General features: G+C 59.0%; 46 protein-coding genes and 5 pseudogenes (1 of these 51 running past the window's edge). 33 read left to right on the top strand and 18 right to left on the bottom strand.

Annotated elements, in window-relative coordinates; genetic code table 11:
- Positions 1-272 precede the first annotated feature (272 nt).
- Positions 273-434 (bottom strand): annotated as a pseudogene (locus tag LMG28727_RS34750) (transposase); the annotation flags it as partial.
- Positions 435-605: 171 nt separating this feature from the next.
- Between LMG28727_RS34750 and LMG28727_RS08045 the strand changes: the two are divergent.
- The 10 genes from LMG28727_RS08045 (at position 606) to LMG28727_RS08000 (ending at position 10,116) form a co-directional block, all read left to right on the top strand.
- On the top strand, positions 606-1,823 hold the full coding sequence (locus tag LMG28727_RS08045) for an RNA-guided endonuclease InsQ/TnpB family protein (RefSeq protein WP_201641770.1): 1,218 nt from the start codon (positions 606-608) through the stop codon (positions 1,821-1,823).
- A 116-nt stretch (positions 1,824-1,939) separates the two neighbouring features.
- A complete protein-coding gene (locus LMG28727_RS08040) occupies positions 1,940-2,110 on the top strand; it encodes a rubredoxin (RefSeq protein WP_006047743.1) in 171 nt (56 codons plus the stop codon).
- 325 nt (positions 2,111-2,435) lie between these two features.
- Positions 2,436-3,857 carry a hypothetical protein gene (locus tag LMG28727_RS08035; protein WP_201641769.1) on the top strand — a complete coding sequence of 474 codons (1,422 nt, stop codon included), beginning with the start codon at positions 2,436-2,438 and terminating at the stop codon, positions 3,855-3,857.
- 257 nt (positions 3,858-4,114) lie between these two features.
- The gene (locus LMG28727_RS08030) at positions 4,115-4,693 is read left to right on the top strand and encodes a YqgE/AlgH family protein (protein WP_074763194.1); all 579 of its coding nucleotides are present in this window, start codon (positions 4,115-4,117) and stop codon (positions 4,691-4,693) included.
- Positions 4,690-5,130: a Holliday junction resolvase RuvX gene (ruvX, locus tag LMG28727_RS08025; RefSeq protein ID WP_201641768.1), complete on the top strand. Its 441-nt coding sequence runs from the start codon at positions 4,690-4,692 to the stop codon at positions 5,128-5,130. Before LMG28727_RS08030 ends, ruvX begins: the two co-directional genes overlap by 4 nt.
- Positions 5,117-5,644: a bifunctional pyr operon transcriptional regulator/uracil phosphoribosyltransferase PyrR gene (pyrR, locus tag LMG28727_RS08020; RefSeq protein ID WP_201641767.1), complete on the top strand. Its 528-nt coding sequence runs from the start codon at positions 5,117-5,119 to the stop codon at positions 5,642-5,644. Before ruvX ends, pyrR begins: the two co-directional genes overlap by 14 nt.
- Before the next feature lie 275 nt (positions 5,645-5,919).
- Positions 5,920-6,945, top strand: a complete 1,026-nt coding sequence (locus tag LMG28727_RS08015; RefSeq protein ID WP_201641766.1) for an aspartate carbamoyltransferase catalytic subunit — start codon at positions 5,920-5,922, stop codon at positions 6,943-6,945.
- 177 nt (positions 6,946-7,122) lie between these two features.
- A complete protein-coding gene (locus LMG28727_RS08010; protein ID WP_201641765.1) occupies positions 7,123-8,403 on the top strand; it encodes a dihydroorotase in 1,281 nt (426 codons plus the stop codon).
- A gap of 61 nt (positions 8,404-8,464) precedes the next feature.
- Positions 8,465-9,253: a lysophospholipid acyltransferase family protein gene (locus LMG28727_RS08005; protein WP_201641764.1), complete on the top strand. Its 789-nt coding sequence runs from the start codon at positions 8,465-8,467 to the stop codon at positions 9,251-9,253.
- A gap of 26 nt (positions 9,254-9,279) precedes the next feature.
- Positions 9,280-10,116: a 2OG-Fe(II) oxygenase gene (locus tag LMG28727_RS08000; protein WP_236591654.1), complete on the top strand. Its 837-nt coding sequence runs from the start codon at positions 9,280-9,282 to the stop codon at positions 10,114-10,116.
- A 45-nt stretch (positions 10,117-10,161) separates the two neighbouring features.
- On the opposite strand, the gene LMG28727_RS07995 is transcribed toward LMG28727_RS08000, so the two are convergent.
- On the bottom strand, positions 10,162-11,037 hold the full coding sequence (locus LMG28727_RS07995) for a symmetrical bis(5'-nucleosyl)-tetraphosphatase (protein WP_201641763.1): 876 nt from the start codon (positions 11,035-11,037) through the stop codon (positions 10,162-10,164).
- Between the two features lie 201 nt (positions 11,038-11,238).
- On the opposite strand from LMG28727_RS07995, the gene LMG28727_RS07990 reads away from it, so the two are divergent.
- From LMG28727_RS07990 to LMG28727_RS07930, 13 genes are all read left to right on the top strand, one after another.
- Positions 11,239-12,150 (top strand): GDP-mannose 4,6-dehydratase, encoded by a 912-nt coding sequence (locus tag LMG28727_RS07990; RefSeq protein ID WP_201641762.1) that lies wholly within the window; start codon positions 11,239-11,241, stop codon positions 12,148-12,150.
- Positions 12,151-12,565: 415 nt separating this feature from the next.
- Positions 12,566-13,627 (top strand): dTDP-glucose 4,6-dehydratase, encoded by a 1,062-nt coding sequence (gene rfbB, locus LMG28727_RS07985; protein WP_201641761.1) that lies wholly within the window; start codon positions 12,566-12,568, stop codon positions 13,625-13,627.
- Between the two features lie 10 nt (positions 13,628-13,637).
- Entirely contained in the window at positions 13,638-14,531 is an 894-nt protein-coding gene (gene rfbA / locus LMG28727_RS07980) for a glucose-1-phosphate thymidylyltransferase RfbA (protein ID WP_201641760.1), read from the top strand.
- On the top strand, positions 14,516-15,067 hold the full coding sequence (rfbC, locus tag LMG28727_RS07975; protein ID WP_201641759.1) for a dTDP-4-dehydrorhamnose 3,5-epimerase: 552 nt from the start codon (positions 14,516-14,518) through the stop codon (positions 15,065-15,067). The genes rfbA and rfbC overlap by 16 nt, the downstream gene beginning before the upstream one ends.
- A gap of 8 nt (positions 15,068-15,075) precedes the next feature.
- Positions 15,076-15,963 (top strand): dTDP-4-dehydrorhamnose reductase, encoded by an 888-nt coding sequence (gene rfbD / locus LMG28727_RS07970; protein ID WP_201641758.1) that lies wholly within the window; start codon positions 15,076-15,078, stop codon positions 15,961-15,963.
- 58 nt (positions 15,964-16,021) lie between these two features.
- Complete coding sequence (gene rfaE1, locus LMG28727_RS07965) at positions 16,022-17,008, top strand: D-glycero-beta-D-manno-heptose-7-phosphate kinase (RefSeq protein ID WP_201641757.1); 987 nt, start codon at positions 16,022-16,024, stop codon at positions 17,006-17,008.
- 48 nt (positions 17,009-17,056) lie between these two features.
- Positions 17,057-18,052: an ADP-glyceromanno-heptose 6-epimerase gene (gene rfaD, locus LMG28727_RS07960; protein WP_201641756.1), complete on the top strand. Its 996-nt coding sequence runs from the start codon at positions 17,057-17,059 to the stop codon at positions 18,050-18,052.
- Positions 18,045-18,932 (top strand): glycosyltransferase family 2 protein, encoded by an 888-nt coding sequence (locus tag LMG28727_RS07955; RefSeq protein ID WP_201641755.1) that lies wholly within the window; start codon positions 18,045-18,047, stop codon positions 18,930-18,932. Before rfaD ends, LMG28727_RS07955 begins: the two co-directional genes overlap by 8 nt.
- 76 nt (positions 18,933-19,008) lie before the next feature.
- Complete coding sequence (locus LMG28727_RS07950) at positions 19,009-19,791, top strand: ABC transporter permease (protein WP_201641754.1); 783 nt, start codon at positions 19,009-19,011, stop codon at positions 19,789-19,791.
- Positions 19,792-19,802: 11 nt separating this feature from the next.
- Positions 19,803-20,549, top strand: a complete 747-nt coding sequence (locus LMG28727_RS07945; RefSeq protein WP_201641753.1) for an ABC transporter ATP-binding protein — start codon at positions 19,803-19,805, stop codon at positions 20,547-20,549.
- 4 nt (positions 20,550-20,553) lie between these two features.
- The gene (locus LMG28727_RS07940) at positions 20,554-22,446 is read left to right on the top strand and encodes a glycosyltransferase family 2 protein (protein WP_201641752.1); all 1,893 of its coding nucleotides are present in this window, start codon (positions 20,554-20,556) and stop codon (positions 22,444-22,446) included.
- Positions 22,447-22,478: 32 nt separating this feature from the next.
- Complete coding sequence (locus LMG28727_RS07935) at positions 22,479-25,835, top strand: glycosyltransferase (protein ID WP_201641751.1); 3,357 nt, start codon at positions 22,479-22,481, stop codon at positions 25,833-25,835.
- 13 nt (positions 25,836-25,848) lie between these two features.
- Positions 25,849-27,810, top strand: a complete 1,962-nt coding sequence (locus LMG28727_RS07930) for a glycosyltransferase family 9 protein (protein WP_201641750.1) — start codon at positions 25,849-25,851, stop codon at positions 27,808-27,810.
- 171 nt (positions 27,811-27,981) lie between these two features.
- Here the strand turns inward: LMG28727_RS07930 and LMG28727_RS07925 are convergent, their stop codons facing one another.
- Complete coding sequence (locus LMG28727_RS07925; protein WP_201641749.1) at positions 27,982-29,004, bottom strand: methyltransferase domain-containing protein; 1,023 nt, start codon at positions 29,002-29,004, stop codon at positions 27,982-27,984.
- Positions 29,005-29,114: 110 nt separating this feature from the next.
- On the opposite strand from LMG28727_RS07925, the gene LMG28727_RS07920 reads away from it, so the two are divergent.
- Positions 29,115-31,007, top strand: coding sequence for a rhamnosyltransferase WsaF family glycosyltransferase (locus tag LMG28727_RS07920; RefSeq protein ID WP_201641748.1), 1,893 nt, complete (start codon positions 29,115-29,117; stop codon positions 31,005-31,007).
- A 112-nt stretch (positions 31,008-31,119) separates the two neighbouring features.
- On the opposite strand, the gene LMG28727_RS07915 is transcribed toward LMG28727_RS07920, so the two are convergent.
- The 7 genes from LMG28727_RS07915 to LMG28727_RS07885 all read right to left on the bottom strand — a co-directional run bounded on the left by LMG28727_RS07915 (position 31,120) and on the right by LMG28727_RS07885 (position 39,053).
- Positions 31,120-31,545: a GtrA family protein gene (locus tag LMG28727_RS07915; RefSeq protein WP_201641747.1), complete on the bottom strand. Its 426-nt coding sequence runs from the start codon at positions 31,543-31,545 to the stop codon at positions 31,120-31,122.
- Complete coding sequence (locus tag LMG28727_RS07910; protein WP_201641746.1) at positions 31,542-32,825, bottom strand: NAD(P)/FAD-dependent oxidoreductase; 1,284 nt, start codon at positions 32,823-32,825, stop codon at positions 31,542-31,544. The genes LMG28727_RS07915 and LMG28727_RS07910 overlap by 4 nt, the downstream gene beginning before the upstream one ends.
- A 13-nt stretch (positions 32,826-32,838) precedes the next feature.
- A complete protein-coding gene (locus LMG28727_RS07905; RefSeq protein ID WP_201641745.1) occupies positions 32,839-33,777 on the bottom strand; it encodes an NAD-dependent epimerase/dehydratase family protein in 939 nt (312 codons plus the stop codon).
- Between the two features lie 73 nt (positions 33,778-33,850).
- Entirely contained in the window at positions 33,851-35,566 is a 1,716-nt protein-coding gene (locus LMG28727_RS07900) for a hypothetical protein (RefSeq protein ID WP_236591653.1), read from the bottom strand.
- 8 nt (positions 35,567-35,574) lie between these two features.
- The gene (locus LMG28727_RS07895; protein WP_201641744.1) at positions 35,575-36,315 is read right to left on the bottom strand and encodes an SDR family oxidoreductase; all 741 of its coding nucleotides are present in this window, start codon (positions 36,313-36,315) and stop codon (positions 35,575-35,577) included.
- The gene (locus LMG28727_RS07890) at positions 36,312-37,628 is read right to left on the bottom strand and encodes an FAD-binding oxidoreductase (RefSeq protein WP_201641743.1); all 1,317 of its coding nucleotides are present in this window, start codon (positions 37,626-37,628) and stop codon (positions 36,312-36,314) included. Before LMG28727_RS07890 ends, LMG28727_RS07895 begins: the two co-directional genes overlap by 4 nt.
- Positions 37,629-37,631: 3 nt before the next feature.
- Positions 37,632-39,053, bottom strand: a complete 1,422-nt coding sequence (locus LMG28727_RS07885; RefSeq protein WP_201641742.1) for a UbiA family prenyltransferase — start codon at positions 39,051-39,053, stop codon at positions 37,632-37,634.
- Positions 39,054-39,378: 325 nt separating this feature from the next.
- Between LMG28727_RS07885 and LMG28727_RS07880 the strand changes: the two genes are divergently transcribed.
- From LMG28727_RS07880 to LMG28727_RS07860, 5 genes and pseudogenes are all read left to right on the top strand, one after another.
- On the top strand, positions 39,379-40,218 hold the full coding sequence (locus LMG28727_RS07880; RefSeq protein WP_201641741.1) for a glycosyltransferase family 2 protein: 840 nt from the start codon (positions 39,379-39,381) through the stop codon (positions 40,216-40,218).
- Positions 40,215-41,186 carry a UDP-glucose 4-epimerase family protein gene (locus tag LMG28727_RS07875; protein WP_201641740.1) on the top strand — a complete coding sequence of 324 codons (972 nt, stop codon included), beginning with the start codon at positions 40,215-40,217 and terminating at the stop codon, positions 41,184-41,186. The genes LMG28727_RS07880 and LMG28727_RS07875 overlap by 4 nt, the downstream gene beginning before the upstream one ends.
- Positions 41,180-42,202 (top strand): MraY family glycosyltransferase, encoded by a 1,023-nt coding sequence (locus LMG28727_RS07870; RefSeq protein WP_201641900.1) that lies wholly within the window; start codon positions 41,180-41,182, stop codon positions 42,200-42,202. The genes LMG28727_RS07875 and LMG28727_RS07870 overlap by 7 nt, the downstream gene beginning before the upstream one ends.
- Positions 42,203-42,214: 12 nt before the next feature.
- Positions 42,215-44,092, top strand: coding sequence for a polysaccharide biosynthesis protein (locus LMG28727_RS07865; RefSeq protein ID WP_201641739.1), 1,878 nt, complete (start codon positions 42,215-42,217; stop codon positions 44,090-44,092).
- 192 nt (positions 44,093-44,284) lie between these two features.
- Positions 44,285-44,716: pseudogene (locus LMG28727_RS07860) on the top strand (ATP-binding protein); the annotation flags it as partial.
- Here the strand turns inward: LMG28727_RS07860 and LMG28727_RS07855 are convergent.
- From LMG28727_RS07855 to LMG28727_RS07840, 4 genes and pseudogenes are all read right to left on the bottom strand, one after another.
- Positions 44,714-45,153 (bottom strand): annotated as a pseudogene (locus tag LMG28727_RS07855) (transposase); the annotation flags it as partial. The pseudogenes LMG28727_RS07860 and LMG28727_RS07855 sit on opposite strands and share 3 nt — an antisense overlap.
- A 136-nt stretch (positions 45,154-45,289) precedes the next feature.
- Positions 45,290-46,585 (bottom strand): O-antigen ligase family protein, encoded by a 1,296-nt coding sequence (locus LMG28727_RS07850; RefSeq protein WP_201641737.1) that lies wholly within the window; start codon positions 46,583-46,585, stop codon positions 45,290-45,292.
- A 217-nt stretch (positions 46,586-46,802) separates the two neighbouring features.
- A complete protein-coding gene (locus LMG28727_RS07845) occupies positions 46,803-46,988 on the bottom strand; it encodes a hypothetical protein (protein WP_201641736.1) in 186 nt (61 codons plus the stop codon).
- An 89-nt stretch (positions 46,989-47,077) separates the two neighbouring features.
- Positions 47,078-47,538 (bottom strand): annotated as a pseudogene (locus LMG28727_RS07840) (glycosyl transferase); the annotation flags it as partial.
- Between the two features lie 400 nt (positions 47,539-47,938).
- Between LMG28727_RS07840 and LMG28727_RS07835 the strand changes: the two are divergent.
- Positions 47,939-48,607, top strand: a complete 669-nt coding sequence (locus tag LMG28727_RS07835) for a nuclease-related domain-containing protein (protein WP_201641735.1) — start codon at positions 47,939-47,941, stop codon at positions 48,605-48,607.
- 595 nt (positions 48,608-49,202) lie between these two features.
- Here LMG28727_RS07835 and LMG28727_RS07830 read toward each other — a convergent pair.
- Positions 49,203-49,571, bottom strand: a complete 369-nt coding sequence (locus tag LMG28727_RS07830; RefSeq protein WP_201641734.1) for a hypothetical protein — start codon at positions 49,569-49,571, stop codon at positions 49,203-49,205.
- Between the two features lie 9 nt (positions 49,572-49,580).
- The gene (locus tag LMG28727_RS07825; protein WP_201641733.1) at positions 49,581-50,678 is read right to left on the bottom strand and encodes an integrase domain-containing protein; all 1,098 of its coding nucleotides are present in this window, start codon (positions 50,676-50,678) and stop codon (positions 49,581-49,583) included.
- 2,182 nt (positions 50,679-52,860) lie between these two features.
- Between LMG28727_RS07825 and LMG28727_RS07820 the strand changes: the two genes are divergently transcribed.
- The 3 genes from LMG28727_RS07820 (at position 52,861) to LMG28727_RS34060 (ending at position 54,249) form a co-directional block, all read left to right on the top strand.
- Entirely contained in the window at positions 52,861-53,478 is a 618-nt protein-coding gene (locus LMG28727_RS07820; RefSeq protein ID WP_236591652.1) for a hypothetical protein, read from the top strand.
- Between the two features lie 94 nt (positions 53,479-53,572).
- Positions 53,573-53,839 carry a nuclease-related domain-containing protein gene (locus tag LMG28727_RS34065; RefSeq protein ID WP_236591651.1) on the top strand — a complete coding sequence of 89 codons (267 nt, stop codon included), beginning with the start codon at positions 53,573-53,575 and terminating at the stop codon, positions 53,837-53,839.
- 26 nt (positions 53,840-53,865) lie between these two features.
- Entirely contained in the window at positions 53,866-54,249 is a 384-nt protein-coding gene (locus LMG28727_RS34060) for a hypothetical protein (RefSeq protein ID WP_236591650.1), read from the top strand.
- A 45-nt stretch (positions 54,250-54,294) separates the two neighbouring features.
- Here LMG28727_RS34060 and LMG28727_RS34055 read toward each other — a convergent pair.
- Positions 54,295-54,703 (bottom strand): annotated as a pseudogene (locus LMG28727_RS34055) (glycosyl transferase); the annotation flags it as partial.
- A 1,876-nt stretch (positions 54,704-56,579) separates the two neighbouring features.
- Positions 56,580-57,671: the 3' portion of an MraY family glycosyltransferase gene (locus LMG28727_RS07810; protein ID WP_201641732.1), read on the bottom strand. Its footprint extends 9 nt past the window's final position; the window shows 1,092 of its 1,101 coding nt (coding positions 10-1,101); the start codon falls outside the window, past its right edge; it ends in the stop codon at positions 56,580-56,582.

Genomic DNA, 57,671 nt, shown 5'->3' with positions numbered 1-57,671 from the left:
GCGCAATTGGCTCAATTATGCGGCCTAAACCGATGGCAAGGCGTTTTTTCCTATTTTTCGGCGGCGAGGGCGCCATCGAGTCGTAATAAGATGCGGGTTGACGCGATGCGCATAGTCCGAGGTCGTCGCCTCCTACTTTGGCGACCTCTCATCCAGTGAGCGACAAATCTTCGTAGTCAGGCCGTGTAAGGATAGTGCGGACCTCTCAATCGTCCCCTCGCCTGTAAGGGCGGCGTCTGCTGCTGGCGCTAGAGACAGTGTGCGCACCGCCACTACGACCCGCAAGGCAGGTCGGGAACCATGTTGTAAAGCGCCGCCCGAGAGCTTTTTCGGACCATTCCACTGGAAGCGCCTTTCAAGCGTTGTGTCAACGCTAACACATCCACTTTCAGTGAATAGTCCATCAACAGGTGCGCGTGCTCGTCCTCACAGTCGAACTCGCATACGTTGTCAAAAGGCTGCGAGTGTCATCAGGAATCTCATTGGTGAAGGCGCCATGTTAGAACTTGGTCAGGAAGTCCAAATACACCTCCGTCGTAAAACTGAATGCCTGCTGTGCTGACGCTCATTGTCAGTACTCATAGACCAGTAATATAGTCGTGGCTGTGAACCGACTCCAAGCCTACAAATATGAACTCATGCCCACTGCCGGGCAGGCCCGTGATATGCGCGGCTTCGCGGGTTCATGCCGGTTCGTGTTTAACCAGGCGCTGATGTTGCAAAAGGAGAACTACGAAGCAGGCAGAAAATTCATCAGCTACGTCGAGATGGCGAAGCAACTGACGGCATGGCGTAATGGGTCTGACACGCTGTGGCTCAAGGACGCTCCGACTCATCCGTTGCAGCACGCATTAAAAGACCTGGAGCGCGCTTACAAGAACTTCTTCGCCAAGCGCGCAGGTTTCCCGCGCTTCAGGAAGAAGGGGCGATCAGACAGCTTTCGTTATCCCGACCCGAAGCAATTCAGGATCGACCAAGCGAATAGCCGCATTTTTTTGCCCAAACTCGGCTGGCTACGCTATCGCAATAGTCGGCACGCGCTGGGCACGGCGAAGAATGTTACCGTCAGCCAGTCATGCGGCAAGTGGTTTGTGTCGATCCAGACCGAGCGCGAGGTGGGGCAAACTGTGCCGCAGGCGACAGGCGTGGTTGGCATCGACATGGGCATCGCTCGCTTCGCGACTCTAAGCGACGGCACGTTCTACACCCCGCTCAACAGCTTCAGCCGGCACGAGGTACGGCTTCGTAAAGCCCAGCGAGCAATGAGCCGCAAGGCAAAGTTCGGCAAAAACTGGAAGAAGGCAAGAGCCCGCGTCCAGCGCATTCATGCCCGCATCGGTAACGCCCGTCGCGACTACCTGCATAAGACCACGACCACAATCAGCCAAAACCACGCGATGGTTTGTGTCGAGGACCTGCAGGTTCGGAACATGTCCAGATCGGCAGCAGGCAGCACCGAACGGCCGGGCAGAAACGTTCGGGCCAAGTCTGGCCTGAACAGGGCCATTCTCGATCAGGGATGGTGCGAGTTTCGCCGCCAACTGGATTACAAGCTGGCGTGGAGCGGTGGCTTCCTCATCGCCGTGCCGCCGCAGAACACGAGTCGGACCTGCCCCAGCTGCAACCATGTGTCAAGGAACAACCGCCAGACGCAATCACGGTTTGCTTGCATGTCATGCGGATATGATAATCACGCTGACGTGGTCGGCGCGATCAACGTTTTAGAGCGCGGACAGCGCTTGTTAGCCTGTGGAGAGACGGTGCAGTCAGGCCGCTCCGTGAAGCAGGAACCCGCCGAAGCGACTCAGGTACAAACCGCCTGAGCGCCGTAGGAATCCCCGTCGGTCATGGCGGAGAGGATGTCAATGCTAGGCATTGGGGCGGCAACACGGTACCATCGGGGCTCCCGTTTCCACGGACTCTACGACGCGACACAAGAATGGAATATCAAAGCTGGATGTGCCTGATTTGCGGCTGGATTTACGACGAAGAAGCAGGTTTGCCGGACGAAGGCATTGCGCCGGGCACACGTTGGGAAGACGTTCCCATCAACTGGACCTGCCCGGAGTGTGGAGCGCGCAAGGAAGACTTCGAGATGGTTCAGATCTGAAGTCGGCGGGGCTGCCGGCCGGTTTAGTTGCTCGTGGCGACGCCGCAGGTTTGCAGCGCGGCCCGATGTCGGCAAGTTGGGCCGCATGCACGCCCAGTAGCCTAGTTGCAGCGTGGCGCCGGCACCGAGCGCAGCAGGTGCACCGGCCCGGTTTTTGCCCCGGGGCGCCGTCCTTCACGTATGCCCAGCATGCCGGCGCGGAACATCGTCGGTTGCGCCGTGTCGCAACGGTAGTCTGTCATTGTCCTGTCGCCGGTTCGCGCGTTAGCCGATCAGTCTGCGCGCGCTGCGAGGCGACGGCCCGTCAGCTTCGTGTCGCCTGCCCATGACTTCTCGATCCGCTGCACCCGTTTCCTTCGACGCTCTTCCGAATCCGCGCGGCGGCGCCGTCCGTCCGGCCGAACTTGCGCTGGCGGAGGCATCGCTGGCGTTCGAACAGCATCACGAGAGCACCTCGGCGCTGCTGCGAGCCTCTCATGCGTTACGCGCAGCCGGCTGGGTCAGCGCACAGCGCTTCGCCGACGCTCTGGTGCGGCTTTCGCCGCTCGCGGCGGCCGATCCAGCCGACGCACAGGCGGTGCGGCCGGTGTTCGGCGCGGCGTTGCGTGACTTCCGCGCGGCGCTCGAACGTCACAATTTGCACGAGTTGTCCTGCTCGCCCGCGCTATTCGATCACTACCGGTCGTTGGGCGTGCATCTGTCCGAGCACACGCCCGGTTCCACTGTCGCTTTCGAAGATCTGGCGCTGACCGCGCGTCCGGTGCCCCCGGCGTCGTTGCACGCCCAATCCGCCGATCGATTGAATCATCTGCGTGCGCGTTACGAGCGCGCGCTGCTGCCGGTGTTGCGCTCGCAGGCCGGCACGGGCAGCGCGGCCGCGCTGGCGGTCACCCAGGCGGCGCTCGACGAACTGGACGCGGTGTTCACCGAACTGGCGGGCCCGGACCCCTACGATTTCTGGCGTCTCGCGAAAGCGTGCGCGAAGGCGCTGCGAGTGAGCGGCCGCGCGACTAGCGACACCGACGCGCGGCGTTTCTACGCCCGCTGCAATCTGGCGCTGGCCGATCATGTGCGCGGCATCGAACGCGCGCCGCGCTCGCTGGTCCGGGCGACGCTCGCGTTGCTGTGGCGAGACTATGCGTTGTTCGGCGCGGCCGCCGAAGATACCGATCAGGTCGAGGTGCTGCATGACTACGGCCTGACCGTCGACTGGCATGTGGCGGGTACCCAATCGTCCGAAATGCTGTGGGAAGCGGGCGCGCTGGAAGCGCAGTCGATCAGCGCCAACCGCAGCTCGCTGACGCGCGATCTGGGCGTGCTGACGGTCAACGCCAACGCGTACGAGGATTTTCTGCAGACCGCCGACGCGTCGATCTCCGCGCTCACCGAGCACGCTCGTGCCGCCGATCAGCCGGAAAAGGCCGATCCGGGCGAGGCGCTGCAAGCGGGCGACGCCGCTTACCGGCTCGGTGCGGCGGCCTGCGCGCTGGGGCTTGGGCAGGTCGCGCTGCTGGCTGACGCGCTGGGTCTGGCATGGCGGCGCCGTGCGCACGCGGGCGTGTCGACACCGGCGGTTCGCGCGCATGTGATCGTCGAGGCGCCGGCCGCGAGCGCGCTGGAGCAGGCGGCCGAGGCGCTGCGCGCGATGCTGCACAAGGTCGCGGCGGGTGTGGCGCCGCCTGTGGGCGGCGTCGCGCAGGCTGCTTTGACTACGCTGACGCGTGCAATCGAGCAAGGCGGCGCGTGACGCGTCGCCGTGCGGCGTGCCGGCTGCGGGCGATAACCCTGTAGTCCGGCGGCCGGCGGCTTCCAGAGCCAGCAACCCGCGCCACGCATTCCGTGTGCCATGCACAACCGCTCGTCCGCGCCTTAGCCATGGTCCTCGTGCGTGATAGAGTGCAACCTGATTGGCCGTCGATGGCTCGCGGCACGCTTCATGGCACACATCGCGGTTCCACGCTCAAAGCCCCGCCATCCCGCATCGTCTTTGCTAAAATCCGAACTATGTCCAAGAGTACCGATCGCATCAATCTGACCAACCAGTTCCTGATCGCCATGCCGAACATGGCCGATCCGACGTTTTCGGGAACGGTGGTCTACCTTTGCGATCACAGTGAGCGCGGCGCGCTCGGCCTCGTGATCAACCGGCCGACCGATATCGACCTGCAAGCGCTCTTCAGTCGCATCGACCTCAAGCTCGAGATCGAACCCCTTCTCCACGTTCCTGTGTATTTCGGCGGCCCGGTGCAAACCGAGCGCGGCTTCGTGCTGCACGACCCGAAAAGCGGCGATCCGTACACCTCGTCCATGTCGGTGCCGGGCGGTCTGGAAATGACCACCTCGAAAGACGTGCTCGAAGCGGTCGCGAGCGGCACCGGTCCCGAACGCTTCCTGCTCACGCTCGGCCATGCCGGCTGGGGCGCCGGTCAGCTCGAAGAAGAGATTTCGAAGAACGGCTGGCTCACTGTTGAAGCCGACCCGAAAATCATCTTCGACGTGCCCGCTGAAGAGCGTCTCGAAGCCGCACTCGCGCTGCTCGGCATCAACCTGTCGATGCTGTCGGGCGAAGCGGGTCACGCATGAGCCTGTCAGCCGGACGTGAGGCGACGCTGCTTGCGTTCGACTACGGTGAAAAACGCATTGGTGTCGCGGTCGGCAATTCGCTGACCCGCAGCGCACGGCCGCTCGTGATCGTGCAGAACCGCAGCCGCGAATACCGCTTCGAAGAAGTCGGCAAGCTGATTGCCGAATGGAAGCCGGACGCGCTGGTGGTCGGTCTGCCGATGCACCCTGACGGCACGCCGCACGAAATGACCCAACTGGCCAAACGCTTCGGCAATCAGCTGAACGGGCGCTTCAATCTGCCGGTCACGTGGATCGACGAACGCTATTCGTCGGTCGAGGCGAAGGCGGAGATCCGCGCCGGCAATGGCCGGGCCGACATGCTCGACGCCGAAGCCGCCAGCATCATCCTCCAGCAATATCTTGACGGACTTTCCGACGATCATGAGTTCCATTGACGCCGAAGCGCTTTATCGCGCGTTGCTCGATCAGATTCGCACGGTGTATGGCGACCAGCCTGCCACTGAAGGCGTGGTGCTCGCCGGGATTCATAGCGGCGGCGCGTGGCTCGCCGAGCGGCTCGCGCACGACCTGAAGCTGCCGGGTTTCGGCGTAGTGAACGTCGCGTTGCACCGCGACGACTACGCGAAAAAAGGTCTGCACTCGCAGGCCAGCCCGACCTCCCTGCCGTTTTCAGTCGACGGCGCCCGCATCGTGCTGGTCGACGACGTGCTGTACACCGGCCGGACGATTCGCGCGGCGGTTAACGAGCTGTATGACTATGGCCGTCCGGCATCGGTTGAACTGGCTGTGCTCGCCGATCGCGGCGGGCGCGAGTTGCCGGTGGCGGCGCGGTTTGTCGGCGGCGCGGTGAAGGTGGCCGCCGACGCCACACTCGTGCTGGCCTGTGAAGACGGCGGCGCGGACGATCAGACGCGTTTCACGTTTCATACGGAAGCACGCGTCGACTGAGCGTTGCGCGACCGGGCAGTGCGGCAAACGCAATGAGCAGGTTGCGGCCGGCGCACGGTGTTCGCGCTGCCGTCGTGCTCGGGTTACACAAAAATTTGCAGCAAAAATCGCCTCAAAGCCGCGCGTTAACGCAGCAGGAAATTCGCGCGAGAAAGTATTCAATACTCAAGCCGACTCGTGCGTGCCACGCGCAGGCCGGCTCGAAATCGCCACAAGCAGTCAGCATCAGCATCGACATCGATCACGTTGAAGCCCGTATTTGAAGCAGGTACACCATGAACACCGCCACCCAGGCTCCCAGCGATTCCGCCAACAGCGCCACCGAGCGCTTCCGTTACGGCTTCCTGAAGGGCAACCCGCAGCTCACGAAAAACGGCGAGCTGAAACATCTTTTGTCGATCGAGGGTTTGCCCAAGGCGATCGTCAATCACATTCTCGACACCGCCGACCAGTTCGTCAGCGTGACCGACCGGGAAGTGAAGAAGGTGCCGCTGTTGCGCGGCAAGTCGGTGTTCAACCTGTTCTTCGAGAACTCGACGCGCACCCGCACCACCTTCGAAATCGCCGCGACGCGTCTGTCGGCTGACGTGCTGAATCTGAACATCAACGCGTCGTCGACCAGCAAGGGCGAATCGCTGCTCGATACGATCAACAACCTGTCGGCGATGCATGCCGACATGTTCGTCGTGCGCCATGCGTCGAGCGGCGCACCGTACCTGATCGCGCAGCATTGCGCGCCGCACGTGCACGTGATCAACGCCGGCGACGGCCGTCATGCACACCCCACGCAGGGTCTGCTCGACATGTACACGATCCGCCACTACAAGAAAGACTTCACGAAGCTGCGGGTGGCGATCGTCGGCGACATTCTGCATTCGCGGGTCGCGCGCTCGGACATTCACGCACTGACCACGCTCGGCGTGCCGGAAGTGCGCGCGATTGGTCCGCGTACGCTGCTGCCGGGCGGCCTCGAACAGATGGGCGTGCGGGTGTTCCACAACCTCGACGAAGGTCTGAAGGACGTCGACGTGATCATCATGCTGCGTCTGCAGAACGAGCGGATGAGCGGCGCGTTGCTGCCGTCCGCGCAGGAGTATTTCAAGAGCTGGGGTTTGACGCCGGAGCGCCTCGCGCTCGCCGCGCCCGATGCAATCGTAATGCACCCGGGTCCGATGAATCGCGGCGTCGAAATCGACTCGCAGGTGGCCGATGGCCCGCAATCGGTGATTCTGAACCAGGTGACGTTCGGTATCGCGGTGCGGATGGCGGTGATGGGCATTGTCGCGGGCAATCACGACTGATTGCGGCGAAGGCGTGCGCGCTGCGATGCACCAGGCATGGCAGCGGCGCGTTGGGCCACGCAGACCGTCCCGGCAAGCACACGCAACACGCAACACGCGACATGTAATACGTCACGCGGAACTTAGCTGAACACCAGCCTGAACAGGCAGCTAAACCCAAAGGTTATAAGGCAGCACATGAAGATTCATATTCAAGGCGGCACGCTGATCGATCCGGCAGCGGGCACCGAACAGCAGCAGGACATTTTTATCGCCGCGGGCAAGATCGTTGCGCTCGGCCACGCGCCGGCGGACTTTCAGGCAGCGAAGACGATCGACGCCACCGGCTTGCACATTACGCCGGGTCTGGTCGACCTGTCGGCGCGTCTGCGCGAGCCGGGCTACGAGCACAAGGCGACGCTCGAATCCGAAATGGCGGCCGCGCTCGCGGGCGGTGTGACGAGCCTCGTGTGTCCGCCGGACACCGACCCGACACTCGACGAACCGGGCCTCGTCGAGATGCTCAAGTTCCGCGCGCGCAATCTGAATCAGGCGCACGTGTATCCGCTCGGCGCGTTGACGGTTGGCCTCAAAGGCCAGGTCATCACCGAGATGGTCGAGCTGACCGAAGCGGGCTGCATCGGCTTCTCGCAGGCCGACGTTCCGGTGGTCGACACTCAAGTGCTGATGCGCGCGCTGCAATACGCGAAGACCTACGGTTACACCGTATGGCTGCGTCCCGTGGATGCTTACCTCGGCAAGGGCGGCGTCGCCGCGAGCGGCGCGCTGGCTTCGCGAATGGGTCTGTCGGGCGTGCCGGTATCGGCGGAAACGATCGCGCTGCACACCATTTTCGAACTCGTGCGTGTGACTGGCGCGCGGGTGCATCTGTCGCACGTGTCGTCGGCGGCGGGCATCGAGTTGATGCGCGGGGCCAAGGCCGAAGGCTTGCCGGTGTCGTGTGACGTCACCGTCAATCACGTACATCTGATCGATCTCGACATTGGTTATTTCGACGCGCAGTTCCGCCTCGATCCGCCGCTGCGTCAACAGCGCGATCGCGAAGCGATCCGCGCGGGCCTCGCCGACGGCACGATCGACGCGATCTGCTCCGATCACACGCCGGTCGACGACGACGAAAAGCTGCTGCCGTTCGCCGAAGCTACGCCGGGCGCCACCGGCCTGGAGCTATTCCTGTCGCTGACGGTGAAGTGGGCCGACGAAGCAGGCGTGCCGCTTGCCAAAGCGCTGAACCGCATCACAGCGTCACCGGCGGACGTGCTTGAGCTGAACGCAGCAGGGCGGATCGCAGTAGGCAGCGTGGCCGACCTTTGCGTGTTCGACCGCCAGGCGCATTGGCGCGTCGAGCCGCGCGCGCTGAAGAGCCAGGGGCACAACACGCCGTTCCTCGGTTACGAACTGCCGGCGCGGGTGCGCGCGACCATCGTGGCGGGCCACGTCGCATTCGAACAGCGTTGATTTCCGGCGCCTCGCACTCACTATTTATCCGATCATTGGCCAGTTACGGAAAGCTCCAACAATGAAGCACGCGTTACGCAAGGTCCGTCTCGTCACGCATCTGCTGCACGGCATGTGGGTTGTGGCGACACGCTTTCCGAAGGCCAGCGCCGAACAGCGTCGCGCGCTCAACCGTGCGTGGTCGCTAAAAATGCTGCGGCTTTGCGGTATGCAACTCGTCGTGCATAACGACGGCGCACGGCTCGACCATGGTGCGCTGGTCGTCGCCAATCACATCTCGTGGATCGACATCTATGTGATCAACGCGTGGCGGCCGACGCCGTTCGTGTCGAAGGCCGAGATCCGGCAATGGCCGGTAGTCGGCTGGCTCGCGCAACAGTTGGACACCGTGTTCATCCAGCGCGAGAAGCGCAGCGACGCGAAGCGGATCATGCATGAGCTGTCCGACCGGCTGGCTGCGGGTGAGCTGATGTGCGTGTTTCCCGAGGGCACGACGTCCAATGGACTCGCGCTGCTGCCGTTTCACGCGAATATGTTCCAGGCGGCCGTGTCGGCGGGGGCACCGGTGCAGCCCGTTTGCATCATGTATGAAGACGCGCTGGGCCGGCAGTCCACTGCGCCTGCGTATATCGACGACCTGTCGCTAGCCGATTCGTTGAATCTGCTGCTGCAGGGAGGCCCGCTGGCCGCGCACGTGTACGTGTGCGAGCCGCTCGCGCCGGGCGCGGACCGGCGCACGCTGGCGGCGCAATCGGAAGAAACGATAGGCGTCGCCTTGTCGGATTTACAAAGTCGACGCATTAAGGCCGCGCACGCCCTCGCTGCGGCTACTCTTGTCCTGATGAAATGATCCTCACGTCAGCCAAAAGGTGTGAAATGAATGTAAAAGCATTGCAGCGGACAGACATTGGCCAGTTCATCGCAGGCCGCCTGCGTGACAATCTTGATTCAGCCTGCCAACAGTGGCGGGATAATGCGCCCGTCAATCATTTCTTCATCGACGATGTCCTGCCGGCAGAGCTGGCCATCACGATACGGCGCGGTTTCCCCGAGGCGTCGACGATGATGCTGCGCAAAAGCCTGCGCGAGCTGAAATACGTGTCGGCCCAGATGAACGAACACTCGCCGATTCTCGAAGAGGTGATCTTCGCGTTTCAGGAGCCGGAAGTGGTGGATCTCGTCTCGCAGATCACCCAGCTCAACACGTTATATCCGGACGAGCATCTATACGCTGGCGGTATTTCGATGATGGGCCGCGGGCATTTCCTGAACCCGCATCTGGACAATTCGCACGATAAGGATCGCCAGCGGTATCGCGTGCTAAATCTGCTGTATTATGTGTCGCCCGACTGGCGCGCGGAGAACGGCGGCAATCTCGAGGTGTGGCCGCAGGGCCCGAAGGCCGAGCCGGTCACGGTTGTCAGCAAGTTCAACCGGCTTGCGGTGATGGTAACCAACCAGCATTCCTGGCATTCGGTCTCGCCAAACCTGAGCGACGAAGCGCGCTGCTGCGTGTCGAATTACTATTTCTCCGACCATCCGGTAGGCGACGCCGAGTACTTTCACCCGACCTCGTTTCGCGGACGCCCCGAGCAGCCGGTACGCGATGTTGTGCTGCGGGCCGACGCGACCGCGCGCGGCCTCGTGCGCAAGATGTTCCCCAAGGGTGTCGTCGCCGACAAGCAGGTCTACCAGAAAGAGGGCGAGAAGTAAGCCGACCGACGCGCCTGGCTGAGCGAGGCGCTCGTCGAAACCGGTTTATTCCCCCGTGGCTCCCGGTATGCGGCAACTGACGCAGTCCACCTGGGTCAGGGTCCGCTCAGAGGGGTTTTGCGCAAGCCGGACGCACGATAGCTGTTCGCCCCACACACAACCCGAGTCGAGGCCGATCAGGTTGTCGCGCAACGTCAAACCCAGCGCGGCCCAGTGGCCGAACACCACGGTCACGTCCGCCGTCTTGCGCGATGGCACGTCGAACCACGGCATGCAGCCCGCCGGCGCCGAGTCCAGGGTGCCGCTGCTGCTGAAATCCATCGTGCCGTCCGCTTTGCAGAAGCGGATACGCGTCAATGCGCTGCATGTCACACGCAAGCGGTCGAGGCCCTTCAGGCCCGGCTTCCAGCGATTCGGCTCGTTGCCGTACAACCCGGCCAGCGTTTCCTTCCAATTCGGCGCACGCAGCGCGCGCTGCAATTCGTCGGCGAGTTCCATGGTCAGCGTGGCGTCCCATTGCGGCACGACTCCTGCGTGCACCATCAGAATGCCGTTCTCGAAATGCGCGAGCGGTCGGTGACGGACCCAGTCGAGCAGATCGCCGGCATCCGGCGCAGTGAGGATTTCGGCGATCGTGTCGCCCTTCTTCGACTTGCGAATGCCCGCCGACACCGACAGCAAATGCAGATCGTGATTGCCGAGCACCGGCACCGCCCGCTCGCCCAGCGCGATCACGTCGCGCAACGTGGCCAGCGATTCCGGGCCGCGATTGATCAGGTCACCTGTGAGCCAGAGCGGCGTGCCGTCCGGCGGCGCGGCCTTTGCCAGCAATTGCTGGAACGGTCTGCGACAGCCTTGCAGATCGCCGAATGCTAGGGGAACCAGAGCGGAGGAGGCGCGGGGAGTGGTGGAGGGTGTCATCGGATAAGTCGGAACAGTTCGATACAGTGTTACGCACGCCGCGTGCCGCCTTCGGCAGTGCAACATGCGGGGGTGACATAATAGCGGTTCGAGGTGCAGATATTGCGTACTACCGGCTCAAACGCGCTAGCAGATGTTTCGAAGCGCGGGTCCCGCACCATGTTGCACTACAACAGGATTACATTTGTGAAACAAGAAAGCATGTCGACTTCCCCGTCGACGCGACCTTGTCGCACGCTCGTCACAGGGGCAACAGGCTTTACGGGCCGTTACCTGGTCGAGAAGCTCCTCGGCCGCGGACACGTCGTCATCGAAACGGTGGGTGGCCGCAGCGAGCCCGAAACGCCGACGCGACGGCGGCTCGATATTACCTCGCCCGACGAATGCCGGCGCGTGATCGAAGCCGTGCGGCCCGACTACATCGTGCATCTGGCCGCGATCAGCTTTGTCGGCCATAGCGATGCGCTCGACTTTTACCGCGTGAACGTGATCGGCACGCTGAATCTGCTGGAAGCGTGCGCAGCCGTGGGACATACGCCGCGCAAGCTGCTGATTGCGAGCAGCGCGAACGTCTATGGCAATGTGACCAGCGACGCGATCGACGAAAGCTTCCCGGTCACGCCGGTCAATCATTACGCGGCCAGCAAGGCGGCCATGGAAACGATCGTGCGCACCTGGTTCGACCGCTTGCCGATCCTGATCGTGCGGCCGTTCAACTACACCGGTCGCGGGCAGGCGTCCAATTTCCTGGTGCCGAAGATCGTCGGACATTTTGCGCGCCGTGAGCCGTCGATCGAACTCGGCAACATCGACGTGGCGCGCGACTTTTCCGATGTCCGCTACGTGGCGAGCGCGTATGAAGCGCTGCTCGATTCCGACGCGGCGGGCGAAACGGTCAACGTCTGCACGGGCACACCGTATACCTTACGGGACATTCTGTCGAAGGCGAGCGATCTGACGGGCCATCAACTGGACGTGCGCGTCAACCCGGCATTCGTCCGACAAACCGATGTGAAGATGCTCGCTGGATCACCTGCGAAGCTGCGCTCACTGGTGCCGGCCGTCGAGGCTATTCCGTTTATGGACACATTGCGCTGGATGCTTGCGGCCTGACAGGTCTGGGCGTCAATCGGTGGATTGCCGTTCTGCGCAGCGCTCCGTCATCCGATGTTTCGTCGCTTTTGCGCGAGCGGCATCCCGCCCCCGTTTGTTCCGCTGCCTCTCCCCGAAGCGCCCGTTATCCCCAGACGGATTGCGGATGCTTTCTATGCACGCTGCCCCTTCAGCGTTCTTTTCCCAGCGTTTGGAAACCAACCTTGTCAAGCTGTTTCAAGTTGTTAGGGTGGTAGTTTTTAATCTGGGCCGCTTTATAATCGGGGCATCATAAGATAGGCGTCTGGCCGTCTGCGTGCAATGCGTGCGGCGTCCCGACTACGTACAGGAATCGGATTCCGGGCCGGCGCAGCGCGGAGTAGGCAGATCGGCGAATCGATTCCATCCCCGCCACTCACATTCACAAGGGAATTTCATGATCCTGGTAACGGGCGGTGCCGGCTTTATCGGCGCTAATTTCGTGCTCGACTGGCTTAATGCGTCGGACGAAGCGGTGCTGAACGTAGACAAGCTGACCTATGCCGGCAACCTGGGTACGCTCAAGTCGCAACAGGCCAATCCCAAACACATTTTTGCCCGCGCGGACATCTGCGACCGCGCCGCGCTCGACGCGCTGTTCGCCGAGCACAAGCCGCGCGCGGTGCTGCACTTCGCCGCAGAGAGCCATGTCGACCGTTCGATCCACGGTCCGGCCGATTTCGTGCAGACCAACGTGGTCGGTACGTTCACGCTGCTCGAAGCCACCCGCAGTTACTGGAACACGCTCGGCGACGCCGACAAGGCCGCGTTCCGATTCCTGCACGTGTCGACCGACGAAGTGTTCGGCTCGCTGTCCGCTACCGATCCGCAATTCTCCGAAACCACGCCCTACGCGCCGAACAGCCCTTATTCGGCGACCAAGGCGGGTTCCGATCATCTGGTGCGTGCGTACCATCACACGTACGGCCTGCCGGTGCTGACCACGAACTGCTCGAACAATTACGGTCCGTACCAGTTCCCCGAAAAGCTGATTCCGCTAATGATCGCCAACGCGCTCGCCGGCAAACCGCTGCCGGTGTACGGCGACGGCCAGAACGTGCGTGACTGGCTGTATGTCGGCGACCATTGCAGTGCGATTCGCGAAGTGCTCGCGCGTGGCACGCCGGGTGAGACGTACAACGTGGGTGGCTGGAACGAGAAGAAGAACCTCGATGTCGTGCATACGCTGTGCGATCTGCTCGACCAGCTGCGTCCCAAGACGAATGCGTCGTACCGCGACCAGATCACGTACGTGACGGATCGTCCGGGTCACGACCGCCGCTATGCGATCGACGCGCGCAAGCTCGAGCGCGAACTCGGCTGGTTGCCGGCGGAAACGTTCGAGACCGGTCTGGCGAAGACCGTCCAGTGGTATCTCGACAATCAGGCCTGGTCCGACGAAGTGGCTTCGGGTGAATATCGCAAGTGGGTTGAGACCAACTACGCGCAACGCGCGTGAGGGCACGGTAATGGCGCGCAAAGGCATTATTCTCGCGGGCGGGTCGGGCACCCGCCTGTATCCGATCACGCATGTCGTCTCCAAGCAGTTGCTGCCGGTGTACGACAAACCGATGATCTACTACCCGCTGTCCACGCTGATGGTGGCCGGTATTAGCGATGTGCTGATCATCTCCACGCCGCAGGACACGCCGCGTTTCGAGGCGATGCTCGGCGACGGCAGCCAGTGGGGCATGAACATTCAGTATGCGGTTCAGCCTTCGCCGGACGGGCTGGCGCAGGCGTTCATCATTGGCCGCGAATTCGTCGGCAATGATCCGTCCGCGCTGATTCTCGGCGACAACATTTTCTACGGCCACGATCTCGCGAAGCAACTCGAGCATGCCAGCGCGCAGCCCGAAGGCGCCACCGTGTTCGCGTACCACGTGCACGATCCGGAGCGTTACGGCGTGGTGGAATTCGACAAGCAGTTCCGCGCGTTGTCGATTGAAGAAAAGCCGCTCAAGCCGCGTTCGAACTACGCGGTCACGGGCCTTTATTTCTACGACAGGCAGGTGTGCGATATCGCGGCGGACATCAAGCCGTCGCCACGCGGCGAGCTTGAAATCACCGACGTGAATTCGCGCTATCTGGCGAATGCAGCACTCAATGTCGAGATCATGGGCCGCGGCTATGCATGGCTCGATACGGGCACGCACGATTCGCTGATTGAAGCAGCCACGTTCATCGCAACCCTGCAAAAGCGCCAAGGTCTGGTGGTCGCCTGTCCGGAAGAGATTGCGTTCCGGCAGAACTGGATCGACGGCGAACAACTGCTGGCGCTGGCCAAGCCGCTCGCGAAAAATGCCTATGGGCAGTACCTCCAAAACATTCTGACGGATCACGTTGCATGGCCATCCAAGTAACCGCTACGGCGCTGCCGGAAGTCAAGATCATCGAGCCGAAGGTGTTCGGCGACGCGCGTGGGTTTTTCTTCGAAAGCTTTAACGCAGCCGAATTTGCCGAGAAGGTCGAGCCGGGCGTCGAATTCCTGCAGGACAACCATTCGCGTTCGGCGAAAGGCGTGCTGCGCGGCCTGCACTATCAGATCCAGCACGCGCAGGGCAAGCTGGTGCGTGTGGTCGAAGGCGATGTGTTCGACGTGGCCGTCGACATCCGCAAAAGCTCGCCGAATTTCGGCAAGTGGGTGGGAGTGAGGCTGTCGGTCGAGAATCATCGGCAATTGTGGGTGCCGCCCGGTTTTGCGCACGGCTTCGTCGTGTTGTCGGAGTCCGCGCAGTTTCTGTACAAGACCACGGACTACTGGTTTCCCGAGCACGAACGCAGCATCGTCTGGAACGATCCGGCCATCGGCATCGAGTGGCCGATCGACTTCGAGCCGTTGCTGGCCGCGAAGGATGCGGCGGGCAAGCTGCTCGCCGACGCTGAAGTCTTCGCATAAGGACATTCATGGCACAGCGAGATGAACAGACTATTCTGCTGACTGGCGTGAACGGCCAGGTGGGGTTTGAACTGGCGCGGACGCTGCAGGGATTGGGGAAGGTTGTTGCCCTTGACCGTAGCGCACTGGATCTTGGTGATCTGGATCAGATTCGACGTGTGGTACGTGAGGCAAAGCCTGGGTTGATCGTCAATCCGGCTGCGTACACGGCGGTTGACAAGGCTGAGACGGACGTCGACGCTGCCATGCGTTTGAATGCCGAGGTGCCCGGCATCCTCGCGGAAGAGGCGAAGCGGCTGGGAGCATCCCTTGTCCACTATTCGACGGACTATGTCTTCGACGGAACGAAAGAAGGCCAGTACGTCGAGACCGATGCAGTTAATCCCCAAAATGTGTATGGCAAGAGCAAACTCGCAGGTGAGCAGGCCATGGTCGCAGTAGGCTGCCCGCACCTGATTTTCCGAACGAGTTGGGTATATGGCACGCGAGGCAAGAACTTTTTACTGACCATGCTTCGACTAGGCGCAGAACGCGACGAGTTAGGCGTGGTTTCCGACCAGTTCGGCGCTCCGACTTGGTCGAATACCATCGCGACCGTGAGCGCGAATATATTGGCGCAGGCACTTCCCGGGGGGGGCGACTGGTGGCAGCAATATTCAGGTCTGTATCATCTGACTGCTTCTGGCGTTACGTCATGGCATGGCTTTGCCGAGGCGATTTTCCAAATTTCTGATCTCGCGAAAAAGCCCGTGGTGAAGCCCATTACGGCGGCGTCCTATTCGACACCTGCGACGCGGCCGGCGAACTCCCGGCTGTCGAACGAGAAGCTTTTCGCGACTTTCGGGCTGACGCCACCCCGTTGGGACGCGGCTCTGCGACTTTGCCTCGCCAAATAGTTTTCCGTTATATGGCCGCCCGGCACGAGGCCCTCCACCCATTTAGAATTGTATCTCTATGCCTGCTACTGAATGTTCCCCTGTTGACGACAGCTTGGTTTCTGCCGCTGTGGAGCCGGTTTCACGGGAACAGCTGGGTCGCTCTACTGTTTTGGTGGTGGGCGATGTCATGTTGGACCGCTATTGGTTTGGTAACGTCGACCGGATATCTCCCGAAGCACCTGTCCCCGTCGTCCATATTCAGCGCACCGAAGAGCGTTTGGGTGGCGCTGCGAACGTGGCATGCAATATTGCGGCCTTGGGAGGGCAAGCGTCGTTGATATGCGTGATTGGCCACGATGAGGCGGGAGAACGCCTGGTGGAGTTGCTTGCGACGAGCAAAGTGCGGGCGTTCGCTGAACGGGACGCGTCGATTTCGACGATCATCAAGCTTCGCGTCATCGCACGGCAGCAGCAACTGATACGCGCCGACTTTGAAGAGCCGCCGACTAAGGAAATATTGCTCGCAGGTTTGGCCCGGTTCGACAGCCTGCTGGGGGAATGTTCGGTTGTGCTGCTATCGGACTATGCGAAAGGCGGATTGACCCACGTTTCAAGCATGATCTCGAAGGCTCGCGCCGCGGGAAAGCATGTTCTGATCGACCCAAAAGGGACGGATTGGCACCGTTATCGCGGTGCTTCCCTGATTACGCCGAATCGGGCGGAGTTGCGCGAAGTAATCGGATCATGGCCTTCCGAAAACGAACTCATGCGACGGGTGTCCGAACTGCGTCATTCGCTCGATATTGACGCCCTCCTGCTAACTCGTTCGGAAGAGGGCATGACGCTATTTACCGAAAGGGAGTCGACTCATTTCCCGACTGCCGCTCGGGATGTCTACGACGTATCCGGTGCCGGAGACACGGTTATCGGTACTGTCGCCGCGATGCTTGGAGCCGGGCTGCCGCTGGCGAAGGCCGTCGTGTACGCTAATAGCGCGGCGGGCGTTGTTGTGGGTAAGGTCGGCACCGCTCCTATTGCGTACGACGAGCTTTTCCCTCGCTAAGCGCGTGCAGCGCTCACTCTCAGCCTACGGGAAAATAAAGATTTAACCATGACCCTCATCGTCACCGGCGCAGCCGGTTTTATCGGCAGCAATCTCGTGAAGGCACTCAACGAGCGCGGCGAGCAACGCATCATCGCCGTCGACAACCTCACGCGTGCGGACAAGTTCAAGAATCTGGTCGATTGCGAGATCGACGATTATCTCGACAAGACCGAATTCGTCGAGCGCTTCAGGCGCGGCGACTTTGGCAAAGTGCGCGCGATTTTCCACGAAGGCGCCTGTTCGGACACAATGGAATCCGACGGCCGCTACATGATGGAAAACAACTTCCGCTACAGCCGCGACGTACTCGATGTCTGCCAGGCGCAGAACATCCAGTTCCTGTATGCATCGTCGGCGGCGACTTATGGCGGCTCGAGCCGCTTTGTCGAAGAGCGCGAAGTCGAGCAGCCGCTGAACGTGTACGGTTATTCGAAGTTCCTGTTCGACCAGGTGATTCGCCGAGTGCTGCCCACTGCGAAGAGCCAGATTGCCGGCTTCCGTTACTTCAACGTGTACGGTCCGCGCGAAACGCATAAAGCGCGCATGGCGTCGGTCGCGTTTCACAACTTCAACCAGTTTCACGCTGACGGCAAGGTCAAACTGTTCGGCGAGTACAACGGTTATGCGGCGGGCGAGCAGACGCGCGACTTCGTTTCGATCGAAGACGTCGTGAAGGTCAACCTGTTCTTCTTCGACAACCCGGACGAGTCGGGCATCTTCAACCTGGGCAGCGGCCGCGCGCAACCGTTCAACGATATCGCGAGCACGGTGGTCAACACGCTGCGTTCGTTGAACAACGAGCCGGCCTTGTCGCTGGCGGAGCAGGTGGAGCGCGGTCTGATCGAATACATTCCGTTTCCTGACGCGTTGCGCGGCAAGTATCAATGCTTCACGCAGGCCGACCAGTCGAAGCTGCGCGCAGCCGGTTACGACGCGCCGTTTTTGAGCGTGCAGGAAGGTGTCGATCGATACGTACGTTGGCTAGAAGACCACCGTGGCTAATACCATCCGTCCCGGCATCGTAGTCGTGTTCTACCGTCCCGACGCGGACTGTGTACGACGCGCGAACCGTTATGCTCAATACGGCCACGCCATCGTCGTCGACAATACCGAAAGTGTTTCCGCGGCAGCGGAGCTCGGTCTGGATCCGCGCATCACTTACATCGCGAACGGTCACAATCTGGGTATTGGAGCGGCGATCAATCAGGGCGTGCAGCGTGCGATCGATAAAGGCTGTGCGAACGCCCTGATTTTCGATCAGGACAGCGACCCAACTGGCGAGTTATTAGAAGGCTTGCCAAAGTTGCTCGACGCCGCGGTCGCGTGCGGACAATCTGTTGCGGTGGTTGGGCCTGCCTACGATGACGTTCGTCTGGGCGGTATAGCGCCGTTCGTCAGGTTCGGCTATGTGAAGCTGCTCCGGATTATGCCTGTCGGCGAAGAACTGATCGACGTGGACTTTCTGATCAGTTCGGGTTCATGTCTGAACCTCGCTGCATGGCAGGCGGTCGGCCCTATGGAGGAGGATCTATTCATCGATTTCGTCGATCTTGAATGGTGTATCAGAGCGCGTTCAAAGGGGTACGCCGTGTTGGGTGCGCCGCAGTTGCGGCTTGCGCACGAGTTAGGCGGTGAGCCAGTCAAGGTCTTCGGGCGCCCTTATCCGAGCCACAGCCCGCTACGGCATTACTATCTGTTCCGGAATGCCGTCGCGTTGATCCAGCGACGCTACGTACCCTGGAGCTGGAAATCGACCGAATTGGTCAAATTCCCGTTTCGCCTCGCAATTTATGGGCTTTTCCTACGGCCCCGGCTTGGTCACCTTCGTATGGCAGTGCTGGGTATCTGGCATGGACTGACGGGTCGAATGGGCGCGTTGTAAAGCTTTATGGCCTTTCACGCGCTCCTTGTGCGTGGATCGTGCGATTTGTTTAACAGGATTATTTAAAACTAACCCAATGTCGAATCCCATCATTACTGATTTAAAGAGCAGTCTTGTGTCGTGGCGGTTGTGGACGCTGCTCGGCTGGCTCGAAGTACGTCAACGTTACGCGCGCTCGCGCGTGGGCCCGTTCTGGTTGACCATCAGTATGGGTGTCATGATTGCGTCGATCGGTATCGTGTACGGTACTCTGTTCGGCCAGAAAATGACCGAATATCTGCCATTCCTCGCGATCAGCCTCGTGATGTGGACTTTCTTCGCGCAGACGGTGATCGAAGGCAGTACGGCCTACATCAATAGTTCGACGTACATCCGGCAGGCGTCCACCCCCAAATTGATCTACATCCTGCAGGTCCTTTGGCGCAACCTGGTTATCCTGGCCCATAACTTTGTGATCGTCATTGTGCTGCTTGTCGTGTTCGGCACACCGAACTGGGAGACGCTGCCGCTATTTATCCCCGCATTGCTGATCTACGCACTGAACGCACTGTGGATTGCAATGCTGGTCGGTTTGTTGTCGGCGCGGTTTCGCGATCTGCCGCAGATCGTCGCGGCCGTGATGCAGATTGCGTTCTACATCACACCGATTATTTATCGTCCGAATGCGCTGAACCGTTTTTCATTCATCGTTGAACTGAATCCGCTTGCACATCTGATCGAGCTGGTGCGTGCGCCGTTGATCGGCCAGGTGCCGTCCGCCACGACCTGGGCTGTGGCCGTCGGCATGCTGGTGATCGGCTGGGCATTTGCATTGCTACTGACCGGCCGTTATCTGAAGCGCATTCCGTACTGGGTATAAGAGAACACATCATGGCGTATATCGAACTCAAGGGCGCGACGCTCGACCTGCCCATTTACGACGTGCGAGGGCGCTCGCTGAAGAAGCAGGTGCTACGCATCGGCCGCCGCAACTCCATTGCTGAAGATAACGACGGTGTTGTTGTCGTGCGCGCGCTCAACGACATCAACGTGCGTTTCGAGAATGGCGACCGGATCGGGCTGATTGGCCGCAATGGCGCGGGCAAGTCCACTTTGCTGCGGACGATGGCCGGCATCTACTCGCCGACCATCGGCACTGTCGAAAGCGACGGCAAGATCGTGCCGTTGCTGGACATCAGTCTCGGCATGGACGAAAACTCGACGGGCTTGCAGAACATTCGCCTCCGTGGCCTGTTGCTCGGTATGACTGACGCAGAAATCCGCGCGAAGCAGGAGGAAATCGCCGAGTTCTGCGAATTGGGCGACTATCTGGACTTGCCGCTCAGAACGTATTCGAGCGGTATGCGCGTGCGTCTCGCATTCGCTGTATCGACTGCGGTCGATGCGCAGATTTTGCTGCTGGACGAGGTCATGGGCGTGGGCGACGCATCGTTCCTGCACAAGGCGCAAGAGCGCCTCGAAGATCTTCATCGCCGCGCGGAGATCGTTGTCCTCGCGATGCATGCGAACTCGGAAATCCGCCGTGTGTGCAATAAGGCGCTATGGATGGACCGTGGTCAGCTGCAGGCATTCGGGCCGGTGGAAGAAGTCGTTGCGGCATACGAAGCGCAGGTCTGAGCCAATGCAAGGTGCGAGATTCCTCAGTCTCCCTGTGCGAGTGCTGCGTGGCTTTCGGGAAGCGGTGCAACTGCGCGGCGGCGTGCTGCCGACCTTGCGCGTCGTCGTGGGCCTGCTGAGGCGTGAAGGGTTGGCAGGAATGCGGAACCGGTTGATACGGTCGGCAGCGGGCGGCGGCTACCGCACATGGATCGCACAATACGATACGCTCGACGCCGCAGCCCGCGAAGACTTGCTGCGCGAGCTGAAGACGTTGCAGGACAAACCGCTCATCTCAGTTCTCGTACCGGTTTACAACACGCCCGCGCAGTATCTGACTGAGATGCTCGATTCGGTGCTTGCGCAGATCTATCCGCACTGGGAACTGTGTATCGCCGATGACGCATCGAGCGCACCGCACGTCGCGGAGATCCTGCATGACTATGCGTCACGTGACGCGCGAATCAAGGTCATACGTCGTGCCGTGAACGGGCACATCTGCGTGGCAAGCAGTGATGCGCTGGCGCTTGCTTCCGGTCGATTTATTGCGCTGCTCGATCACGATGACGTGCTTCCGGCGCACGCGCTGTTCATGGTGGTGCGCTATATGAATCGCTATCCGTCCGCACGGATGCTTTATAGCGATGAAGATAAGCTCGCACCCGGCGGTCAACGCGTGCAGCCGTACTTCAAATCCGACTGGAACGCGGCGCTGATGTTGGGACAGAACATGTTCTCCCATCTGGGCGTTCTGGAAACGGAGTTGGTGAGGCAGGCGGGTGGATTTCGCCCAGGTTTCGAGGGCAGTCAGGATCACGACCTCGTGTTGCGATGTGCGGAGCTGGCGGGCCCGCGTGCGATTGTACATATCCCGCACGTGCTTTATCACTGGCGCGTAATTGCCGGAAGCACTGCGCGGGAGGTGGCAGCCAAGCCATATGCACGTGATGCTTCACTGCGAGCCGTGAGCGAACACCTCGCACGTTGCGGTCACGATGCGCGCGTTGAGCCGCTATCCGCGGATTCGACGATGCTGCGTGTAATTTACCGCGTGCAGCAACCTGTGCCACTTGTGTCGATCATCATTCCGACACGCGACCGCGCCGAACTTTTGTCGCGCTGTATCGACAGCCTGCGCGAGCGCACACATTATTCGAATTACGAAATCCTGATTGTCGATAACGGTTCGATCGAGCCCAACGCACTTGAATTGCTGGAGCACTACTCACGTTTCCCTAACGTTACGGTGCTTCGAATCGACGCACCGTTTAATTATTCGGCGTTGAATAATGCCGCAGCAATCCATGCCAAAGGGACGTTGCTGTGCCTGCTCAACAACGATATTGAGATCGAGTCATCGGACTGGTTGGATATTCTCTGCGGTTATGCGCTCTTACCGGGGCACGGAGCGGCCGGTGCAGCGCTTTGGTATCCCGACGACCGGTTGCAGCATGGCGGCGTGCTAATGGGCGTCGGACACCTGGCCGGTCACATGCATCACCTGATACCTCGCGGAGATCGTGGGTACTTTGGGCGCGCGGTATTGGCACAGTACGTTGCGGCGGTCTCGGCCGCATGCCTCGTCGTCCGAAAGGCGCTGTTCGACGAAGTGGGCGGACTCGACGCCGACCATCTAGCGATTGCGTTCAACGATGTCGACTTCTGCCTGAAGCTGCGCGCCGCAGGTTACGAGAACGTGTATGTGCCGTATGCAGAGCTCTATCATCATGAGTCGGCGTCGCGCGGCACTGATTTGAGCGGTACGAACCTGGAGCGTTTCCAGCGGGAGACGGACTTCATGCGTAAGCGCTGGCCGCAAATGTTGGAAGAAGATCCGTATTACAACCCAAATCTGACAAGGAGCGGAGGGCCACTGTTTTCACTGGCGTTTCCCCCGAGAATTGGGCAGTTCGGCTAGTGACCAGATTTTCTAACCTATCCTTCGGAACTATGGAATTTACCGGCGAACGCTTCACAACGGATCAGCACGGAGACATCGAACTGGAGCATTTGCACCGGTACATCTGTGTTTCAAAACTGGCGTCGGGCAAGGATGTGCTCGATATTGCAAGCGGCGAAGGTTACGGCACGGCAATCTTGGCAGAGCGAGCCCGCAGTGTGATCGGTGTCGATATTTCCGACCAGGCCGTCAAGCACGCGCAGCAGCGCTACGTAGGTGAAAATCTATCCTATCGGACTGGCTCCGCAACGGCGATCCCACTGCCGGATGCATCAATCGACCTCGTTGTGAGCTTCGAGACGATCGAACATCACGACCGGCACGACGCGATGATCGCCGAGATTAAACGCGTGCTTCGGCCGGATGGCGTATTGATCATGTCGAGTCCCGACAAGCGTGCTTATTCGCTTTTGCCGAACTACACGAATCCCTATCACGTGAAGGAGCTGACGCGCGACGAATTTGATGCACTGATTCGTGGCAACTTCGCCGACGTCGAGCTATATGGACAGCGCGTCATCTATGCATCGGCTATTGCCGCGGAGGGGGGGGCGGGTGCGTTCGTCCACTATCGTAACGAGGACGCGTACCTGAAAAGCGCCGACGGTCTGATTGATCCAATGTATCTGATCGCAGTGGCGTCGGATGGGCAACTGCCGAAAGTCGCGTCGGGCATTTTCGAAGGGCATCTCGACGATTCTCAGCCGGTCGTCGATGCCCGTCGCGTGCTCGCGGAGCAGCAAACCTCGCTTGCCCGGGCGACTGAACGCGGCGGCGCGCTCGAAGTGGAGCTATTCGCCATCCGGGCCGACATGGCGAAGCTGGACGCGACGGTGCGGGAGCAAGACGAGGCACTGCGGGAAAAGGAAGAGGCGCTGCGCGCCGCGTGCGATCAGATTGTGAGACGTCGCGATAGCGAAGAAAAGTTGAAACGGGAAAACGTCAAGCTGGAAGCATCGGTAGCGAAGCTACTCGAGACTTCGGCGGAACTGACCGGCACGGTTCAGGCACTTCGCAGTTCATGGAGTTGGCGACTTTCCGGGCCGCTGCGGGCGATGACTACTGTGTTGCGTAAAGTGAAGAACGCAGTGTTGCTGCCGGTGCGGATCGCGCGGATATTGCGGCATCCGACGCTGACGCCGGTGAAGCAACTTCGAGCGCTTGCTAACGGCGCATTCGTAAGCACTGGCGACGATCCTCAATTTGCAGTTCATCCCGGCTGGCGTCCGCTTACCGGCGGTTGGGCCCTCGCGACGATCGACATCGTCGATGCGCAAAATCCGATGCAGCCGATTCTGTACGTCTTTTCTGGCGAAGGCGGCTCTCATGTGACGGCATACGCGATGCCGCATGGGGCACGTGGCCGGGTTCGCAAGGCAATCGTGTTGCCGGTGGGTGTGCAGGGCTTGCGCCTTGATCCGACCGATAAGGAAGGCGAGCAGTTTTCGATGGGACGGGCAACCGTGCGCAATCTTGGCCGCCTTGGCCTGCTGCGCTATGGTTACTCGCTACTCGATCAGGATCAGCGCAGGCACGTTGTCAAAGCCGCATTGCGCGGTGACTTCGCGACCCTGAAGACAACGATCCGCGACCGGCTGATTAGCGAGGATCATGGTTCCGAATACCGCGCGTGGGTCGAGCAGTTCGACACATTGACCGGACAGGATCAGGCTGCCATTCGTGCGAAGGTCGAGCAGATGCGGTCGAAGCCGCTGATTTCGATCGCCATGCCGGTCTATAATCCACGCTCGAAGTATTTGCGTAAGGCGCTCGATAGCGTGCTCGCGCAGATCTATCCGAACTGGGAACTCTGCATCGCCGACGATGCGTCGACCAATCCTGAGATCAAGCGGGTTCTGACGGAATACGCGCAACGTGATCCACGTATCAAGGTCGCCTATCGCACGCAGAACGGTCATATCTCAGCAGCGACCAATACCGCGATCGAACTGGTCGCCGGAGATTTCATCGCGCTGATGGACCATGATGACGCATTGCCGGCGCATGCGCTCTACATGGTCGCCGACGAACTGATTCGCTATCCTGAAACCGATCTGATCTACACCGACGAGGACAAGGTAGACGAGCAGGATCGGCGTCACGATGCGCACTTCAAGACGGATTGGAATCCGGAGCTGTTCTATGCGCAGAATCTGATCGCGCACATGGGCGTGTACCGCACGTCGATCGTCCGCAAGATCGGTGGGTTCCGCATTGGTTTTGAAGGCAGCCAGGATTACGATTTCGCGTTGCGTTTCCTGAAGCACACCGACGCGACGCGGATCCGGCATATTCCCCACGTGTTGTATCACTGGCGGATCTTCCCTGGCGTCGCAAGTTTCTCGACGGACAATCCGAACAAATCGATCGACACCGCGCACCGCGCGTTGAACGAATATTTCGCAGACGTCGAGCCTGATGCCGAAGTCGTACCGATCGAGCAGTTTCCGAGCTGGTGGCGAATCAGGCGTCAGCCGCCTACTCCGCTGCCGCGGGTGTCCCTGATCGTACCAACACGCGATCGGCTGGACGTATTGAAGGTTGCTGTGCAAGGGCTGCTGCACGAGACAAACTACGACAACCTTGAACTTATCATCGTCGATAACGATAGCGTGGAGCCAGATACGCTCGACTATTTTGCGTCGTTAAAAAGTGACCTGCGCGTGAAGATCCTGAAGATCGAAGGGCCATTCAATTTCTCGCGGCTGAACAACTGCGCAGCCGGAACCGCGACAGGTTCGATCCTCGGATTCGTCAATAACGACGTAAAAGTGATCGATGCCGATTGGCTGCTCGAACTCGTCGCGCAGGTATCGCGACCCAATGTGGGCGCGGCTGGGGCCAAGCTCTACTATGCGAACGAGACGATTCAGCATGCTGGCGTGATCCTCGGGCTCTATGGCGTGGCAGCACACGGGCATCGCCACTTTCCGCGCAACTCCATCGGCTATTTCGGTCGGCCGATGCTGGTTCAGAATATTTCGGCGGTCACTGCGGCCTGCATGGTGGTGCCGAAAGATGTGTTCGATCGGGTCGGCGGATATGATGAAGTGAATTTGACTGTCGGCTACAACGACGTCGACTTGTGCCTCAAAATTCGCGAGGCGTCGTACGATATTGTGTTCACGCCTTTCTCGGAGCTGTATCACCTGGAGTCCGTATCTCGTGGCGAGAATCTGACTCCAGCGCAATTGGAGCGCGATGCTCGGGAACGCGCTTACATGCTAGAACGCTGGGGCCCGATTATTGAACGTGATCCGTTCTACAACACAAATCTGACGGTCGGATCAGAAAATTTTGGTCTGGCGTTTCCGCCGCGCACTGCGAAGCCTTGGCTCGACTCCTGAGAAAGAATCCATCATGTCGAATGCTCAGATTACTCGCCCTCTGAAGAGAATGCTGCGCCGGGCTGCCCCGGGGCTCGCGACGCGGCTTAGCGCGATGTTGCACGCACCCGCCACACAGGCGCCGCTGCTGGACACCTTCTCGACGACACGTGCGGAGCTGCGCGTGACCCAGTCGCGTTTTGACGCAGAGCATTCCGTCGAAGCTGCGGCGTTGCAAGCAGTCGCGCGCAACTCGTCGCTCGTGGTGCTGGGCGTCGCGCCGTTTGCCAACGTCTCGATGCTGATCGACGAACTGGCCCAAGAGCGGGTTGTGCTGGGCGAGCTGGTGATCGTGGACGCGACAGCGGAGTTACCGCGAGGTGTCGCGATTCGTGATCACGTCAATGCATGGAATTTCAAGCTGCCGCTGACGCGTATCACGGTCGTGTCGCACACCCGCCAGGAACTTCGCTACGCGGACGCGATCAACAACGGCTTAAGCGCAGCGCGGCAGCCGAACGTGTGGATTGCAGGCGCCGATTATGTACCGCTTGACCGCTGTTTCGAATACCTGTTCAAGACCTTCGTGTCGACGAATGGGCAAGCCATTATTGCAGCGCATACGTTCCTTCCGAACGGAAATTTGCAACGTGTCGAAATTCCCAAATCCATGCTCGAGGACGCAGGCGATCGCGCGCTGTCCATCGCCGATGAGGCTGCTGCGCAGAATGGCTGGGGCGACGTAAATCCGGCAGGCATCACGGAATGTGGATTGCTCTCGGACTGCGCGTCGTTTCGAAGGGGTATCTTTGGCGGCGAACGTCAGCGTCTTCTCGGCATGGCGCCGTCGCTTGGGCTCGATGCACGTTTCGTGACGGAGATTGCAGTTGCCGGCTTGGCGCTGCAGTTACGCAAGCAGCAGACAAGGCTGGTGAGCTCCGCCGCTAGTGCGGCAGTGAGCCTGCGCGGGCAATTCTCGGACGCAAACAGCGCCTGGGAGGTACTGCACGACTGGCGATGGCTCCTGAACAAGCAACGGTCGGCGCCGACGGCACAGGCAATGGGAACAGAGCGAATAGAACTCGTTTGCCCTTTTCATCGGGGCGACGTGGTGCTGGCTGTGCAGGTCGCGAGTCACGCGGCGTCGCTTGGCATACCTATGCGTCTGCACATTGCCGAGTCGCTGCTGTCCTGGGTGAAAGATATGAACCCCGACCTGGATGCGGCACCCGTGCCGGTTCCCGTGGCATCCGCGGCAGAGACATATCCGCAGTTGCTGGCTGCGTATCGGTACGTGTCGCAGCGCGCTGACGCTTCGCCGAGGCTTGCGCGCTGCCATCCGTCGCGCAGCCTGTCGAAGACGGGCGAAAATCTGATCGGTTATATGCTCGAGGAAGTTGGACTGCCAATCGACACACGAGTGCGCAATCTGAAGCCTGCCGTGACCGACGAGCAGCGCGAGATTGCCCGACAGACGATGGAACCATTCGGCGAAGATGTCATTTTCGTGCATCCGCTAGGCGGATGGAGTCTAAAGTCGATTCCTCCGCATACGCTCGTTGAACTCGCGCAATGTGTGCATGAAGCCGGCTTCAGGCTGATTCAAATTGGCGGTGCGGGTGATCCGCCATTAGCCGCCTGCGACGGCGCGATTCTGCGCAATTTCCTGCCATCGCAGTGGCGTGCGATTCTGGCGCTTGGCCGGGCGATGGCCGGCGTCGATTCGTGGACGGCGCACTTCGCCGCAATCCTCGACATTCCGCAAATCTCGCTTTACGGCTCGACGCATCCGCGTCATGTAAACACGAAGGCGTGGTTCGCAGAGCAGTCCGGTCCGTCGCTCGTGCTAGGACCGATCGTTAATTGCTCGCCGTGCAATTCGCTCAAATGTGTGACCTTTCCGGAGCGCCACTATTGCACCGGCTACAGCATCGATCGACGTGCACTGGAAAGCTTCCTCTCGTCGCTACGGCGCGAGCCTGTTTCCGCGAACTGACCGGCAGTGCGCGTCGGCGTCTGGGCGCTCGCACGTGAGTCTTGTGGTTGCAAGATGAGCGCGTTGCCGGTCTTAAACGCTGCACGTTCTGTCAAAGCTTCATTTCTTCAGCCGACAGCCGGCGAGTGTCGGTTATTTGCTTGCGGTTTGTAAGTCGCTTCGCACGCTGTATCAATGAAATGCCAGCGGCGGATCGCTCGAGACGCAACTGCGGGCAGCTTCGGGGAACTGGGCCGGCTTTTCCATCAGGCCAAGCATCACAGCACGTTGCGCCAGTTCGACAACGGAGGATCTAAGGAGTGCCATTCTGTGGTTATTCAACTCATCTTCCGACAGCAACAGCGGCTCTGCGCGCTTCCTGAGCGACACGAGGAATTCTCCGTGTGGTCCGGGCTCTTTGAGCACGATCTCGAAGGCAATCAGGTCGAGCGCCCGCAATTCGAGCATGATCAACGAGAACGATGACGGCGTGAAATACCATGTGTGGTTGTCGATATATTTGGCGTCGTTCGATTCGTCGTGTTGAACAAATCGGTCATACGCGTGATGAAGGTTGGACAGGAAGCGGAAATTTTTGACGTTTCCATCGGCCCAACCCGACAGGTTCGTGTCGCGGTTGAGCACGTCATAAGCGGCCATCCGGAAGAAGCTTTCGCGCGTATGACGCGACCGCTTCCGATGATGAGCTGTCAATACTTCAGCCGTGCTCGACATAGGCATGAAGAAGTCGAAGCAATAGCGCATATCGGGAACTGCCAGCACCAGTACTCCCTCGTCACGCATCATCAGTTCGAAGTCGCGTAGCGTACCAAGTAGATTCGGGAAATGCTCGATGACATGGCTGGCGACGATGTAGTCGAAATGCCGCTCGCCATAGCCGCTGTGCTTTAGCGCGTCGCTGATCAAACCATGATTCCAGACGACGTCGACCGGCTGAAGCGATTCGGCTACGACGTTGGGGTCGCCCTTGTAAGCTCGGGTCAATCCTTCAGTGGTGTCATGGTCCACCGATATCACATTCCAGCCGTCTCGTTTCGGGACCGTCGGCGTATGCAATGCCCCGATCTCGATACCGAGCATCTCTTTTGTAAGCAATTGTTGCAGCGTAGCGCGCCGTTTGTCCATATCTCCTCCGGCTAATGCGCAGGACACCAAGTCCTGACGCCGATGACAGATTACATCCTCACTATCCACGAACGAAGCTACGTTACATACTTCGCACATCGTAAATTGATTAGTGTTGATTATTCGCTAACCATTCTGTTTTACAATCAGGCGATCCATTCAGAAGAATGAGGGCGCGCATGGCATTTCTTCGTGGTCGTAAGTCGTTCATCACCGAACCTTCTGTAGAGAAGGCAGTCCTTGAAGCGCCGGTGGACCTGGACGCCAAGTTCTACCGTGAATATTACGACGATCTGGCCAATCTGTCGGATGACGAAGCGCGGCAACACTTCATCGAACATGGCCAGCGCGAAGGCCGATTTCCAAATCTCGTTGCCTGTCTGAGCTCAGATCCACGCACTGTCGGACTGGATGTCTTTTTCTACCGATCGTTCTACCCTGACATGCGGCAGACCTCATTGCGCGAGGCGATCGAACATTTTGCGACTAGCGGTTACGATGAGAGGCGCTGTCGTAACCGTGCCGATTTCGAGCGAAACCACCCGGACATGTCCCAGTTCGATGTCGATTTTTACCGAACGTATTATCAGCAGTTCAGATCGATGTCCGAGGACGAAGCTCGCGAACACTACCAGGCGTTTGGCAGTCGGGAAGGCCGATATCCGAATGTCACGACGATGATTGGCGAGTTGGAAGAGGAGCGCAAGCCGCTGCCAGACGATTTCAAACCGGGTGAGTATCTTGCGTTGAATGGCGACTTGCGCCGTACGCTAAGACACGATTGGGAGGCGACCCATCACTACCTGAAATATGGGCGCTGGGAAGGTCGGCAATACCGGCGGTGGAAAGATGAAGCGATTTATGACCTCGATTACCTGACTCGCAGAACACTTCATGTTTACGATATGCCCTGGATAGTGGTTGACCCCAGGCGCCGGCCGACTGTCAACGTGCTTGTTCCTGCTTTCGATTTTGGTTCGATGTCGGCTGGTTTTTTTGGTGTCTTTCAGGTCGCGCTATTTATCAAGCGGTGTGGCGTCAACGTCCGTCTTGTGATGTTCGATGAATTCGATTTCGACGAATACATTACCCGTTCGAAGCTTCAACATTACCCCGGTCTGGAAAAGCTTTTTGACGAACTCGAATTCGTCTATATCGGCGATCGTAAAGCGCCTTTGTCCATCTCTCCGTACGACAACTGTGTCGCCACTGTCTGGTATAGCGCGTATCTCGCGCGCAAGCTGATGGACGCACGCGGCGGCGGCAAATTTCTGTATTTGATCCAGGATTACGAGTCACCCTTTCATCCATGTGGTTCGCTATTCGCACTCGCTGAGGCGACGTATTCGTTTGACTACTGTGCACTATTTTCCAGCCAGGCACTTCAGGACTTTTTTTTAAAAAAACAGGTGGGTATCTTCGCGCGCGAGGGGACGAATTACACGTTCTTCAATAACGCTTGCAGCAGCGTGCTCAAGCCGAAGGACGACTTCTTTGCGACGCGCGGCGCTGATAGGAAGAAGAGGCTTGCGTTTTATTCGCGGCCTCCGGTTGACCGGAACATGTTCGAGTTGGGCGCTCTGTCTTTATGCCTCGCATTTCAGCAGGGCGTGTTTCCCGTCGACGAATGGGAGTTCATTGGCATTGGGTTGGGCGAAGCAGTCATCAAGCTCGACGATGATCACGAAATGAAACAGATGGAGCGGATGAACCTGCGCGAGTATCAGGAGGTGATCTCTACCTTCGACGTAGGTTTCTGTCTGATGGCGTCATCGCATCCGAGTCTGCTGCCGTTCGATCTGTCGGGCTCGGGCGCCGTGGTGGTGACTAACTCCTTTGGCGTCAAGGATCAGGCGTACTTCGATATCGTCACCGAAGGTGTCATTGTTTGTCTGCCAGAAGTGCCCGCATTAATCGAGGGGCTGAAGCGGGCAGTTACCGAAGCGGGTAATCTCGAGCAGCGGTATGCGAACGCCGCGGCAATGAAATTTCCGCGTGTCTGGACCGAGACCTTCAACGATCAGCATGAATTCTTCATCCGGACGGTTTTCAAGGACACCCTGCGGCATTGAATCAATTGCATCGAATGCCGTACGAGTGCGCTCCGATTTTTTAGAAAACGACATTGTTGGATGAATCTCTCTCGTTCTTTAACCGGATCGCGCTATTCAGGTGGCTTGCGCATCAATGTGTGAAGCTCCATTTCTTGTGTCCGACGTAACTCGTAAAGACTGGCACGGCGACGCCGATCAGATGCGCAATGTCTCGTGCGTGCCATACGATGCCAAGCCGCGGAAACAGGTAGTACGCGAGCCCGACGCTCACTCCCCATGTCTGTAATACCGCAATCAGATTGACGAGCGTGAAAAACAGGATGGAGCGCCCGGTTGATTGCGTGCTTTTCGTGAAGACGAACAACCTGGCGAGCACAAACGCTGTGACCATGCCGGTCAGGTAGGCGATGACGATCGCGGTGGAATACGACATCCACAGGTTATAGACGATTCTGCTTCCCCAGTTGACCGCCGCGGCAAAGCCTCCGGTCAGTAGAAACAGCAGGAACTCGCGCGACACGAAGGTTTGTTTCACGAGATGGTGAGTGCGAGTCATAGCATCTTCGCCATCTTGCGCGACAGTGCGATGCTTTCCGAAATGCCCCGGTCCTCAGGGTAGTAATACGACGTGTCTGCGACGAGAAGGCCTTGGACCGGGAGCTGGATGGGGGGGAGGCGATCCATATAGCCAGGTTCGCAGATTGGCTGCGCGAAGCGATAGCGGTTCGCCCGAACGTCGATAAAGTCCGCTGTCGTTAGCGTCGGATTGATCTTCATCAGATACCGCTTTACCTTGTCGATGAATACCGAGTCCGCATCCTGATACTTCGGATGGTTCCCTGGGGCATAGAACGGCACGTAGACGATGTGCTCACCCAGTGGCCGCAAATTGGTGTACTCAACGATACCAGGAATGTCCATCTCAGGGTCGTTCGTGTTCAGCCAGAAATTCTCGGTGACCGGCTTTTTCAGCTTGGCAATGACACACACCACGGCGATATTCTTCACGCTACGAAACGCGTCGAGGATGTTCGCCGGGAGGTCAGGGATGACGCGCGGTACATAGGGCAGCGGAATCGTGCTGATTACCTTGTCGAATGGGATGAAGCTGCCCGCTGTTTCGATGCCCCGTACCTTGCCATTTTCAATGACCACCTTCTGCACGGGCGTGCTCAGGCGGAATTCGCCGCCATTTGCTTCGATATATCGGCGCATGCCTTCTAACAGCGTGTCCGAACCGCCTTCCAGGTAACCGAGTTTTTCGTGGAAGAGGTTATAGCGCGAGCGGCCAATGCGTCGAATGCGACTCCATATCCATGCGGCGGAAAGGTTATAGGCGTAATCGTAAAACTTGTAATCGAACAGCCGACGCCACAGAACTTCCCACGCTTCTTCACCGACCCAGCGGCGAATCCAGCTGGCTGCCTCGATACGATCGAGAGGCTTCCAGTCATTGCGTTTCGTCGATAGAAACGCGTGCAGTCCATAGCGGAATTTCGCCTGTAGGCTTAATCCCTTAAACTTCAATAACGCGATCGGGTTGCCCCACGGTTGCACGCGTCCTTGAAAGAAGTACCCCATCTTCGTTTCGCGCCACTGCAGTTTGTTTTCAATGCCGAGTTCGCGCAGCACCTCGAAAAAGGCTTGATCTGAGATGGCATGGAAGTGGTAGTAGCGTTCGATAGACAATCCGCCGAAATCGAAGCAGGCAGCCATGCCGCCAACCCGGTCATCGGCTTCGAAAACAATCGGCCTGCGGCCGTCCCTGACGAGTTGATACGCCGCGCCGAGGCCCATTGGGCCGGCGCCGAGTACGGCAATACGCTCTTCGTTCATGGTGTGTATACGCTCAGAACTCAAGTGCGATGTGACTGTAGGTGGGGTCGTTGAACGTTTCGTCCATTGCCTGGGCAAACGGTGTCGCGCTGATGCGGAAAATGCCTTCCCAGTTGATCACTTCGAACTCGTCGCCTGCCGTCAGCGCTTTCAATTGATCTGCCGTGAATGGCGGATTCTTGTTGAAGAGTGCATAAATTTTTAGAAGAACATAGAAGAGGCTGTACGGAATGCGTACGATTGCGCAGCGCGCGCGGGTGGCCCGTTTGATCTGCCGGATGATGTCGATATAGTCGACCCGCTCCAGCCCCGTGATGTTGAACGTCTGACCTTTAATGCGAGATTCGATGCAGCTAATGATTACGTTGCAGAAGTCGCCGACATACAGAGGCTGTCGCATGTACTTCCCGCTGCCGGGAATGGGGAACACCGGCACACGATGCATGAAGCGCGACAGCCATCCAAGGTGCTTGCGGTCGAACCAGCCGAACATCAGTGTGGGGCGAAGCACGACACATTCTATGCCTGACGCGAGCACGATCTCTTCCTGTTCGCGTTTGGTGTCGGTATAAAAATCTTCGCCGACCGACTTCACCACCGATGAGCTGATATGGACCGTGTACGGAATCTGAAAGCGCTTGATCACGTCGAGAACATTGTGCGTAGATGTGATGTTGTTGCGAATGAAGGGCTCCAGTGTTGGTGCGCCAATTTGCGCCTGCAACATCACGACCAGATCCGCGTCTGCGAAGTAACGAGCCCAGTCGCCAGGCTCGGCCAGATCTGCATAGACTGCGGTAATGTCGGGATGCACCTTGCGCAAAACGTCGAGATTGGCTCGGTGTTTGTCCAGAACGATGAGATCGTGATACCCACGCGCCTTGAGTCGTGCGACGAGGTTCTGTCCCACGAGGCCGGCACCGCCAGGAAGAAGAATGCGTGTTTGATTCATGCGATCACTCAAAAAATTTCAGGCCGGCCAACATAGTATGAACAGATAGATAGGTACCTCCGACGGGACGCCGCTACTGGCCGGCTACGGGCAATACCGCCGGCACCGCCGAGGTTCCTCTGAGGCGGCAATAACTATCTCTTGCGATCCTGCCGTTCACGACGATTTCACCTTGCGCGGGCGGCCTGAAAAACGCCGTCCATTCGCTGTATCTTGCATGACGCCCGTAAATGGTATTGACATCGGCCCGCTCGCCACCCGAGACCCCCATGCCAAGCGGCGCACCGTCGGCATCCGTCACGACAATAGTGCGTGGAACGCTGCTATTGGCCGCATCGTACATCCAGCCCGTCGCGCGATAGATGCCGGGTGCGCTGGTGCCGGTGATGACGTCCGTAAATCCCTCGCATGGCAACGTCGCGATTACGCGAGAGGGCGGTGTGGGGTAATCCGGCTGCGATGGCGCGAAGATCGAGATTCGCGCGGCTTCCGCCTCTTTTACGGTGGGCAGCAAGCGTTCGGGAGACGGATACACCGCTGTCATTAGCGGCGCGTCGTATACATGGGCGCGTAACGCAAGTCCGGCCACGAGCCGCCCATAACGCTGATTGTGGTCGTACCGCCGCACCTGCCGCTGTCCGTCGACAACCAGCAGGGTTGCCGCCAGCGCAAACAGCAGCACCGCATAACGCCGTGTGCCCGCAGCCGTATTTAGCAGCGCGAAAAGGCCCATGGCCAGCCACGCGGCTAGCGAAGCTGTTGTGTAGCGAGACGCGAGCGCACTGCCGAGTCCGAGCCAGAGGCGACCGTTCGCAGTCACAAGAGCGTCGCCCACAATGAAGAGTGCAAATGTAAGCAGGGATAACGCGCAAATCTGACCGGGCCGTGCGCGTAGCGCCGAGAGGCAGTAAGCGACGGTCGCTGCTAATGCCACGGCGCCGCACAGATATGTGCCGCTTAGGCCTAGTAGGGTGTTGCGGGCTGGCGAACCGAGAAACAACAACACGTAGCGAAACGTGTCGACCGGATGGTGACGTAAGCCGGAGGTCAGGCTGCCATCGCCGGAGGTTGCGTGCCAGCCAGCGAAGTAGACAATCCAAACGACTATCGCGATCGCCGCGATGACAAGTATTCTGCGCACGCGAAAGCGCAAATATATGGCCTGTACCAACAGGACGGGAAGCACTAGCAAACCGCTCGACATGGAAAATGCTGCGGCCACCGAGGAAGCCAGCGCTGCTACAAGCCATGCCGATGCCTTCGCTGGTTCGCGCCGCGTTTCGGCTTCTGCGGCAAGATCGACCGAATGGAACGCGAGCAACGCGAATAGATACACGGCAAACCACTGGCTCTGAAAGCCCCACGTGAAGTTCTCCGACTGTATCCACGAGAAGGTGAACGCCAGTGCGGCACCTGCCAGCCCAAACCGTGCTGCAGTGGACAGATTCGCACGATGATGCGCTGCTACCCGGTAGAATGTGATGGCGAAGAACGACGCGAACACGAGGTTTGCAATCAGCGATAGCACGTTACGTCCACCGAAATAACGGACGTCGGAGAAGAAGATTAGTCGCGATACGACTAGGCGATGTTCGTTATGCTGCTCAAAGAAGGCTTGCGATGGGTTTTGCAGTGCGCGCAAGTAGAAGCCGATCGTGCCATCCCACGAGTCGCCGTACGGAACCGGCGAAAATTGCTGCCATACAGCAATGACCGTCGTGACAAAAACCACGACGCCCACCACGAAGATTGCGTAATAGCCAGCGTCGAGTTTCCGATTAATCGGCATTTTACGTCCTAGATCGAGGCGCGTTTGAACAGGAATCTTGGCAGTGACCGGATGATAAACATGATGGGCGACCAGAACCACGGCGTATAAAGTACGTCCTTGTGCTTTTCGATGGCGCGCACAATGTCGCCCGCGACTTTGTCCGGGGTGGCAACGAGCGGCCCTGGCAGTGGCAGGCCGGCAGTCATCGGCGTGGCAACGAAGCCTGGTTTGATCGTTAGCACATGTGCGCCGGATTTGAACAGTCGCGCGTTCAGCCCTTCGCAAAACGTGGTGAGCGCTGCTTTCGCGCTGCCATAAAGATAGTTCGATGGACGTCCGCGATCACCGGCAACGGAAGAAATCACCGCCAACGTACCGCTCTTTTGCGTTTCCAGAAGACCGGCAATCGGCGTGAGTAATGCGATCACGGATACCGCGTTGGTCGTGAACTCGCGTACCGCTAGTGCCGCATCGCTTTGGCACTGCGACTGGTCGGGGAGCGTGCCGGGCGCAATGAGTACGATGTCGAGTGACGCGAGTGCATGTGCGCATTGGGCCAGCATCGCCTGATGCGTGTCCAGTCTGTCGATGTCAAGTTGATGGCATACGACTGACTGAGCGCCGCGCGCAGTCAGATCGCCCGCGACTTGCTGCAGACGCTCGTTGTTGCGCGCGGCAAGAAAGAAGCACGCGCCTTCGGCAGCCCAGCGGCGAGCGCAGGCAATGGCAATCGCCGACGTCGCGCCTACGATAAGAATTTTTTTCATATTTGAGTGGTTCGTTGCCAGAAGCGTGACAGCATCGCGGGATCCCGTAGTGCTTCGAGTTGTTGCCATTGAGGATAAGCGGCACAAAAATCAGCGGCTGACATGTGCGCATCCTTGGCCGGATAAAGTCGGCCGCCGGCATCGCGCACAATGGCGTCAAGTGTGTCGAAGAGCCGCGCGTTGGGCACGTCGCGCTGTGGGAAATCGAGCGCAAGTGATGTGCCTTCGCGGGGAAACGAAAGCAGGCCTGGCGAGTGCAACGCACCGCAACGCTTCAAAACCGCGAGAAAAGAGCCGATGCCGCTTCGTCCTATCGCGTCCAGGATGGCATGAATTGCATCGTGTGCCACGGCAGGCGGGACGACGCATTGATACTGCTGAAAGCCCGCGCGTCCGTAGATGCGATTCCATTCGAGCAGGCTGTCGAGCGGGTAAAAGTAACTGTCGTAATGGACGGTCGAGTGTACTTCATCGCGTTGCTGACGCTGATAGTAGAGTTCATTTAGAACGTATAGCGTGGCGCGGTTGAACAGGGGTATTGGCAGGGTAATAGGCACGGTGCGTTTTTTGCGCTGCGTTAGTTCGAGTGGTCCCTGGGTGGCGTGATTGCCGACCGTCAGGATACCGCGCCCAAGTCCGTTGCCTCGGCTCTGGCAGTCGACCCAGGCGACGCTGTACTCGTGCAGCGGGTCGAGTCGCTCGGACAATGAAAAAAACTCGTCCAGATTGGCGAAGCGAACGCTCGTCACATCGATCATGCTCGACTGAATCGACACCAACTGAATTTCTGCCCACAGGATGAGGCCAGTGAGTCCAAGCCCTCCAATTGTCGCGGCAAAGAATTCTGAGTTATGGGTGGACGAGCACTCGAATTGTGTGTTGTCACTGCGTGCGAGCGCAAAGCGGAGCACGTGCCGCCCGAAGGTGCCGCGCATATGGTGATTTTTGCCGTGAACGTCGTTAGCGATGGCGCCGCCCAACGTCACATACTGGGTTCCGGGAGTTACCGGCAACATCCATCCACGCGGGACAGCCAACTCGAGAATCTGTCCAAGCGTAACGCCTGGTTCCGCGCGGAGAATGCCGGTCTGCCAGTCTGCCTCGATCAGGCGGTCGAGCGGCAATGTCTGGATGACGTGGTTCGACGCGGCCAGGCAGCTATCGCCATAGCTGCGGCCGTTCCCAAAGGCGAGGGCGGTCCCATGGGAGTGGCGCACCCCGTCCCACACGATTTGCGTGGCGTCACGCCATGCTATGGTATGCACCTCTTGCGGCAGATGAGGATAGCGCCCCCACGATAGGACAGTGCTCATGGCCTAGGCGGCTGCCCAGAATATCAGCCCGCAAACGACGACGACGGCGAGGCTGAGGCGATCCTGCGCAGCGAAAACGATCGGGTCGTCGTGCATCAGGCCGCGGTGCGCTATAAGCCACGTCCGGCTAACCCAGAAAAGCAGTAGCGGACAGGCGAGCCAGATGATCTGCGGATGGCGATACAGATCGGCCGTTTTCGCATCCTGAATATAGAGCGCCAGCACGAGCACGGAAAGATAACCGGACGCTGCCCCAAGCGACGACACGAGCGGAAGATCGCTGGCGACATAACCGCGGCCTCGAGTCTTGCCCAAACCTTGTTCCTGCATCAGATGCAGTTCGGCGTAGCGTTTGACGAAAGCCAGGCTCAGGAAGATGAACATCGAAAAAGCCAGCAGCCAGAAGGTAAGTTGTGCGCCCACTGCCGCCGTGCCCGCGATGATGCGGGTCGTGTAGAGCATCGCCAGCACGACGACGTCGATCATCACCTGTCGCTTCAGGTAGATGGAGTATGTCAGCGTCAGCAAGTAATAGCCGAGGAGTACGGCGCCAAATTCAACAGGTAGGAAAAGCCAGGCAGTAATGCACGCGCCGAGTAGCAAAATTGGACATAGCGCCAACCCCCACGCGATCGGCAGCGTGCCCGAAGCAAGAGGCCGTTTGCATTTGATCGGGTGATGCCGGTCGTCTTCGAGATCGAGCAGATCGTTGAGCAGATAGACACTCGATGCGCACAGGCCGAAGCTGAAAAAAGCCAGCAGCGCTTCGATCGCAAGATCGGACGACCGCAACTTGTGAGCCGCCAGCAGCGGAACAAAGATCAGCAAATTCTTTAACCATTGATGCAGCCGCAACGATTTTGCCCACGTTTTCACGCCTGGCGGCCGCGACTCGATCACACGCTCCACGTTGCCGAGCTTGCGTGCGGCACGTTCCACGCCATTGGACGGGTTAACGACGTATGCGCGTTCGGCGGACCGCCATACGGCGATGTCGTCGCGGGAGTTTCCGGCGTAGTCGAAACCCTTTTCTCCATATTCGGCGACCAGCTTTTCCCGCTTGTTGTGAGAGGACAGGTTGATGCTGTCGTTACTGGCGAAGGTCTTGTCGAATATTCCGAGGTGTTCAGAGATCGCATGCGCATAACGTTCGTGACTTGCTGTGGCCAATACTAGAAAACGGCCAGCCGTATGCTCTTCACGGAGCCATTCGAGTACAGTGACGTCGTAGGGCAAAACAGAAACGTCCACGTCTGTTGCGTGCGCCAGCCCTGCCTTAAGCGCGGGTTTGCCGCCGCCGGCAAGCCAGAGCAATGGTTTGTAGAACCGCAGAGGCGCGGTCTTCAGATAGGCAAACCCCGACTCGATCAAGACGTCCGAGCGAATTAACGTACCATCCAGATCGACGACAAGCGGTCTGTGCATTCGATGAGCCTCGGAGGCGGCTGTTTTGATCGTTAGAAACGCAGCTAAGGTTGCCGTGTGTGAAACTTATTCTCGCCGGCCATGGAGGTTCGAGCGTTGCGCCATCACTCTACTATCCCGGTTTTGTTCGCACAACCTCTGGCCGAAGACCTCTGATTTCGCGAACGAAGTGTCGGGGGTTAACAGAAGTTGATGAATTTATGTGATTGAGACCGGGTGGTAACAAAAGGCAAGTCCAGTTGCCTCGCCGCGGAAAATTGAGCAAACTTCCGCTTGTTGCGGCCAGACAACAAAGTGTCCTCTATAGGACACGAAATCTCCATACATGAAAGCTACGCCGCATTTGGAATCAACTGGGCTGTCCGTCTCGGTGGTGGTCTACCGGCCTGACATTGATCAGTTGAGTTCGACGCTCACAGGCGTCGCGACCGCTTGCGATATGCTGCAAACGTCGCGTCCCGGTCTTCCCGTCACGCTCTATCTGGTTGATAACGGTGGCCTGCCCGACTGTTCTGTCGCCTTGGAAGCGCTCCGCGCGCAAGGTATTCGTTGTGACATTATCGAAGGGCACGGCAACGTGGGCTATGGCCGCGGCCACAACCTCGCGATCGAGCGGAGCACCAGCCTTTACCACCTCGTGCTGAACCCTGACGTCGATCTTGCGCCGGATGCTCTCACAGTGGCGCTCGATTTTTTCGAGGCTCACACGGAAGCAGGTCTGCTCACGCCGTGGGTCGGGGACGAACGTGGTCAACAGCAATTCCTGTGCAGACGTTATCCGACGCTCCTCGATCTATTCGCACGAGGCTTTCTGCCCGCGCGACTGCGCTCGTTATTCACGCGCCGGCTTGCAAGGTACGAGATGCGCGACCAGATTAACGGGAACGACATTGTCTGGGATCCCCCGATCGTCAGCGGCTGTTTCATGCTTTTTCGCACACGCCTACTGAAAAAATTGGAAGGTTTCGATGCCCGCTATTTTCTTTATTTCGAGGACTATGATTTGAGCCTTCGCGCGCATGATGTGACTCGCGTTGTCTACGCGCCCTCCGTGCGCGTGCTGCATCATGGCGGCGGGGCGGCGCGCAAGGGCTCGGCCCATGTCCGCATGTTCGTTGCGTCGGCCTGGCGATTCTTCAACCGGTTCGGCTGGAAGTGGTTATGAGTCACGTGCTCGTTACCGGAGCCAATGGACTCGTCGGCATCGCGCTCTGCCGGGCACTACGCGATGCGGGCCACATCGTCACCGGTCTTGTGCGGCGTGCAACACAGCCGGACAGCGGCTTGAACGAATGGATCGATCCCGGTCCAGATTTTGTCGGCATAGACACCTCATGGCGTGCCGAATCGCAAATTGACTGTGTAGTCCATCTGGCGGCGCGCGCGCATGTGTTGCACGACACGACTGCCAATCCGGACGCAGCGTTTCACGCGACCAACGTTGACGGCGCACTTCGTGTTGCGCAGGCGGCGCGGAGGCGCGGCGTTCGACGGTTTGTTTTTGTCAGCAGTATCAAGGCACTTGCTGAAAGCGATGCTGGGCGTCCGTTACGCGAAGACGATCCGCCGCTTCCCAAGGATGCTTATGGACGCTCGAAGCTTGCCGCTGAACAGGCGTTGTTGAACTTTGGCAAAGCGTCGGGCATGGAAGTGGTGATCGTGCGGCCGCCGTTGATATATGGCCCTCGGGTGCGAGCCAATTTTCTGAGCCTGATGGACGGCATCTGGAAAGGAATGCCATTGCCGCTGGGCCTGATCGAAGCTCGGCGCAGCCTCGTTTACGTCGAAAATTTTGCTGATGCGCTGGTGTGCTGTGCCACCGACCCGCGCGCGGTCAATCAGTGCTTTCATGTTGCCGACGCCGAGGCGTTGACGGTGGCCGAACTCGTACGGTCATTGGGGCGGCATCTACATAGGCCTGCCCGGCTGTTACCCGTCCCCAAAGGCTTATTGCGAGCCGCCGGCCGTCTGACAGGGCGCTCGTCGCAAATTGACAGACTGGTCGGTAGTCTGCAACTCGATACTACCCATATCCGCACGACACTCGGCTGGAAGCCGCCCTATTCCGCCGACGAAGGGCTGGCCGCGACCGCCTGTTGGTATCGGTCTACGCATCAAGGGCGCGCATCTTGACATACCTTTCGACCTTGCCCCTCTGGGCAACCATCGTACTCACCGCGCTTGGCGCGGCGTGCGCATGCGCCGCGATTCTGTGGGCGTTGCTCAAGACGGGCATCGCGTGGCGACTCGCCGTCGATGTCCCCAACCAACGCTCGATGCATGTCGTCCCGACACCTCGGATCGGGGGCTGGGGCATCGTGCCGGTCGTGGTGGCGGCGATCCTGCTAATTGCGCCAAGCCTGTGGGGCGTGGCTGTCGGCGCAGGCTTCCTGGCCGCGATTTCACAAATCGACGATCGCCGTGGATTGCCGGTCCGGGTCCGGTTTGTAGCGCACATCGTGGCTGTTGTCGGGCTCGTTACGCTTTTTCCCGCGGCCGCGCCCTGGTGGGAGCTTGCAATTCTTGCCTTTTTAATGATTTGGCTGGTCAATCTTTACAATTTCATGGATGGCGCGGATGGTCTCGCTGGCGGGATGGCGTTGTTCGGCTTCGCGGGTTATGCAGTCGGGGCATTGATCGCCGAGCGTCCTATGATTGAACTTGCGTTGTCGGCGGTCGCCATTTCGTCCGCTGCATTCGGTTTCCTGTTGTTTAACTTTCACCCCGCGCGTATTTTTCTCGGAGACGCAGGATCGATTTCTCTCGGATTCCTGGCCGGTGCGCTGGGTTACTGGGGCTGGCGGGAGGGCGCCTGGCCGGTCTGGTTCCCGATCCTGGTATTCGCGCCGTTCATCGGCGACGCGTCGGTCACGCTGGCTCGCAGACTTTTGCGTGGCGAAAAAATTTGGCAAGCTCACCGTGAGCATTACTATCAACGCATGGTGCGCTCAGGTGCGGGGCATGCGAAAGCAGCTTTGACATGGTATGTGGTGATAGCGGCTGGCATAATGATTGCTATCTACGCGCTTGGCTGCACCGCAACTGTTCAGGCTTGCGTGGTTGTCGTTTGGATCGTCGTTCTCTGTGGTGCAGGAGCAGCAGTAGATCTGCGCTGGCGTCGTTTCCAATCAACATTGTCCGATAATTGAGGTGTGACGCTGATGCTAAGAAACAAGGCCTCCTGGCTATCCTTCAGCGCTTTCCTTTTCGACTTGTTCGCCGTGGCCGCGTCTTGGGTCACGGCGTATGTCATTCGTTTCAACGGGTCAATCCCAGACGACTTCCGGCTTGGCGCGATGCACTCGCTGTTATGGGTGCTCCCTGCATACGGCATCATGTTTCGTATCTTCGGGTTGTACCGGGGCATGTGGGTGTTCGCCAGCCTGCCGGACCTGGTGCGCATCTCTAAAGCGGTGGTTTCGGGGGCCCTGATTGCGATGGTTATCGCTGTGATGGTTCAGCCGATACCGATCGTGCCTCGCTCGGTGCTCGTGGTGTCGCCGCTTTTCCTCTTCCTCACCATGGGCGGATCGCGGGCGTTGTATCGTGCGACCAAAGAGTTCTATCTGTATGGCGGACTGGTTGGGCAAGGCAAGCCGGTCGTCGTGCTGGGCGCCGGCAACGCTGGTGCGAGCCTCGCGCGCGAGCTGTCCCGCTCCAGTGAATGGCGGCTTGTCGGCCTGCTCGATGACGACGTCTCGAAGCACGGTCGCGAGATTTATGGGTACATGGTGCTCGGTTCCATTAGCGAATTGCCACAGATGGCTGAGGAGCTGAAAACGGAATACGCGATCATCGCCATTCCCTCGGCGTCAGTGGACGTGCAGCGGCGCGTTGCAACGCTATGCGTGCGAGCCGGTGTACGCGCGCTCGTGTTGCCCGCGTTGACCGCCGTTACCCAGGGTCAGGCGTTTCTGTCGCGTGTGCGGCAGATCGATCTCGAAGACCTGCTGGGGCGCGACCCGGTCAACATCGATACACCTCACGTCGAAGCGCTGTTGCGCGATCGCGTAGTGATGGTGACGGGCGCAGGAGGATCGATTGGCTCGGAACTGTGTCGCCAGATCTTACGCTTTCAGCCGGCTCAACTGATTGCTTATGATCTGTCCGAGTTCGCAATCTACCGGCTTACCGAGGAGTTGCAGGAGCGCTTTCCGGGTATTTCGGTCGTCGCTGTGATTGGCGACGCAAAGGACTCACTGCTGCTCGAACAGGTGATGTCCCGTCACACGCCGTACATTGTCTTTCATGCGGCCGCCTACAAGCATGTCCCATTGATGGAAGAACAGAACGCTTGGCAGGCGGTTCGTAACAATGTGCTCGGCACGTACAGGGTAGGTCGGGCGGCGATCCGTCACGACGTGAAGCATTTTGTTCTGATTTCCACCGACAAGGCCGTCAACCCGACCAACGTCATGGGCGCCAGTAAACGTTTGGCTGAGATGGCGTGTCAGGCTTTGCAGCAAACCAGCTCACGTACGCAGTTCGAAACGGTTCGATTTGGAAATGTGCTGGGCAGCGCCGGCAGTGTGATTCCGAAATTCCAGCAGCAGATTTCGAAGGGCGGCCCGATCACGGTGACGCATCCTGAGATAACGCGCTTCTTCATGACGATTCCGGAGGCATCCCAGCTCGTGCTCCAGGCATCGTGCATGGGGCGGGGGGGCGAGATTTTCATTCTCGATATGGGCGAGCCAGTGAAAATCGTCGACCTTGCTCGCGATCTGATTCGTCTGTATGGCTTTACTGAAGAGCAAATCCGGATTGTCTTTACAGGTTTGCGTCCGGGCGAAAAGCTTTACGAAGAGTTGCTGGCATGCGACGAAGCGACGACTCGCACGCCGCATCCAAAGCTGCGGACGGCACGCGCGCGGGAAGTATCGGACGATCTGCTGGATAAACTGCTGCCGTGGCTGATGCAGCACCGCGTTCTGTCCGACGATGAGGTCCGTCGTGACTTGCGACGTTGGGTGCCCGAATATCAGCCGGCCACCGGCACGGCGCTTCGCAGCGTGGCGCCCAAGATTCGGGCGTCATAGGCGGACCGGTGCCGTGACCTGACGGTAAGTCCATAAAGAAAGGCACCTTGGGTGCCTTTCTTCATTTGTGGCCATCATATGGTTGCCGTTAAGCGGGAATTCCCGCAGACGAGCTACCGCTTCCCCTTCCGCACCACCATCCACCTCGGCGACTTGAACCGCACGATGCTCATGTAACGCCATCTGAAGTAGGCCCGGCTGCTACCGGGCAAGACGCCGGAGACCTTCGATGCAGTGCCAATGATCTCCAAAGCACCGGTCTCGGCACTGTGTGCCGGCGATGGATGGCTGCGCAACGGCGCCAACCTGATCATGGTCGGGACGCCTGGCGGCGGCAAGTCGCACCGGTCGTCGACCATCGGACTGAGCCTGCTGGACAAAGGCTGGAAGGTCCTGTTCACCCGCACCTCCGACCTTGTGCAGCGGCTCCAGGTTGCACGAGCCGCCATCAACCGTCTGAACCGCTTCGACCTGCTCATTCTCAACGACTTTGCATACGTCACCAAGGATCAGGCCGAAACCTCCGTGTTATTCGAGCTGATCGGCGCCCGATACGAATGCCGATCCCTTCTTCTAACCGCCAACGAGCCGTTTGGTGACTGGAACAAGGTCTTCCCCGAGCAGTTCGTCGACCCGACGCATCAAGTTTTCGTCAGCCTCGCTGACCTGCTGCGGCCGATAGTACGCACTCGATCTGGCAATGCCGACGAGCTTCGCTTGCTGCGACACCGGTAACTGATGGCCACGGTCAATCATCGCTTTGCGCTCAGCAATCCCGCTTTGTTGAGCGCGCCGCTTAAAAAATCATTTTCTAGAGAAAGCTGGCCGATCTTGGCGTGCAAGGTCTTCACGTCAACCGGCGGCTCGTTCGATACCATGCCCGCCGTTCCAAACAGGTCGGCTGCACGCTCCTGCAACTGCTGCTTCCATTCCGTGATCTGGTTCGGATGCACATCGAACTGCTGCGCCAGTTCGGCCAGCGTGCGCTCGCCTTTGACTGCCGCCCGTGCCACTTTTGCTTTGAACGTCGCTGAGTGCGTGCGTCGGGTTCTCTTCGTCATTTCCTCGTTCCTTTGCCTGCATTATCGCTGGCTCAGGCCCCGGCCGCTCCACTGATCCCATTCATTGTCCGAATTCGCGCGGCCACCTCTCCCGTTGGTCGGTAAATCGATGCAGCGCAGAGTTTCGACCTCTTTGTTACTTGGGACGAGTGGGCGGGGTGTCGCCCGCCTTGTCGGCATAGGTGGCCAATGCAGCCAAAATCGCGATCATGGTCGCGTAGAAGGAGACCGTCATTTTGAGGTCGAACGTCTCAACCGTCAGGCCGAAAATCCAGAAAGCGACCACGAACGTCAAGCCCATCCGCGCAGCGCGACAGGCCGGAGCGTTGGGCGCCCGGAGCCTTTTCCAGAAGATTATGCTAGGCACGACGTAAATGGACAGCAGGGCGAGGCCGCCAACGAGACCGTAGTCTGTCAGATAGGCGAAAAACTGGTTGTGCGTCTCACCTTTACCCGTTTGCGCTGCCAGCGGGGTGAGCATGCCCGCGTCGGCGAACGACTGCATGCTGTCGCGAAAGCCATGCGCACCCAAACCGAGCAGCGGATGGCGCTCGACGATCTTGAGCGCGGTCTGATACAACTGCAGACGGATGCCAAGCGACGTGTCGCGCTGCCCATGCTCGTAGCTGACGAGATCCGTGGACAGATCGGCGACCCGGTCGCGTACCGAGTGCGAAAAAGCAAACACGCTGACGAGAATCGCGACGATCGCCAACGGCAACAGTACTTTCCAGCGGCGCGACTTGCCACGGCCATGCAAGTACACGATCAGCGCTGCGACCACGGGCACGGCGATCCAACCGCCGCGCGAGCCGGTCAGCACCGATGCCACCAGTCCGGCGATGAGCCCGGCGATTTTCAGGATCCGCACCGCCAGTCTGTCCTTACGCCACCAGTTCAACGAGAGAATGGACAGCGCGCCGAGCACGAGCGCGATATCGCCATAGTGAATTGGATTCAGGAAACTGCTGCTGACGCGGCCGATATTGGTGTTTTGCGGCGCGATTAGCAGAATGGCGAGCGACGTTAGCGCACCCAGCGCGAACGATAGATCGCTCCATGCCAGCGTGGGTGGCAGCGCTTGCCGCAGGACCAGAAAGAGCGGCACTGCGGCGAGGAAGCGCGAAGGTGAATCGAGCGTATTGGGCACCACCCTCCCGTGGCAGATCTCGCTGATCAGCACCGCCGCGAGCGGGCACGCCATCGCGGCGAACAGGTACCTATCCACCCGGTCCCATTGAATGGGAGAGAGACCAGTCCATGATTTAGGGCCAAGCAGCAACGCAAGCGAGATGACCGCGGCTGCAATCGATACGGCGCTTCCACCGCCATGCAAGAGCAGGGTGAGCGCGGGATACGTAAGCAGGAAAAATGCTGGCAACAGGCTTCGAGGGCTGACGCTCAGGGAAGAAGGAGTGGCGGGCGTCGACATGTCTTTTTTACTTGGGGCGGCCCGTCACGACGTCGAAATGCGCCGCGTCGGGCCTTATCTATTGGCCAATTATTGTACCTTCTTCCTAAGTGTGCACCCGATCCTTAGGACAGTCTGAGAGCCTTCCGCAGGATTTGGCGCAGTCTGACTAGGGGCTTTCGTTGCGGCGCCCGCGACCCTCACAACCGCAAGCGTGCCGACCACTTTCAGGGCCTGGTCAGCGGGTTTGTTGAGTCGTTCGCATTTGTGATCTGCCGGCCGAGTAGGCCGTGCACTCGGGCTGCGTACTCGTTACCGCGACTGGCCGCGCGCTCCATGCAATGTTGTCCGCTACCGTATTGGCCAACGCCGGCAGGCCTGCGATCAGCAGTCCGAGCGAGAGGAAATGGACTTTCGATTTCATAACGGCCCCTCTCCAATTATTGATTTCATCCGATGGTATTCGCATCTACCATGCCGACGCACACAAAGCGCGGGCTTCTCGCTTACTGTCTAGCGCTTCCCCTTCCGCACCACCATCCATCTCGGCGACTTGAACTGCACGATGCTCATGTAAAGCCACACATAAGTCGCCGCGAACACTACCACGAAGCACAACAGATGCAGCGTGTGCCGCCAAAACAACGTCGCCGGCACGACTGCGATCAGACACAGCAGCCACCAATACGGCGACGTTAGCGAATTCCGCCGCGTCAAATCCCGAGCCGTTCTAATCCCCACCGCCTAGTGCATCAGCCGCTTGTAAACCAGCGCATGCGGATGCACGCCGTCCGGAATCCCTGGCGACATTCCGCAAATGAACTTCTTCCGGTAGATCGAAAAGCAAATCTCGTAGATCTGATACATGAAACCAGCACCGGATACCACGCCGACACATCGTGATTGTGCATCACGTGTACGTCCGACAGCGCAGCAAGCATGAAGCCGACGGAATACGCCCAACCGTCCCCGAGAGAATCAACACAGAGGCGTTGCCTTGACTTCTTGTTGAGAGTGGCATGCTCAAGTCATCGAGACACTGCTCTGCGATGTGACCTTCGGCCTGCCTGCGTCAGTCAACCGACAGTCTTGGCCCCGCAGCCATCTAACTTCACAACCCGATGGGCGGACTCGAGACTGGAGCGCTAGCAGGCGTTGTGACGTTTGGGTGGGCTGGGTGGAGTGATCATGGCTGCCGGAAGAGAGAAGCGTCTATCGAGACGCCGAATTGCAGCCAGCGAAGATATCGCGACTTAAATTGCCTCGCCGATCCATATATCGTTATAAGTTTTACTAATTAATTTACTGATAATGCTTGCGAATGGTAAATGAGCTTGTCCGTTTGCCCTCTGCAGTCAACGAAAGGAAATAAAAATGAAACAGAATGAGGAGCTGTTTTCTCTTGCTGGTACAGATGCACCCCGTAGTGTCGCCTGCCCGCAGGAACTGGCTGCGGATTTCACGGGACCGCCTGGCGGCCGCGATGGGTGGATGGGGCGTCAACGCCGCTTGTCCCTTCCGTTAACAAAAAACGTTGCAGCGGTACTGCGGGCAATGTCCGACCGTGCGTTCGTTGTACGCCGTGGCGTCATAGTTGAGCACGCACCGGGCACGCGCAACCCGATGACGTGGATAGACTGTCTCGCTGTGACTGAGTTTGGAGCGTTTGTCATTGATCGATACGATTGGACAGGGACCGTGATGCGTTCGACAAGCGAGGACGAACTCCTTGTGCATGAAAAGCCTGGTGTTGTTTCAGTGCAGACGTCTCCATTACGCAGGGCGAAGCCCGCTCTCCGACACTTACGTGGCCTACTGGCCGAATACGGCTGCCCGGTCGAATGCATTGCAGTATTCGCTGCATCGCACTGCGTGCTTGATCCCACGTTGCCGGAAACAGTTCTGCAAGCGTCTGAGCTCCACCATTTTATGCGCACGCGGTTGAATCGCTTTCGCGACAGCCATCGCCGACATCTCGATTCCGAGAGAGTTGGCAACTATTTACAGTTGCGGTGCGCGGATTGGGGCAAGAGCTGCAAATAGGACGAGAAGTTGTTTTACTGGCTTCGGTCATTAGGCAACCTGGTGACGCTTCAAGCTCTTCGCGAACTTCTGCGGCATGTCATTAATGCTTTTGGGGGAGGGGCGTTCAGGTGCGATCAAGGAGTAAGACGATATCCGTAGCAAACGTGCGGTAGTTCGAGGCGAGGCGTCGGCGATTCTCCGTGATCTAGTCAGTTTGTGATATTTAAATAGGATACCTAAAAAATATCGAGGTTCGCGGGCTTCGCGTCATAGCACGAAGCCCCGCTATGGCTCTCGGCATCGTCATCCAGTTCATCGCCGCGGGCAGGAGTAATCCGCGTGCTGCGAGTCGTAAGGGGCGTCCTGCATCGCAACGAGAAACGAGGTCGTCAGAAACGCGGGAGCGGATCACCTCCGGCCGCAGCACATGCCTGTACGCCGATGCTGCGCGACGGTGACACAGCGCCCCGCTTTTCCATAAACGTTGCCGAGTCGCATGCGACACACCCGTTCGGGTTATGAGGAACCATGCCTTGGCTCTCCCACGCGCTTCCGGCCAAACTGTCATCTGGGCCGGCTAGGTCATCGGCCTCCCAAACCTGGCGGTTATAGGTCAGATACAAAGTCGTTTTGCGAATCGATATTTACCGTTCTCGTCATTGGCAAGCCGCTCCCGTTTTATGCGGACACTAAGTCCACTTAGCTGGTTGTGGAGGAAACCTGATTCCAGCAGGACCATTCTGATGCAGGTGATTTCCAGCAGAAGTAACTCGACATCAACGCATCGCTTCGAGCGCATTTCGACAAAGCCTGCAAGCAAAGCCACATCGAGGTCCTGCAGTTGGAGTGGATGCGACGAAAATGGAGCGATCGACTGTTCAAATTCGAGCCAGACCTTGGCCATGATGACGCTTATCACGTCGTTGTATCCGATTTTGTCGGCGCAACGCTTGACTTGTTCCAGCAGCGAAAAATCGGGCATAGGGATGTCTCAAGGTTTGAAAGGGTGCGCTTCAATTTGCGTATCGTCTGCCGAGTATGCAAGATCGTGCGCCGCACTGGGCCGGCCGATAGGATAGCCGCTTAATTCGCAATGTCGACGTTTTGCCAGTAGACGCGCTGTCGCACGCGGTAGTTTGCCTGGTGGGCGCCGACGACCGGCTTCGATATCGTGCAGCGATATATGCCCGTCAAACCTGTCTTTGATCGGCTGGCAGTAGTGTTCAAGAATCATCTGAATGCGTGTAGGGCCATGCCCGAGCGATTCGCTGAGTTCCACCAGAACCTCATAGGGGGCTATTCCTGCCTCCAGCATTTCGAATGCACTCCTGAGTGCATAGGTGTAGCGAAGCGAATGAAAGCTGATTGGCCCAACCATGCCTGCCCGGCGCAGCAGTCCAGTGAGTCGATTCTTTGCAGATTTGAGCGTCTTGCCGTAGCCCGTAATCAGTTCGAGATTGTGCTCACGAGCGTAAGCGAGCGCGGAACGGACCGCTTCGAGCGTCTGCGCCCGCGCGCTCTGAATGATCCGCACCTGTCTGGGCCGCGCGTTTTTCGAGCCACGCATAAGCGGAAGCGAGGATTCGCCGCGCACGAGTGCGTCGAGCCACATCTCGAGATCGGGCCCGCACATCAGTGCCTCCTTGCGCCGAAGTCCGAGGTGCACTGCGAGCGATATCATGTGCGCTAGCCCCCGGTCTATTCCCTTCGCTCTCGCCATCAACTGATCAATTTCCGACGGATTCAAGGCCCGTTTTGTTCCTTTCCGTATTCGTCGGGCCAGTCGAAGTTCCTTGTTGTTGCACGCGTCGTGAATGTTGCGGCCGGCATGGTGCGATGTGACGCGGACAGCCGAAAATATATTCGCGAGCGTGCCCGCAGCTTTGCCCTGTGCCATGCAGTATTGGGCATAGGCATGAATCACCCATGTCGGAATTTCACTGAGTGATGCTCGCAACTCGCCCACCTGCCTGGCAAAGCGCAAAAGGCCCGTTGTGTCGAGCCGCCTGTTCTGTTGTGTTGCAAAGCTGCCGCCCGCCTTTTTACTGCTTACTGCGGAATTGTGTATGGCTTTGGACATCATGCTCATTGGCTAACTCCCAGCTGTTACCCCGATGTCAACTCATGTTCGCCCGCGGGGGAAAGGCGAACATGGCCCCAGTCACGAAGAGCTCGTGACAGATCCGGAATACGTCGGATGTCTGCAATGACGGGCTGGGCCGGGGCGGGCACAGCGCGTACGTAAGCAATTGAATTCGGGAGAGGGCCGGGTAGTGCGTTGAGCTGTGGGATCCAGTTACGGATAGGCCCTCGGGGAATACAGGTTCTGGACGGGAAAGGGAAGCTCGCGAGCAGAAGCTGCGTTACTGCTGGAGCGCTGAGCGGCTGGTGTCTGACAAAGACACTTCTCCTGCACCCGTTACGGAATAGGAGTTGCGATTGGAGCGCTTGCGGCCATCATCGACATCTGAGGATGAATGAAACGCAAGCTTTGCTTTGATGGATGCCGCGATGTGAATCGCACGACGCAGATGTATCGTTGCCGTCGGACATACGTTGACGGCTTCGTCGCGCGGTCAAAAATCGCCCGCGTCTGGGGAAGGGGGCGTCACAGAGCAAGTCCCTGACCCGTTAAAAATTCGCCTCGTTGGAATTTTCCTTGGAGGACGATCAGTTATCGCCGGATCAGTGATTGGGGGAGACGCGACACCAACCGCGTGTCCTGCCTGAAAACAGTGAGAGCGGCATCACTACGGGAGTGACGCGTCGGGAACTTCAGGGCCGTGGACAGGCTTGCACTCTGATTGAGCGGAGCAGGTTTCATTCACGTCACTGCTACTAACGCGAATTTCGGAAATGCCTTGCGTGCGGTGACGCTAACCCGGGCATGTAAAAAAACTGGGCCAAAAAACCCCCCAAACCCCCGAAAGGGAGTGTCATTGTCGATGCTCGTGACGTGAGCGAACGTTACTATGATGATTAGAACATAGCTGCAGCGATAGCAAAAGGGGGTGTCGTTTTGCCGCCGAACAGAGGGTGCCCACAGCATACTTGGAGCCTTCCGGCGACGTTGAGCTGGCAATATGCTGCGCCCTGCCCTTGTACGCCGTCAACAAGCCAGCGGTCGCGTTAATGGTCATTTCCTGCTGCCCGTTCCTTGCACCATTGGCCTGTACAGCGGACGCGGGTTAATGGGAACCGGGAGCGAGAGCGGCGCCGTCCTCGGACGATTACCGGTCTCAGCGACCTTTGTGCCGTTCGTCGTCCGTCGCTGACAGCCGCGTTGTCCCAGCGCGGCTCACGACGCGGGAATAGGGCGCCGCAACGCTCCACGTAAGAAAGCATGGGGCTGCATCCGAAGGCGTTCAACTGAAGGTGGTCTACCCCTGAGATCCTCGCGGAGGGACCCCTGCACGCTGCGCCACAGGAAATATCGCCCGCTTTATACGTCTCTCAGTGCTTTTGCGTTCAGCTAGATGGCCGTCTGAAGTACGGCGATTCGCGTGCCGGCCAGTAGGCCATTGGCGCGTGCTGTGGTGCGAAATCCCGGTCGTCGATGGTATGGCCGCAATGGGGGCAGTGCAGTTCTCCCGAATGGGTGGCGATGGCGTGGGGTGGCAACTCTCTCTGGGGCGAAGAGACGACCGGTGGACGTCGCGCAAGCAGCTGCTCCCTTCGCTCGCGCGCACCACGTTTCATCGACCAAGCTACTCCTAGAAATATTGCATTGAGTCCAAATAACGGCCATGCGATATCCACGCTAATCTCCCGTCGTTTCGGTATATTCAGCATAGCATGCTCACCTTGCGCCGCAGGCTTGCCAGTTTCAATGGCATCAGCGTATATTTATGCCTGCGTCCCCGACGCATCGACCTCAGATTGCCATAGCAGCCCCTATTTTTTCGACCCAGCCTGCCCGCAGGGCCGTTGTTGCTACGCCTCCATTTTCATATTTGGAGACTGTACGCAGCGTGCCTGGCGCAGTGAGTTCTGACGCCTGTTGTTTGGGGCTATCGTTTTTCTCTGTTTCCCTTGCGCAGTTTTGGCGATCGTCCCCATCGCGGTGACGTGTAGCGTCGGCTGCGCCAACTCCACCTTTGACCGCGTCCCGATGGCTGCTAGCCATCGTCTGCACATTTCCTTGTCCGTGGCGCGCGCGGCCCGATAAACAGCGCACTCAAAACGGCAGCGCGTTCGCTCGCGCCGCTGAACGCCGCTCGGTGCCCAAGCCGCATCGACCAAGTCACAGTTTCGATACAAGGAAAACACACATGTACGCTCTCTACGACTACCGGTACGAGATTGCCTCCAGCAGTCTGCCACTTGAATTCAGGCGGGAATTCCGCGGGCTCGCCCGAGGTCGAGTCACATCGACGTATGATCGGCGCACTGGTGCCAAGGAGCCGGTACCGGCGGAAACACAATGTCGGCGGGTGGCGGAGGTATTGGCAGGATTCGAGGTGCTGCGCGCCAGCGGATATGCGTTACAGACGCCGCGAAACTTCTCCAGCAAGCATTTGCGGTTTCTCATCAGTCTTTGGTCCGTGCAGCAGCTGACATCTCAGGAAGTGGCCGAGAAACTCGAGCATTGGCGCCAGTTTTTATTGTGGATCAGAAAGCGCGTGCTCGTTGCCCTGCTCAATACGACTCTTATCACAGGTGCATCGAGTGTCCAAAATGAATATCTCCGATGCTCGCATGCGGCTACCTATTCGCGACCGGACATTCCGGTGCTCACGCGTGATAAGGCCATGGAGGCCATCATGGAGCACCGAGGTAACCTGCGCAAGGCGGCCCGCGCGCTGGGGACAACAACGCATTCCGTATGTGAGGCCTCAGAGAAGGTCGTCCACAAGACAGGCAGCCTGTTCCGGGGCTCACGATCCTGACCTGACGCTTGACTTCTTCTGGCACTCGATACGCTGGTTTCACCTACGTCAATAAAGGAGAAACCAGCATGCTGATCAAACAGTCTTCGGGCTGATGGCCGCGTTGTTCTGCGCGTATGTAAGCTTCAACGATAAGCTTTTGCCCGATGCCGACCCTTCGAAAGGCCGGACGCCCCCTTCCCGGGACCGCGGGGAGGAGGGCGAGAGGCAGGTGTCTGCCGAGTTGCGGTGGCACCTCGCGCGCCTGTGCGGCGACGACTGGTTAGTACTGGACGGTCTTATCCTGATTCACGCGCCGGGAAGCACGTTTCCAACCGCTGAAATAGACCATCTCGCGATCCGCCCTTCGGAATTTTCGTGATCGAAACGAAGCATTGAAGCTGTGTCGTGACACGTCGCGAATCCGATGAGACGCTGACGACGGTTGATGGTCAGCGGCTCGTGCGCACGTCGCCACTCCGGCAGAACGCGGCAAAGGTGCGGTTTCTGCGCGACATGCTCCCACCTCGCCTGTGGATCGTTGAAGGACTAGGTGTCTTTTCGCATGAAGCGGCAATGGTAGCTCCCGCGCTTCCAGCGGCGCTGCTCGAGCGTAGCGAACTTTACCGGCACCTGAGGGTACGTCAGCAGCAGTTTGCGCGCACCGGGACAGGGCGCCTGCCCATTCGCACGATCGCCGACGTGATCCTGCAAGACGCAGACACGCGTCCGGAAGCTCGAGCGGAGCACCGGGAACGCATACAGGAGGCCCGCGCCCGCGGACAAGGCTGAGCCGGATCTAACGCTGCTGATATGGGAAGGGATAAACCGCGCTCGCCGCTTCTCCTTCCCAACCCTCATCCATTTCGGCGACCTGAACCGCACAATACTCACATACGGCCAGACATTCGCAACCGCAAACACCCCATAAAACAATTGCGAGCGTATATCGCCAGGACGACGTGGCCGGCACAACCGCAATCAGACACAGTAATCAGATATAGGCCGACGTCAGCGAGCCCCGCCGGGTCTCACGCGCAGTCCGCGTGCCCACTGCCTAGCGCATCAGCCCCATACAACCAGCATATGCAGATGACGCCGTCAGGAATCCCTGACGACATCTGGCAAATGAATTCCTTCCAGTCGATCGAGAAGCACGTCTCGACGACTCCGAACACACGAAGAGCAGCACCGGATGCCACGCGGATACGCCGCGATTGCGCGCGAGCAGCATGATCGACAGTTCGGTACGCGTGAGCGATGCCGCTACACCGGGCAGTCGCTCACGCGACTGCTGGAGGAACTCGCGTGGACGACTCCGCTGCCATCTTTGCGCGAGCCTTTGCGACGTAGGTCAACGTCCGTCCAGTCCCCTCCACGGTGGCCGCACCAGCGCTCACGGCACTTCTGTGGCATACGGCGCGCCTCGCCGTCAATCTGACCGCTTTGACAAGACTCACTGCCGCCGGCATTTTTCAGACGGTCGGGACGCGTGTTACGGGCGCCGGGCCATGAATACCCGGTAGGTGGCGACGTCGAGATTCGTTGGTTACTGTGGCTGCGCTCGACCGGGCTACGGTTTTCCGGGCTCGATGCCAAATTGCAGTTCTTCATATTCCGTGCGACGGTCTAACGAGCGAGCTGTCTTGACTTCTCATTGATCTTGGCAAGATGAAATCACCGAAAGCGAATTCATTGAGCCATGCACTCCAAAACACTGTATTGTCGCGGTCCCTGCGTGAGCGAGGGTTGCGCGGAACGCAGAGGCGGCCATAAGGACGTTCGCGACAACCCTCCTGATGGCGTTCGCCACAAGATCCGCAATTCTGGGCGCGTCGCAGCTTTACCGCCTGGCCGGGTTTTCGCGCGAGATCGTGGTGCGTCTGGCTGCGGGTTGCTTTATCCGGCATCGATCCAGTCGGAGGGCGCCCTCCGATGAAGCCGAAAGCAACCATTGCGCATGAACAACATCGATTGAAGCGGCCCGCGGCGCTCGCTGACGCGGAAATAGAGCATCTCGATACGGTGGTCCGTTACTTCGTCAACACTCGCGCGGACGATGCTTCGGAATACTTCGGCCCAGCATATTGGCTCGCTCGCATCGCAGACATCGGTGAGCAGTTTTATCTCGTTCCTGCTCAGCAGCGACGTCTCACCGCGTTGCGGACAATGTTTGTGGGTGCAGCACCGTCAAAACCGGCCGCGTGTCCGCATAAGTGCCGCGTATGTGGCCATTGACATCCGATAATCCCCTCAGGTGTCTGATTTGCAACTTCGGCAATCACGCGGGGCAAGATCATCGCAGATCTCAGCCTTGAATCTGTCGGAGGTGATCGACGCGGTCCCCAACCGCACCCGCTCTCCACGGCTACCAGTACGCGATTGCCTGCGACCGGCTGCAACATGAATTCCGGAGGGAATTCTGCCGGCTTGTCCAGGTTGCGGTTACAGGACTTATGATTGGCATACTCCGGAAAGGTCCTGTGCCGCCCGAAACTCAATGTCTCCGTGTGGCGAACATATCGGTGGGTTTGAGAGGCGGACACGCTCCGCAAACACGTCGAACTTAGACAGCATGCATTTGCCGGTGGTCATCAATCGCTGGTCCACGCAGCAGCGGACATGTGAAGATGTGGCCGACAGAATCGAGCATTGTTCTTGGTGGTTGAAACGAAGCATTGGACCGGTGTGGTCCCACACGGTGAGTCCGGCGATGCGGTCACGTTTACTCCGGTTTTCGGGCAGCTGTTCATACACGCCTCGCCAATAAAGCGGAGCGCGGCGAAGCTTCGGTTTCTGCGCAATCTCCTTTCGCCGAGGCTGTGGGCCGTCGAAGGGCTTGGTCCCTTTTCCATGAAGCGGTAGCGTTAGCTACCATGCTTCCAGCGGCATTACTTGAGCGTAGCGAACTGTATCGACGCCTGCGGATGCGCCAGCAATAGTTTATGCGCACCGGGGGCAGGGCGCCTGCTTATTCGTACGATCGCCGAAGCGGCCCTGCAACACGCAGGCACGCACCCCGAAGCCCTCGTTTATTACTGGCGAGTCATATAGGAAGCTCGAGCGCGTAGACAAGGCTGAGCCGACCTAATGCTGCCGATAGGGTGAGGAGTGGGCGGCGCTCACCGCCGCCCCTTCCTCACCACCATCCACTTAGGCGACTTGAACCGCACAATACTCACATACAGCCAGACATACGCCACCGCAAACACCACCACAAAACAAAACAAATGCAGCGTATGCCGCCAAAACAAAGTCGCCGGCACAACCGCAATGAGGCACAGTAACCAGAGATAAGGCGACGTCAGCGAGTTCCGCCGGGTCAACTCCCTCGCAGTCCGCGCACCCACCGCCCAGCGCATCAGCCGCTTGTACACCAGCATATGCAGATGCACGCCATCGGGAATGCCTGGCGACATCCCGCGAATGAATTTTTTGCGGTAGATCGAGAAGCAGGTCTCGAAGATCGGGTACATGAACAGCAGCACCGGATACCACGCGGACACATCGCGGTTGCGCATCACCAGCATGATCGACAGTTCGGCGAGCATGAAGCCGATGAAATACGCGCCACCGTCGCCGAGAAAGATCAGCCCCGCCGGAAAATTCCAGATGAAGAAGCCGAGCACCGCGCCCATCATCATGAACGATGCGGACAGCACGATCGGATCGGACACCTGGAACGCCACGTAAGCAAGCGACGCGAACATCATGAACGCGACCATCGACGCGAGGCCGTTGAAGCCGTCGATGATATTGATCGCATTGGCGAGCGCCGCGACCGCCAGCACCGTGACCCCGAACGAGATCGCCGCATACGAGAGCAGGAAGTCGAGCGGCGGCACGCTGATCCGCGTGACGGCGATATCGAGCAGCCAGAACGCCAGCGCGGCGGCGGCCATCGTGCAGAGCAGACGGGCGAGCGGCGACACGCGCTTGGTCAGATCTTCGACGAGGCCGGAGCCGAAGGCCGGCATGCCGCACGCGATCAGTCCGAGAATGCCGCCCGACACGGCCGGATACGCGTGATGCAACTGCACCGCCGACGCGATCAGCCCAAGCAGAATCCCCATCCCGCCAATGCGCGGAACCGGGCGCACGTGAAATTTCTGGACGCCGGCCAGATCGGTGTCGGTGGAGAATTTTTCATGCAGATGCGCATAGCGCACGATCAACAGCGTGATCAGCAGTGAAACGAGAAAGCCGAGCGCAAA

The organism is Paraburkholderia metrosideri, from assembly GCF_904848625.1.
GTDB classification, from domain to species: domain Bacteria; phylum Pseudomonadota; class Gammaproteobacteria; order Burkholderiales; family Burkholderiaceae; genus Paraburkholderia; species Paraburkholderia metrosideri.
Note: the sequence above shows the minus strand (reverse complement) of the source record. Positions and strands in the feature narration are given on the sequence as shown.

Excerpts from the sequence above, each read along its gene's own strand:
- LMG28727_RS08000 (WP_236591654.1), top strand. The coding sequence starts at position 9,280 with ATGAATGTAAAAGCATTGCAGCGGACAGACATTGGCCAGTTCATCGCA.
- LMG28727_RS07875 (WP_201641740.1), top strand. The coding sequence starts at position 40,215 with ATGAGTCACGTGCTCGTTACCGGAGCCAATGGACTCGTCGGCATCGCG.
- LMG28727_RS07915 (WP_201641747.1), bottom strand. The coding sequence starts at position 31,545 with ATGACTCGCACTCACCATCTCGTGAAACAAACCTTCGTGTCGCGCGAG.
- LMG28727_RS07850 (WP_201641737.1), bottom strand. The coding sequence starts at position 46,585 with ATGTCGACGCCCGCCACTCCTTCTTCCCTGAGCGTCAGCCCTCGAAGC.
- LMG28727_RS08010 (WP_201641765.1), top strand. The coding sequence starts at position 7,123 with ATGAAGATTCATATTCAAGGCGGCACGCTGATCGATCCGGCAGCGGGC.
- LMG28727_RS07845 (WP_201641736.1), bottom strand. The coding sequence starts at position 46,988 with ATGAAATCGAAAGTCCATTTCCTCTCGCTCGGACTGCTGATCGCAGGC.
- LMG28727_RS07825 (WP_201641733.1), bottom strand. The coding sequence starts at position 50,678 with ATGAGCATGATGTCCAAAGCCATACACAATTCCGCAGTAAGCAGTAAA.
- LMG28727_RS07865 (WP_201641739.1), top strand. The coding sequence starts at position 42,215 with ATGCTAAGAAACAAGGCCTCCTGGCTATCCTTCAGCGCTTTCCTTTTC.
- LMG28727_RS07930 (WP_201641750.1), top strand. The coding sequence starts at position 25,849 with ATGTCGAATGCTCAGATTACTCGCCCTCTGAAGAGAATGCTGCGCCGG.
- LMG28727_RS07895 (WP_201641744.1), bottom strand. The coding sequence starts at position 36,315 with ATGAAAAAAATTCTTATCGTAGGCGCGACGTCGGCGATTGCCATTGCC.
- LMG28727_RS07945 (WP_201641753.1), top strand. The coding sequence starts at position 19,803 with ATGGCGTATATCGAACTCAAGGGCGCGACGCTCGACCTGCCCATTTAC.
- LMG28727_RS08005 (WP_201641764.1), top strand. The coding sequence starts at position 8,465 with ATGAAGCACGCGTTACGCAAGGTCCGTCTCGTCACGCATCTGCTGCAC.
- LMG28727_RS07830 (WP_201641734.1), bottom strand. The coding sequence starts at position 49,571 with ATGCCCGATTTTTCGCTGCTGGAACAAGTCAAGCGTTGCGCCGACAAA.
- rfaD (WP_201641756.1), top strand. The coding sequence starts at position 17,057 with ATGACCCTCATCGTCACCGGCGCAGCCGGTTTTATCGGCAGCAATCTC.
- LMG28727_RS07940 (WP_201641752.1), top strand. The coding sequence starts at position 20,554 with ATGCAAGGTGCGAGATTCCTCAGTCTCCCTGTGCGAGTGCTGCGTGGC.
- pyrR (WP_201641767.1), top strand. The coding sequence starts at position 5,117 with ATGAGTTCCATTGACGCCGAAGCGCTTTATCGCGCGTTGCTCGATCAG.
- LMG28727_RS08035 (WP_201641769.1), top strand. The coding sequence starts at position 2,436 with ATGACTTCTCGATCCGCTGCACCCGTTTCCTTCGACGCTCTTCCGAAT.
- LMG28727_RS07900 (WP_236591653.1), bottom strand. The coding sequence starts at position 35,566 with ATGCCGATTAATCGGAAACTCGACGCTGGCTATTACGCAATCTTCGTG.
- LMG28727_RS07995 (WP_201641763.1), bottom strand. The coding sequence starts at position 11,037 with ATGACACCCTCCACCACTCCCCGCGCCTCCTCCGCTCTGGTTCCCCTA.
- LMG28727_RS07905 (WP_201641745.1), bottom strand. The coding sequence starts at position 33,777 with ATGAATCAAACACGCATTCTTCTTCCTGGCGGTGCCGGCCTCGTGGGA.
- rfbD (WP_201641758.1), top strand. The coding sequence starts at position 15,076 with ATGGCACAGCGAGATGAACAGACTATTCTGCTGACTGGCGTGAACGGC.
- LMG28727_RS07990 (WP_201641762.1), top strand. The coding sequence starts at position 11,239 with ATGTCGACTTCCCCGTCGACGCGACCTTGTCGCACGCTCGTCACAGGG.
- LMG28727_RS07890 (WP_201641743.1), bottom strand. The coding sequence starts at position 37,628 with ATGAGCACTGTCCTATCGTGGGGGCGCTATCCTCATCTGCCGCAAGAG.
- LMG28727_RS07935 (WP_201641751.1), top strand. The coding sequence starts at position 22,479 with ATGGAATTTACCGGCGAACGCTTCACAACGGATCAGCACGGAGACATC.
- LMG28727_RS07920 (WP_201641748.1), top strand. The coding sequence starts at position 29,115 with ATGGCATTTCTTCGTGGTCGTAAGTCGTTCATCACCGAACCTTCTGTA.
- LMG28727_RS08030 (WP_074763194.1), top strand. The coding sequence starts at position 4,115 with ATGTCCAAGAGTACCGATCGCATCAATCTGACCAACCAGTTCCTGATC.
- LMG28727_RS08015 (WP_201641766.1), top strand. The coding sequence starts at position 5,920 with ATGAACACCGCCACCCAGGCTCCCAGCGATTCCGCCAACAGCGCCACC.
- rfbA (WP_201641760.1), top strand. The coding sequence starts at position 13,638 with ATGGCGCGCAAAGGCATTATTCTCGCGGGCGGGTCGGGCACCCGCCTG.
- LMG28727_RS07910 (WP_201641746.1), bottom strand. The coding sequence starts at position 32,825 with ATGAACGAAGAGCGTATTGCCGTACTCGGCGCCGGCCCAATGGGCCTC.
- LMG28727_RS07835 (WP_201641735.1), top strand. The coding sequence starts at position 47,939 with ATGAAACAGAATGAGGAGCTGTTTTCTCTTGCTGGTACAGATGCACCC.
- LMG28727_RS07950 (WP_201641754.1), top strand. The coding sequence starts at position 19,009 with ATGTCGAATCCCATCATTACTGATTTAAAGAGCAGTCTTGTGTCGTGG.
- LMG28727_RS07880 (WP_201641741.1), top strand. The coding sequence starts at position 39,379 with ATGAAAGCTACGCCGCATTTGGAATCAACTGGGCTGTCCGTCTCGGTG.
- LMG28727_RS07885 (WP_201641742.1), bottom strand. The coding sequence starts at position 39,053 with ATGCACAGACCGCTTGTCGTCGATCTGGATGGTACGTTAATTCGCTCG.
- rfaE1 (WP_201641757.1), top strand. The coding sequence starts at position 16,022 with ATGCCTGCTACTGAATGTTCCCCTGTTGACGACAGCTTGGTTTCTGCC.
- LMG28727_RS34065 (WP_236591651.1), top strand. The coding sequence starts at position 53,573 with ATGGCCGCGTTGTTCTGCGCGTATGTAAGCTTCAACGATAAGCTTTTG.
- ruvX (WP_201641768.1), top strand. The coding sequence starts at position 4,690 with ATGAGCCTGTCAGCCGGACGTGAGGCGACGCTGCTTGCGTTCGACTAC.
- LMG28727_RS07820 (WP_236591652.1), top strand. The coding sequence starts at position 52,861 with ATGTACGCTCTCTACGACTACCGGTACGAGATTGCCTCCAGCAGTCTG.
- rfbC (WP_201641759.1), top strand. The coding sequence starts at position 14,516 with ATGGCCATCCAAGTAACCGCTACGGCGCTGCCGGAAGTCAAGATCATC.
- LMG28727_RS08040 (WP_006047743.1), top strand. The coding sequence starts at position 1,940 with ATGGAATATCAAAGCTGGATGTGCCTGATTTGCGGCTGGATTTACGAC.
- rfbB (WP_201641761.1), top strand. The coding sequence starts at position 12,566 with ATGATCCTGGTAACGGGCGGTGCCGGCTTTATCGGCGCTAATTTCGTG.